Origin of the sequence: Saccharothrix tamanrassetensis (assembly GCF_014203665.1) — a bacterium.
Lineage (GTDB): Bacteria > Actinomycetota > Actinomycetes > Mycobacteriales > Pseudonocardiaceae > Actinosynnema > Actinosynnema tamanrassetense.
In genome coordinates this window covers 626,286-682,262 of sequence record NZ_JACHJN010000004.1, presented here as the reverse complement: position 1 = coordinate 682,262, position 55,977 = coordinate 626,286, and the positions used below count along the sequence as shown (strand labels likewise).

Here is a 55,977-nt window from a genome sequence, read left to right as displayed (position 1 = left end):
TGGAAGAAGGGTTCCGCGCTGGTCCCGTCCTGGGTGGCGTTCGCGGTGGTGGGGCTGCTGGAGCGGCACTTCGGCCGGCTGGTGGACTACGACTTCACCGCCGCGCTGGAGGACGAGCTGGACGGCATCGCCGCCGGCCGCCAGGAGCGCACCACGTGGCTGTCCGGGTTCTACTTCGGCGGCAACGTCGGTCCGGAGTCCTCGGTGGGCCGTTCGGGTGGGCTGAAGAAGCTCGTCGGGTCGAGCGTGGAGCAGATCGACGCCCGCGAGGTGAACTCGATCCCGCTGTTCGTGGACGTGGAGGGCCGCACGGTCGTGGTGCGGGTCGGCCGTTACGGGCCGTACCTGGAGCGCGAGGTGGAGGGCCCGGACGGCGAGCAGACCTCGCAGCGCGCGAACCTGCCGGACGACCTGCCGCCGGACGAGCTGAACCGGGCGGTCGCGGAGAAGCTGTTCGCGACCCCGCAGGAGGGCCGTTCGCTGGGCAACGACCCGGTCACCGGCAACGAGATCGTGGCCAAGGAAGGCCGGTTCGGGCCGTACGTGACCGAGGTGCTGCCGGAGGCGCCGGAGGGCACCAAGAAGGCCCCGAAGCCGCGCACCGGGTCGCTGTTCAAGTCCATGTCGCTGGAGACGGTGACGCTGGACGACGCGCTGAAGCTGCTCTCGCTGCCGCGCGTGGTCGGCAAGGACCCGGAGACCGGCGCGGAGATCACCGCGCAGAACGGCCGGTACGGGCCCTACTTGAAGAAGGGCACCGACTCGCGGTCGCTGACCGACGAGGACCAGCTGTTCACGGTGACCCTGGACGACGCGCTGAAGATCTACGCCGAGCCGAAGAAGCGCGGCCGGGCCGCCGCCGCGCCGCCGTTGAAGGAGCTGGGCGCGGACCCGGTGTCCGGCAAGCCGATGGTGGTGAAGGAGGGCCGGTTCGGGCCCTACGTCACCGACGGCGAGCTGAACGCGTCGCTGCGCAAGTCGGACAGCGTCGAGGGGCTGACCGACGAGCGCGCGGCCGAGCTGCTGGCGGAGAAGCGCGCCAAGGGGCCGGTGACCAAGAAGAAGGCCCCGGCCCGCAAGAAGGCGCCCGCCAAGTCGAAGAGCTAGCGGGATGATGGGGCGGTGGACGACTCCGGCCCGGACGGCACGCAGGACCCACCGCCGCCTCGCCTGTTCCCGGACCCGCTCGCGGGCCTGGTGACGGGTGGGGCCGCTGCGCCCCGGCCGTTCCCGGACGCCCTCTCGGGTCTGGTGACCGGTGGTGCCACGGCTGCCGCGGCGTTCCCGGACGCCCTGGGCGGGCTGGTCGCCGGCGGTGCGGTGCCCTTCGCGGACCCGCTGGTCGGCCCGGACCTCCTCGCCGGCCCGGAGCTGACCGGCGGGCCTGGCGCGGTGCCCCCACCGGCTCCGGTCGTCCCGGACCGGCCGGCCCCCGCCCCGGATCGGCGGGTCTCCGCGCAGCGTCGCAGAACTCCGGCACGCAGGCCTCCGGCGCCCCGGACGGCCCCTCGTGCGCCGGGCCCGCTCCGCCCGGCGCAGCCTCCCGCTCCGTTCGCGTCGGGTCCGACCGGCACGCAGCTACCGGTGCCGTTCGCCATGCGGCAGGTCGAGTCCCCGCAGCAACGGACCGCGCCGGAGCGCAAGAGCGGCAGAGGTGGGCCGGCCGGCTGCCTCGCCGTACTGGCCGTGCTGAGCGGGCTGCTGTTCAACGTGCTGCGTGAGATCATCGGAGCGGTGGCGGAACTGTTCAAATAACGGCGTGATCACCTGAACGGTGGATGCGGTCATCCGGCCGAATCGTCCCGGCTACCCTGTTGCCTGCACGAATGGCGGGGGTGAGCACCATCCGAGACGGCGGCACAGCTGGTTCGACCAGTCACCGGATTCGCAGCGTGTTGGCGATCCGGCCGTTCCGCAGGCTGTGGGGTGTCACCTATCTGTGCAGCGTCGGTGACTGGCTGTCACTCCTGGCGCTGACCGGCCTGGTCTCCAAGCTGACCCAGAGCTACCAGTGGGAGAGCTTCGCGCTCAGCCTGGTGGTGCTGACCCAGTTGCTGCCCGGCATCCTGTTCGCCCCGCTCGGCGGGGTGCTGGCGGACCGGTTCGACCGGCGCAGGATCATGGTGGTCTGCGACCTGCTGCGCGGCGGCCTGTTCATCTCCATCGCCCTGGTCGGCACGGCCTGGTGGCTGTTCATCGCGAACTTCCTGGTCGGCTGCTGCGCGATGCTGTGGATCCCGGCCAAGGACTCGGCGGTGCCGAACCTGCTGCGCCGGCCCGACCAGGTGGAGACGGCCAACCAGCTCGGCCTGGTGATGACCTACGGCATCTCGGTGATCAGCGGCGCGGGCCTGTACTCGCTGATCTCCGGCATCCCCGGCTACTTCCACCTCCAGAACACCGACATCGAGTTCCGCATCGCCACCATCGCCGTGATGGTCAACGGCGCGCTGTACGTCACCTCGGCGATCCTGGTCGCCACCCGCATCCCGGAGCTGTCCGGCCGGGCCTCCGCCGCCAAGCGGGACAAGGGCGAGCGCGAGGGCTTCTTCGCCATGCTGCGCGGCGGCCTGCGGTTCGCCGGCCGCACGCCGCTGGTACGCGGCCTGGTGATCGGCATGATCGGGGCGTTCGCGGCGGCGGGCGCGGTGATCGGCACGGCCAAGCTGTACGCGTCGTCCCTGCTGGGCGGCGACTCGACGTTCGGCCTGCTGTTCGTGGCGGTGTTCGCGGGTCTGGCGCTCGGCATGGCGATCGCCCCGCAGATGGCCCGCCGGCTGACCTACGACCGGCTCTTCGGCGTCACCATCGTGCTGGCCGGCCTGAGCCTGATGCTGGTGGCGTTCGCCCCGCACCTGTGGATCGCGCTGATCGCGGTGGCGCTGGTCGGCGGGTGCGCCGGGATGGCGTTCCTGACCGGTCTGACCATCGTCGGGTCCAAGGTCGAGGACGCCATGCGCGGCCGGACGGTGGCGCTGCTCCAGTCGCTGCTGAAGGTGGTGCTGTTCGCGGCGTCCGCGGCGGCCCCGCTGCTGGTGAGCCTGGTCCAGCAGCAGACGATCACCGTGTTCGGCCACCGGATGCAGGTCGACGGGACGCGGCCGGTGCTGTTCGGCGCGGCGGTGATCGCGGCGCTGCTCGGGCTGATCGCGTACCGGCAGATGGACGACCGGCGGTCCGAGCCGATCCTGTCGGACCTCCTGGCGGCGCTGCGCGGCCGGTCTCGGCGGGGCAGCGGCGTGCTGATCGCGGTCGAGGGCGAGAGCCGGGCCGACACCTCCGCCCAGGCACGGCTGCTCGCGTCGGCGTTGCGCTCCGCCGGGCACCGGGTGCTGCTGGCCTCCGACCCCGACCTGGACGAGCAGCGGCTGCGCAACCTGCTGACCACGGCCGACCTGGCGGGCGTGCGGGCGCACGCGCTGGTGGCCGCGGCGGTGCGGGCGGACGTGGTGGAACGCGAGGTGCGGCCCGCGCTGGACACCGGGTCGCTGGTGGTCATGGAGCGGTACGTGGACAGCCCGCTGGCGCACTTCAGCGCGGTGGGCAGCGTCGAGCCGCGGGAGATGGAAGGCCTGGTCGACTGGGCCACCGGACGGCTGCGGCCGGACGTCACCGTGCTGCTGGACCGGACGCCGGTCGGGTCCGCCGGGCCGTTGGACGCGGTGGGGCACCACTGGCGGGTGCAGCGGCTGCTGACCGAGATGGCGTCGGCCGATCCGGAGCGGTACGTGGTGGTGGACGCCGACGGCACGGTGGACGAGGTGGCCGAGCGGGTGCGGACCGGGGTGCTGCCGCTGGTGGCCCGCGCCTCGGTGCGGCCGGTGGTGGAGAGTTCCTGAAAGCTCGGTAGGTTGGTCGGTCGTGGGCACCAGGGGTGTGTGGAGCGAGGTCGTCGGTCAGCCCGACGTGGTGGGCGTGCTCAGCGCCGCCGCCGAGGCCGCCGCTGCCATCGTGGCCGGCGGATCGCCGGCTCCCGGGGCCATGACGCACGCCTGGCTGTTCACCGGACCACCCGGCTCCGGCCGTTCCGGTGCCGCGCGGGCGTTCGCGGCGGCCCTGCAGTGCTCGGTCACGGACGACCGGCCCGGCTGCGGTGTGTGCGCCGGGTGCCACACCGCGTTGGCCGGCACGCACGCCGACGTGCGGGTGGTCGCCCCCGAGGGGCTGTCCATCTCGGTCGCCGAGATGCGGTCGCTGGTGCAGGTGTCCGCCCGCCGCCCGACGTCCGGCAAGTGGCAGGTGGTGATCATCGCCGACGCCGACCGGCTGACCGAAGGCGCGGCGAACGCGCTGCTCAAGGCGGTGGAGGAGCCGCCGGAGCGGACCGTGTTCCTGCTCTGCGCGCCGTCCGACCACCCCGACGACGTGTCGGTGACCATCCGCTCGCGCTGCCGGATCGTGTCGCTGGGCACGCCGCGCGTGGCCGCGATCGCGTCGGCGCTGGAGGACGAGGGCATCGCGCCGGACGTGGCCTCGTGGGCGGCTTCGGTGTGCGGTGGGCACGTGGGCCGTGCGCGGCGGTTGGCGACCGACGAGTCGGTGCGGGCGCGGCGGGAGTCCGTGCTGCGGATCCCGCTGGGTCTGCGGCGCGCGGCGGACATCTTCACGAGCGCGGACAGCCTGGTGCAGGCGGCCGAGGCGGACGCGTCGACCGCCAACGAGGCGCGCGACGAGGCCGAGCGGCACGCGTTGGAGACCGCGATGGGCGCGGGCGGCACCGGCAAGGGCACCGCGGCGGCCACCCGGGGCGCGAAGGGCGCGTTGAAGGACCTGGAGAAGCGGCAGAAGTCGCGGGCCACCCGGACCCAGCGGGACTCGCTGGACCAGGCGCTGGTGGACCTGGCGGCGTTCTACCGGGACGTGCTGGTGACCGCGTCCGGCGCGGCGGCCGTGCTGAACCACCCGGACCGCGCGGCGGACGCCCGGACCGCCGCCGGGATGTGGACGCCGGAGTCGACCCTGCGGCGGCTGGAGGCCGTGTTGGCGTGCCGGGACGCGCTGGAGCTGAACGTGAAGCCGCGCATCGCGGTGGAGGCGATGCTGACCACGCTCCAGCGCGGCTGACCCGCCACGACCACCCGGCGCGGTCGCGGCCCGTGAGCCGTGCTCCTACTCGGATGCGGGCGGCTCGGTGGTCGGTCCGGTGGTCAGTCCGGTGACGGGCTTGAGGGGGCGTCGCCGCATCGGCAGCGCGGCCACCACGACCACGCCGGCCAACAGCAGCGCGGTGCCCGTCCAGAAGATCGGGATGGTCTTGTAGGCGGCGTTCGTGTACGCCAGCGGCGGGTTGTCCTTGGGCGGGGCGGCCTGCCCGCCGCCACCGGGTGGCGTCTGGACCGGCGCGCACACCACTCCGCCGTTCGGGGCGGCCGCACGGACGATCTGCTCACCCAGGGACACCTGTGCCAGCGCCGACGGCAGGTTCGGCAGACCGAGGGCATCGGTCGGCAGCAGCTGGAGGTCGAGCAGCCGCGCGGTCGCCCCGAGCATGAACCCCTTGATCACGGGGCCGCCTTGCCGGAGCGGGCCGTCCAGCACCATGGACTTCTCGTTCAGCTGCGCGACCTGCAGGCGCAGCACGCCGATGTCGAGCTTGCGCTCGGCGAGACCGCCGACGACCGGCAGCTTCAGGTCGCCGAGCACCGGGATGCCGATCGGCACGTCCAGCTTCGGGTTGGCCGCGTCCAGCGTGCCCAGCTCCCGGCCGCCCTGGCTCACCTTGAGGACCGGGGCGGTGTAGGTGACCCGGGAGGTGCTCGCGTCACCCGTGGACAGCGCGGTGAGCGTCGGCTGTCCGACCACGTCGATCCGGATCTCCATCGGGGTGCCCGCGAGCAGCCGGACACTGGCGGCCTGGAGGGTGGAGGTCGACTTGACGGCCTTGTTGGCGCTGCCGGGGAGGTCCACCAGCTCGACGGTCGAGCGGGCGCTGAGCGTGTCCGGCAGGCTGAGCAGCGAGCCCTGCGCGCCGGTGTCGGCGGAGCCGGAGAGCAGGCCGCCGAGCCGGCTGAGCGGGCCGGAGAGGCCCTTGAGGCTGTCGATCAGGGTCTGCTTGGCGTTCGCGTCGAGCTTCGGCGTGTCCTGGGTGAGCATCCCGGTCAGGTCCGTGGAGCCGGGCAGCGTCGGGATGGCGTTGAGCACGGACAGGCTCGCGACGGACGTCCCGGCGTCGGCCAGCGGCTGCACGCACGGGCCCAGCCCGTCGTCCCAGCGGGCGTGCACGCTGCCGTTCAGCAGGCCGACCTTGAGCAGCGTGTCCAGCGGCGTCTGCGGCGGGTTCAGGCCGCCGGTGACCGGTGCGGCGTTGTCCGGCGAGGCGGTCTGCACCAGCGTGCCGGGCGTCTGCGGCGCACGTCCCTGGACGGCGAAGCCGAGCGGGGAGGCCTGCGCGACGGCCCGTTCGTAGGCCAGGAACGCCTCGGTGTTCGCCTGGGCACTGGCCAGCCCGACCCCGATCTCGGCGGCCGACTGCTTGGGCAGCGACTCCCCGAACCCCGGCAGGACGGTGTTCGTCGGCGTCGAGTCCGGCGCGAGCCGCACCACCGCCAGCCCCGTTCCGGCGTCCCCGATCGCGTGCGTCGCCGACTCGGGCCCGGCTGAGACCGGCGGCTGGTTCGGGTCTCGGGGCCCCGGCACCGGAGTCGTCGTGGGCTGGGCCAACGCGGGAGCGGCGCACAGCGCGACCAGCACGGCGGCGACAGGCAGGGCCATCAGGCGCATCTGGTCGGACCTCCCACGGCGGCGACGTCAGGTGCGGCGCTCGCGTGAGCGGCGTCACTGCCGACCCTAACGAGCGGACCCCTATTCGGTGACGGTCGACGCCTGGGCTATAGTTGTCGCGTCTCGCCGCCTTAGCTCAGTCGGCCAGAGCGGCTCACTCGTAATGAGCAGGTCATCGGTTCGATTCCGATAGGCGGCTCAGGTGGGACAGGCCAGGTCAGTCCGCTGACCTGGCCTTTTCTTCGTTCTCGCGGGTAGTCGGGCCGGTGACGCCGTGGTCCTGCCGGAGCGGGGGCCGTTGCTCCATCAGGGTGGCCTTTGGTCTGTTCGCGTCAGACCCGGCCGACCTCGCCGTTGCCTCCGTGGGGGTGATGACGATGGTCACGATGATCGTGCCGACGGTCATGTCGCTGCCGTTCGTCGTGCTCTCCGCGCGGGTCGGGCGGCGGCGATGGGTCTCGCGGCGGGAGGTGGCGTGGGTGAGGGCGGAGCCGGCGCTGTTCCACCACCGGCTCACGCGCTCCTGAGGACCCTCGTGGCCACGTCGCCGTAGCGCCGGTCCAGTTCCGCCGCGACCTCGGACTCGGTGCCGACGACGGCGAACGCGTGCAGGACGTCGTCGTCGACGGCGGCGGCCATGTCGTCCCAGAGCCGGCGGCGGGACAGGCGGTGCAGTTCGTCGTGCAGCCCGCCCCAGCCGTGCAGGTCGAGCACCTTGCGGTAGGCCGGGGTGGAGCCGTAGAACGCGATCTGCCGCTTCACGTCCGCGACCTGGCGGTCATCGCACGCGACCAGTGACGGGGCGCTGATCTCCAAGCCCGCCAACGTCTTCCCGACTTTCGCCCGGCCCTTCGCCAACGCCGGCAGCGTCACCTCGCGCAGGTACCGCTCGGTGGTGAAGTTGTGGCACAGGAACCCGTCCGCCACCTCGCCGGCGACCTCGGTCATCAGCCCGCCCACCCCGGCCAGCCAGACCTTCGGCGGGCCGTGGGGGTTCGGGCCGGGGTCGAAGAACGGCGTCATCAGGGTGTGGGTGTAGAACTCGCCGCGGAAGCGGAGGCGTTCGCCGGTGGCCCAGGTGTGCCAGACCGCCTTGAGCGCCAGCACGAACTCCCGCATCCGCGCGGCGGGGTGGGACCACGGCATGCCGAAGCGCTTGGTGATGTGCGGTTCGACCTGTGAGCCCAGGCCGAGGTTGAAGCGCCCTTCGGAGAGCAGTTGCAGGTCGTTGGCCTGCACGGCGGTGCTCATCGGGTTGCGCGCGAACGCCACCGCGATGGCCGTGCCCAGCTCCAGCCCGGTGTGGGCGCCTGCCCGGGCCAGGCCCAGGAACGGGTCGTGCTTGGTCTCCGCGAGCCAGAAGCCCGCGCAGCCGTCGGCTTCGGCTTGTCGTGCGGCGTCCACGACGGTGCGCGGGTCGTACGAGATGTCCAGGCGGTCGACCTTCACGGGGTGAAACTACGTCTCGCAGGCCACGCCGTCGCCATCGCGGTCCAGAGCCGGGCGGTAGCCGGGTTGGCCGATGTGGAGCGGGGCGGCTCCGGCCGCTCTCGCGGCGGAGCAGTTCGCGTAGTACGCGCTCGGTGGTGGCTCCGGCGCGACGGTCTCCTGCGGCGGCGGGGTGTAGGCCGGCGGGGGAGGCGGCGGAGGTGCGACGGTGTCCGCGCCGGAGCACGGTGCGCCCCACAGGCCGCGCCCTGCCGCCTTCGCGGCGGCCTGGGCGGAGGTGAGCCCGGAGCCGGCGGTCTGCCCGGCACGGGCCACGCCCTGTTCGAGCGCGAGCGCGGCCAGGTCTCTGCCGTCGGGCAGCAGCACGGTGCCGCCGACCACGCGGATCTGCTTGCCGGTCACCGTGTTCCGGAGGAACTCCACGGCGGACTGGGACCAGCACGCGCCGGGTTGCGCCAAGCCCGCCAACACCACCTGACCGCCGCCGGTGACCGTGATGGTGCGGCCGTCGACCACTGCGGCGACCTGCACCGCGGGTGGCGTGGTCGTGGTCGTCGTGGAGGTGGTCGTTGTGGAGGTGGTCACGGAAGTCGTTGTGGGAGCGGTGCTCCGTGACGACGGCGAGCGCGATGTGGACGGTTCGGCGCTGCACGCGCTCAGGGCCAGGACGGCGAACGCCAGCAGTGACAACGATCTTCGGGGTAAGTCCGCATCGGTCATGTGACGTCATCGTCGGGCACCGGGCGGACCGTTACCCGGACCACCCCGGAATTCGGGTTGAGTCTGCCGTTACGTCAATTCCTACCGTCGCCGCCATGCCACCCGCGAAGAAGACCCACGAGATCACCATGAACCTGGAGGCGGGCAACGCCTCCATGATGGACCTGGGCAAGATGCTCGGCCAGACCGGCGTGAACCTGGTCGGGGTCAAGCGTTCCTACGACGAGGCCACCGCCGGCCAGCGCGGCGATGTCGTGCCGGTCGTGGTCGTGGTCCGGGACGACAGGTCGTTCGAGCTGCGGCTGAAGACGCCACCGACCGCGTTCCTGATCCGGAAGGCGTTGGGCGGCAAGGGGTCCGGTGCGCCCGGTCACCAGGTGGCGGGCACCTTGCGCCGCGCCCAGGTGCGTGCCATCGCCGAGCGGAAGCTGCCCGACCTGAACACGACGGACCTGGACGCGGCGGAGCGGATCGTCGCCGGCACCGCCCGGTCGATGGGGGTTGCCGTGGAGGGCTAGGCGCGGTTGGGGCGCAGGGTCCAGACGACGACCATCTCGGCCGTGGTCACGCCCTCGGCGTTGGTCACCGTCACGTTGACCGGGAACTCGGGCCGGGTGCCCGCGTCCAGTTCCGCCACCACGTCGTCGGCCGGGCGGCCCAGCACGGCCTCGGCGCGGAGGGCGCCGCGGGCCAGCTTCCGGTACTTGATCTCGGAACGCGCGACGAGCGGCGTGGCCTTGGCCATGTGGGGCGCGAACGCCGCCATCGCCACCGCGCCCGACGCGGTCTCGCCCAGGCCGAAGATCATGGCCGCGTGCGGCCCGGCCACGTGGTTGTGCGTGGCCGGGTCGTCCGGCAGGTCGGCGACCACCCGGTCGCCGGTCACCTCGGCGAACTCGACTCCACTGGTCTTCACCCAGGGCACGGCCTGCTTCATCGCGTCGGCGACGAACGAGTAGTCAGCGCTCATGGATCGGATGTTACCGGCCGGTAGCCATGAGACGCGAGTCACCGGTTATTTCGTTTGCCAAGACTCTCCCGAAGGTTCATGCTTGCACTCAGCAACTAGTTGGATGATGCAAGCAAACGGAGTGTTCCATGGCGACCCCGGTGAGTGACGAAGCGCGTGCGGCGCAGCTCGCCAATGCCGAGCGAGTCGGCATGGCGCTGGTACGCCTCAACAAGATGCACGCGTGCGTCGCCGCGCACATGAGCAGGGCCGGGATGGACAAGGCCTCGTTCGTGCTGCTCGCGAACCTGAGCCACCTGGGGCCTTCCCGGTCGAGTGCGCTGGCCGAGGCGGTCTTCTCGGACCCTTCGACGGTCAGCCGCCAGGTCGCGACACTCGTCAAAGAGGGGTGGGTCGAACGCCGGGCGGATCCCGACGACGGCCGGGCCAGCGTGCTGGCCGTGACGGACGCGGGGCAACGCCTGCTGGCTGAGCGGCGGCTGATGCGCAACCAGTCCATCGCACGCATGCTCGCCGACTGGTCCGAGGGGGACCTGGCGGCGTTCATCGACTACTTCGAGCGGTTCGTGGGCGACTACGAACGCGCTCTGCCGGATTTCATCGCTGAGAGCGGACTGGGGCCGCGCTCAGAAGGGGAGAAGTGAGTGATGTCGGAGACGACAACCCGAGCGGACGCGCCGCCACCCGGCGCCGCCCTGCTCACCCACCGGCAGATCCTGACGATCCTGTCGGGCCTGCTGCTGGGGATGTTCCTCGCCGCGCTGGACCAGATGATCGTGGCCACGGCCATGAAGACCATCGCGGACGAGCTCAACGGCCAGACCCTGCAAGCCTGGGCGACCACGGCCTACCTGATCACGGCCACCATCTCGACCCCGCTGTACGGCAAGCTGTCGGACATCTACGGCCGCAAGCCGATGTACCTGGCCGCGATCACGCTGTTCCTCGCGGGCTCCCTGCTCTCCGGCATCGCGAACTCGATGTACGAGCTCGCCGCGTTCCGCGCGGTGCAGGGCCTCGGTGCCGGTGGTCTGATGTCGCTGGCCATGGCGATCCTGGCGGACATCACGTCGCCGCGCGAGCGCAGCCGCTACACCGGCTACTTCATGGCGGTGTTCGGCATCTCCAGCGTCGCGGGCCCCGTCGTCGGCGGTCTGTTCGCGGGCATGGAGGACTTCCTGGGCACCGCCGGCTGGCGCTGGGTGTTCCTGATCAACGTGCCGATCGCGCTGGTCGCGCTGGTCGTGGTGGCGAAGGTGCTGAACATCCCGCACAAGCGGGTCGACCACCGCATCGACTTCATGGGCGCGGCGCTGCTGACCATCGGTCTCGTGCCGCTGCTGATCGTGGCCGAACAGGGCCGCGATTGGGGTTGGGCCTCGGGCACCGCGATCGCCATGTACGTCGTCGGCGTGCTCGGCCTGGTCGGGTTCGTGTTCACCGAGAAGCGGATGGGCGACGAGGCGCTGCTGCCGCTGCGGTTGTTCCGCCGGCAGACGTTCTCGCTCGGCAACACCGTCAACTTCCTGCTCGGCCTCGGCATGTTCGGCGGCATGGTCTCGCTGCCGCTGTACCTGCAGATCGTGAAGGGCTACAGCGCCACCGAGTCCGGGCTGATGATGCTGCCGCTCACGCTGGGCATCATGACCGCGGCCGGCGGCAGCGGCAGCTACACCGCCAAGACCGGCCGGTACAAGGTGTTCCCGGTGGTCGGGCTGGGCCTGATGGCGATCTCGCTGTTCCTGTTCAGCACGATCGGCACCGACACGCCGGTCTGGCAGCCGCTGGTGATGATGTTCTTCATGGGCGCCGGGCTGGGCCTGTGCATGCAGACCCTGCTGGTGGCCATCCAGAACGACGCGGAGCCGCGCGACATGGGCGTCGCGACCGCCTCGGCCACGTTCTTCCGGCAGATCGGCGGCACGGTCGGCACCGCGGTGTTCCTGTCGATCCTGTTCAGCACGGTCGGCGACAAGATCGGCAACGCGCTGAACGCGGCGAGGGGCAACCCGGACTTCCTGGCCGCCCTGGCGCGGCCGGAGAACCAGCAGTTCGCCGCCGCCCTGAAGGACGGCGGGAGCGGGCTGAGCCTGGACAACACCGAGTTCCTCGAGACGCTGGACCCGGTGCTGGCGCGGCCGTTCCTGGACGGCTTCTCCGGCTCGATCGACCTGGTGTTCCTGGTCGGCGCGCTGGTGTCGGTGGTCGGGTTCGCGTTCGTCTGGTTCCTGCGCGAGGTGCCGCTGTCCAGCCGGTCCGGCCTGGAGCGGGTGAACGACGAGAACGAGGCCGCGCAGGCCCCGGTCGCCATCCACTGAAACGTCACACCATCGAATGAAAAAGCGGGCCACTCGTCGGGGGGTGGCCCGCTTTTTCGCGTCTACCGACTCAGTGGTCCTCGCCGCGCGCGACGGCGTCCTTCAGGCGCTGGTAGGACCGCACGATCTCGGCTTCCGCCTCGACCCGGCCGACCCAGGTCGCGCCCTCCACGCTCTTGCCCGGCTCCAGGTCCTTGTAGACCTCGAAGAAGTGCTGGATCTCCAGCCGGTAGAACTCGTTGAGGTGGTGGATGTCGCGCAGGTGCTCCGAGCGCGGGTCGTCGGCAGGCACGCAGAGCAGCTTGTCGTCGCCGCCCTTCTCGTCGGTCATCCGGAACATGCCGATCGCGCGGGAGCGGATCAGGCAGCCGGGGAACGTCGGCTCCTGGACGATCACCAGGGCGTCCAGCGGGTCGCCGTCCTCGCCCAGGGTGTTGTCGACGAAGCCGTAGTCCGCCGGGTACTGAGTGGCCGTGAACAGGGTCCGGTCCAGCCGGATGCGCCCCGTCTTGTGGTCCATCTCGTACTTGTTCCGGACCCCCTTGGGGATCTCGATGGTGACGTCGAACTCCACTGCGCGGTCCTCGCTCGTCTTTGACGTTCGTTACGCCACTAGTGTGGACCACGAGGTGTCGTCAACCCTCATCCATGTGCCCGGTCACGGGTGTGACGTTGCCCGTAATCAACCGCGGAGGACTGCGTGCCCGACGAGCCATCGTGGCCGACCGTCGACGACGACGAGACCGCCCATGAGCCGCCGACGGTGCAGGTCAGGCGTCCACGACCGGCGGACCCGCCGACCATGCGGCTCCCCGTGCCGCCTCCGGCGCAGCCCGGACGGACCGGTCCGCGGCCCGCGGCGGGGTCGGGCGCGGCGCCGGCGGGTGACGCCGCTGAACCGATCACGGAACGTGAGAAGCCTTCGACGCCGGCCGAAGCGCCCTCCGACCGGCCCACTTCGGGTAGCGCGCGCCCCGGTGGGTCGCCCGCTGGTGGACCTCAGTCGGGTGGACCTCAGTCGGGTGGACCGCCTCCCCATGGAGCGCGCCCGGGTGGGCCGGCTTCCGGCGCGGCGGCCTCCGACGCGGCCCGCGCCGGCGCGGCGGGGTCCGGCGGGTCTCCGGAACGGGCCCGCCCGGAGCGGGTGGCTCCGAACGGGGAACGCGCCGACGCGGAGTTGCCGGTCGGAGCACCCTCCGACGCGGCCGGCGAGGCGTCCGTCGGGTCCGACCGGTCGAACGGCGCCGAGAAGCCACGGCGGAAGCGCCCCCTGCTGCTCGTGGGCGCGTTGGCGATGGTCGTCGTGCTCGCCGGCGGCGCGGTGGCGACGTGGCAGCTGGGCTGGCTGGACACCGCGCCCACCCCGACCACGGCCGCACCGCAGCCGCCCGCACCGGTCTCCCTGGCGCTGAAGGGCGTCGGGGCGGACGCACCCGCGCCCACGGCCGGCGGCATCGGTTCGGTGCTGCGCGGACCGGCCGGCAACGGCGTGCTCGGCACGCTGACCGGGACCGTGGTGGACCCGGTGACCGGCACGGTGCTGTGGAAGCAGGGCGAGACGACCCCGCTGACTCCCGCGTCGACGGTGAAGGTCCTGGTCGCGGCGGCGGCACTGCTGAGCCTGGACCACACGTCGCAACTGTCCACCAAGGTCGTGCGGGGCGACCAGCCGGGAACCGTCGTGCTGGTCGGCGGCGGGGATCCGACGCTGTCCTCGCTGCCCGCCGACCGCCGCACGGTCTACCCCGGCGCGCCGACCCTGGACGACCTCGCCTCCCAGGTCTCCGCGAACGGCCCGGTGAAGCAGGTGCTGTTCGACGTCAGCCGCTACCGGGGCGACGGCCTGGCACCCGGCTGGGCGCCGGCGGACGTGCCCGAGGGGTACGTCGCGCCGATCGTGCCGCTGATGATCGACGGCGGCCGGCAGGACCCGACGATGCCGGACACCCCGCGCTCGGAGACGCCCGGCGCCACCGCGGCCTCCGCGCTGGCCTCGCGGCTGGGCGTGACGGCGGTCGGCCCGGGGCAGGCGGCGCCGGGGGCCGAGGTGCTCGGCGAGGTGAAGTCCGTGCCGGTGGACCAGCTGGTCGAGAACATGATGCAGATCTCCGACAACGTGCTGGGCGAGACGATGTCCCGCGAGGTCGCGCTCGCCAAGGGCATGGAGCCGACGTTCGCCGGCGGCGTACAGGCGGTGCGGGCGGTGCTCACCGAGAACGGGTTCGACCTGACCGGGGTCGAGGTCGCCGACGGGTCCGGGCTCTCGGTGAACGACAAGGTGCCCGCGCGGCTGCTGGCCGACATCCTCGCGGCGGCGGCCAAGCCGGACGCCGCCGACCCGCGCACGGCCAAGCTGCGGCCACTGCTGACGGCGTTGCCGGTGGCGGGCGGCAGCGGGACGCTCGCCGGGCGCTACCAGGAGGCCGGTGCGGCGGGCAAGGGCTGGGTGCGGGCCAAGACCGGGACGCTGACCGGGGTGAACTCGCTGGCCGGCGTGGTGGTGGACGCCGACGGGCGGCTGCTGGTCTTCGCGTTCATGTCGCTGAGCTCGTCGGACACCAAGCAGGTGCGGGGAGCGCTGGACGAGCTGGCCGCGGCACTGCGCGGCTGCGGCTGCGGCTGAACGACGCGCGCGCCGGGTGTGTTGCCGGGCGTGCCGCCGCAGGTAGCGTCAGGAGGGTGAGCGCCTCTACGCAGGATCACCGTCCGGGTGCGACGGGGAGCGACCCCGTCGACTGGGAGCTGGCCGTGGCGACCGCTGCCCGGCTGGTCCGACCTGGCCCCGTGGTGCCCAGAGCGGAGGCGGACATCGCGGTGGGGCGGCTGCGCGAGCAGGCCATCGACGCCGAGGTGCACGTCCGGCGGCTGACCGGGCTCGGGCACGGGCTGCCGCTCAAGGCGGGCGAGGTGGTGGACCGGCCCGGCTGGATCCGGGCGGCCGTCCAGGGGCTCGCCGTGCTGACCGACGGGGCGCTGCCCAAGCAGTCGGGTGCGTTGAGCGGGGTGCTCGCCGGGACGGCGGGCGTGCAGGCGGGCGTGGTCATCGCGTTCCTGAGCGCGCGGGTGCTGGGGCAGTACGACCCGTTCTCGGAGGGCGGCCGGCTGCTGCTGGTCGCGCCCAACATCGTCGGTGCGCAACGGGCGCTGGACGTCTCCGGCGCGGATTTCAGCATGTGGGTGTGCCTGCACGAAGGAACCCACCGGCTCCAGTTCACCGCCGTGCCGTGGCTCGGCGGGCACTTCTCCGGGCTGGTCGGCAGCCTGCTCGGCTCGATGGACGAAGGTGTCGCGCCCAGGCTGCGCGACCTGCCCAAACGCTTGCGTGAGGCGGACGGGTTCGTCGACCTGCTGCAAAGCCCCGCCCAGCGCGAGGTGCTGGACCGGCTGATCGCCCTGTCCACCCTGCTGGAGGGGCACGCCGACCACGTGATGGACGCCGTCGGGCCCGACGTCGTGCCGTCGGTCGGGGTGATCCGGGAACGGTTCACCGCGCGCCGCAAGGGCGGCGGGGTGCTGGACCGGATCCTGCGGACCCTGCTCGGCGTGGAGGCGAAGGTCCGCCAGTACGCGGAAGGCGCGGCGTTCACCCGGCACGTGGTCGACCAGGCCGGCATGTCCGGCTTCAACACCGTGTGGACCGGCCCCGAGACGCTGCCCACCCGGGCCGAGATCGCCGACCCGGCTGCCTGGCTGCGCCGCGTCCAACCGTGAACGGACCGCTGGCCGAGGTCCGTACGGCGGTGAAGCGGTTCTTGGCCGAACACCGGCCCGAGCGGGTCGCGGTCGCGGTGTCCGGGGGTGCGGATTCGCTCGCCCTGGCCGCCGTCACGGCGAAACTCGCGCCCGGCTCGACCGCGGTGGTCGTCGACCACGGGCTGCAGGAGGACTCCGCCCGGGTCGCCGCCGAGGCCGCGAGGACGTGCCGGGGGCTCGGTCTGGACGCGGAAGTCCGAAGGGTCGTCGTGGACGGGCCCGGAGGCCCTGAGGCCGCCGCCAGGCGTGCCAGGTACGCGGCCCTGAGACCCGAGCGGGGCGTGGTGCTGCTCGGCCACACCCGCGACGACCAGGCGGAGACCGTGCTGCTCGGCCTGGGGCGCGGCTCCGGCCCCCGCAGCATCGCCGGTATGCGGCCGTACGACCCGCCGTGGGGGCGTCCGCTGCTCGGCGTGCCACGCGAGGCCACCAACGCCGCGTGCGCCGAACTCGACCTCACGCCGTGGGTCGACCCGCACAACTCCGACCCGGCCTACATGCGCGTCCGCCTGCGTACCGAGGTGCTGCCCCTGCTGGAGGACGTCCTGCAGCACGGCGTGGCCGATGCGCTGGCCCGGACCGCCGCCCAACTCCGCGAGGACTGCGACGCGCTGGACGCGCTCGCCGAGGCCTTCGAGGGCGACCGGCAGACCGTGGCGGACCTGGAACGGCTGCCGCCGGCGCTCCGCAGACGTGTTCTTCGTCTCTGGCTGCTCGGCACGGGGGTGCCCGAGTTGTCCGACTCGCACCTTCGCCGGGTGGACGCGCTGGTCGGTGGGTGGCACGGACAGGGCGGAGTTTGGTTGCCCGGCGGCTTTGTGGCACGCCGCCTGCATGGCAGGCTGCAGGTGGAACCGGTTCAGTCATGACAAAAGGGGATCGTCCGTGTACGACGGCGACATCGCCTCCGTGCTCATCACCGAGCAGGAGATCAGCGACAAGGTCACGGAGCTGGCCAACAAGGTCGCGGCCGACTACCCGGCCGACGGCGGGTCCGACCTCGTCTTGATCACCGTGCTCAAGGGCGCGGTGATGTTCATGACCGATCTGGCCAGGGCACTCCCGGTGCCCGTGCAGCTGGAGTTCATGGCGGTCAGCTCTTACGGCTCGTCCACCTCGTCCTCCGGGGTGGTACGCATCCTGAAGGACCTCGACCGGGACATCGTGGACCGGGACGTGATCATCGTCGAGGACATCATCGACTCCGGCCTGACGCTGTCCTGGCTGCTCAAGAACCTGGCGTCGCGCAAGCCGCGCTCGCTGGAGGTCTGCTCGCTGCTCCGCAAACCGGACGCCGTCAAGGTGGACGTCCCGGTGAAGTACGTGGGCTTCGAAATCCCCAACGAATTCGTGGTCGGCTACGGCCTCGACTACTCCGAGCGCTACCGGGACCTGCCCTACATCGGCACCCTGGACCCGAAGGTCTACTCCAGCTGACACCAGCGGGACTCCCCGCGTCAGACACCTCCGACAAACACCGCTGCGCCGAAACCCCAGACCTCCGACAAACACCGCTGCGTCGAAACCCCCAGCGCGCTCAGCGCACACTCCTGCCGTGCTGTGTGTCATCCCCGTATGGCCTGCGCGCAGCGAACCATCCTTGTCCGGGGAATGCAAGCACGCTTTTCGCTTGCATTCCCCGGACAAGGATGGTTGTCTTTGACCGGGCCATGCGGGGATGACACACAGCCTGCTGCTCGTATCTTTCAGGCTTTGGCTTTTATGGGATCCTTGGCGGCCTGCCCGTCCGGCGAGGACTCTTTTCAGGCTTAGTGCCGTGCGGATCCTGGTAATAAAAGCGACGCTCGCCGCTGGGCAGACCTCCGGGGAGGAAAAGCAAGGGCGTCGTGTTCTCCCCGCATGGCCTGTCAAAGACGACCACGCTTGTCCCGGTAGTGCAAGCGGTGAAGCGTGCTTGCACTACCGGGACAAGCGTGGTAGCCCTCCGGGCAGGCCATACGGGGAGAACACGAGGCACCGGTCTGTGCGGGCGCGGGACGGTTTGTGCAGCGGTCCGCCCGGTTGGTGCCCCGTGTTCTCTTGTCGTCAGCAGTTCGGGCGGCAGCGGCGTTGTGAGATTGCGTCCAGCAGCACGGTCTTGATGTCGTCGGGCTGCAACGCCTGATACGACTTCCCGCCCGTGGCGCCGGCGATCTGCTTCAAAGCCTCCATATCCGCATCCGGCCCCAATCCCACCATGAACATGGGAACGGGCCGAGCGGGATCGGCTTCGTTGCGGAGGATGTCCAGCAGTTCGGTCAGCTTGATGGTGGAGATGTCGTCGTTGCTGCCGTCGGTCATTATCGTGACCGAGTTGATCTTCGCCGGGTTGAACGTCTGCTGCGCGTAGCGGAATGCCGCGAGCACGGTGTCGTTCAGCGAAGTGCCACCGCCGACCATCGACGGAACCGTGCCCGCGCCCTTCTGCAGCTGGGTCCGGCGCGGTGCGCCCGCGATCGGTTCACCCAGCGGGCCGGTGGGCACGAGTTCGACGTAGCCCTTGGGCTTCTTGTTCGTGGAAAAAGCCCAGAGTCCGATCTCCGAGGTGTCCGGCAGCATCGACAGCGCCGTCAAGGCCGCTTCCTTCGCCGCGACGACCCGGGTCAACTCGCTGCCCTGCATCTTCTCGGCCATCGAACCGGACACGTCCACCACGGCCAGGATGCGGGTGTCCAGGCTCACCGCGCCCCACGTGCGCAGCAGTTCGGAAACCTGGTCCGGGGACGGCGTGCTCAGCATGGTCACCTCGTCGCCGCGCACACCGTCCTTCTCGTTCGTCCAGCCGTTCGGGGCCTTGCCGTCAGCGGTGCGGTAGCCCGCCTCGGCGAACCGCTGGGCGGTGCGGCCGCTGCGCAAGGCCTGCTCGAAGCCCTCGGCGGCCTGCGCGGTACCCGCCGACTCGCCGCTGCGGCTCACCCGGACGAGTGGGAAGTCGAAGCTGACCGTCCCCTCCTTCGGGTAGGACGCGACGACCCGGCGCGAGCCCGCGGCCCGGTTGGCGTTCAGCACCGACTGCTCGGACGCGGTGAACACCGGGGCGTTCTCCGCGCCCTGCACGACCTTGCCGAACGCGTCCCGCACCGACGGCTGAGCGTTGCGGCCGATCCGCAGCAGCGCGGCGATCAGTTCCGGCTTGGGGCTGCCGTCGGGGTTGCCCAACTGGGCCCGGACGACCGCGAGCGTGGCCAGGCCCTCGGTGGACGTGGTGGGGTCGCTCAGCGTCACGGTGACCCGGGGGTCGACCACCTTCGACCAGCTCACGGGTGTGACGGGCCAGCCGAGCGCGGTCATCGCCCGCTCCGAGCCGGCGATCACCAGCGGCGAGGACGCCAGCGAGTCCCTGACCTCCAGGCGCGGCGCGTCCGAGCCCTGGTCGCCGGCCTGGCGCTGGGTCTCGGCCGCCCACATGGACGAGTCCGGGATCCACAGCGCGGGCGGGTTGATCTGCGCGGTCGGCAGCTCGTGTGACACGTCGGCCGCGCTGCGCGCTTCGATCTGCACCTGCACGCACTTGCCGTCCACGACGGGCTGACCGGCCTGGTAGTCGTCGGCCGCGCCGCGCACCACCTCTTCGGCGGCGGGGGTGACCGCGACCTTGAGCGGCACGGTGCCCCTGCACTCGGGTCCGCTGGTGGTCTGGAGTGCGACGACGGTGACACCGCCCGCCGCGAGGACGCCGAGCAGGGCGCCGATCGGGAGTGCGATCCGGCGGGCACGGCCTGGAGGACGATCGGTCCGAGCTGACATACCGTGGGTACCTTTGGTTGGTGTTCACCCTTTCGGGTGGGCGATGAACACTCAGTAACGGCCGAGGATGGCACGGGCCGTTCGGGTGACAAGGGCTCGTGTTCATCGTCACCCGAACGGACCTAACACTGTTCTTACCTGCTAGTAACGTCACACCCCTCACCAGTGTTACGGCGATCTGCGCCACCTGGTTCACGCCGTTCGCCGATCCGGTGAACCCTTCTGACCTGGGATGCGTGTTCGCGGTCACCACGGGGAACCCTTGACGGGGCCCACCCGTTGGTCGGACGAGACGCGACAGCCCCGCACGCGGAGCACCCCGCCCGTGCCTCGGGCGGTAGGCTGGTCGGACGGGTCGTGCCCGTCCGCGCCCGTCACCAAGTCAGGGAGGGTCGAGGCCGCCCGCCGGCCGTAAGTGAATGGACCGCAAGCGCCTGCTTCGCAACCCGCTGCTGTGGATCGTGGCGGTGTTGCTGCTCTACTACGCCTTTACCGTGCTCTTCGACGACGCTCGGGGCTACACCCCGGTCAAAACGTCCCAGGCACTGCAGCAAGTCCGGGACGGCAAGGTCAAAGAGGCCACGATCGAGGACAAGGAGCAGCGCCTCAAGCTGACCCTGGTCGACGGTACGACCTTCGAAGGTCACAACCGGCTGATCACCCAGTTCCCGGCGAGCTCCACCGACGAGGTCTTCACCATCCTCGACCAGGCGGGCAACAAGCCGACCGTCGAGACCAAGGTCAGCCAGGACTCGTTCCTGATGCAGATGCTGCTGTACCTGGTCCCGCTCGGCCTGCTGTTGCTGCTGCTGATGTGGATGATGAACAACGCCCAGGGCGGCGGGAACCGCGTCCTGAACTTCGGCAAGTCCAAGGCCAAACAGCTGTCCAAGGACATGCCGAAGACGACGTTCGCGGACGTCGCGGGCGCCGAGGAGGCCGTCGAGGAGCTGGAGGAGATCAAGGACTTCCTCCAGAACCCCGGCCGCTACCAGGCGCTGGGCGCGAAGATCCCGAAGGGCGTCCTGCTCTACGGCCCGCCCGGCACCGGCAAGACCCTGCTCGCCAGGGCCGTCGCCGGCGAGGCCGGCGTGCCGTTCTACTCGATCTCCGGCTCGGACTTCGTCGAGATGTTCGTCGGTGTCGGCGCGTCGCGCGTGCGTGACCTGTTCGAACAGGCCAAGCAGAACGCGCCGTGCATCATCTTCGTGGACGAGATCGACGCGGTCGGCCGCCACCGCGGCGCGGGCCTCGGCGGTGGCCACGACGAACGCGAGCAGACGCTGAACCAGCTCCTCGTGGAGATGGACGGCTTCGACTCGCGCGGCGGGATCATCCTGATCGCGGCGACCAACCGGCCCGACATCCTGGACCCGGCGCTGCTGCGCCCCGGCCGGTTCGACCGGCAGATCCCGGTGTCCGCGCCCGACCTCAAGGGTCGCAAGCAGATCCTGCGGGTGCACGCCAAGGGCAAGCCGTTGCACGCCGAGGCGGACCTGGACGGCCTGGCCAAGCGCACCGTGGGCTTCTCCGGCGCGGACCTCGCGAACGTGATCAACGAGGCCGCCCTGCTCACCGCCCGCAGGAACGGCACGGTCATCGACGGTGCCGCCCTGGAGGAGTCGGTGGACCGGGTGATCGGCGGTCCGGCCCGCAAGAGCCGGATCATCTCCGAGAAGGAGAAGAAGATCACCGCCTACCACGAGGCCGGGCACGCCCTGGCCGCGTGGGCGATGCCGGACATCGACCCGGTCTACAAGGTCACCATCCTCGCCCGCGGCCGGACCGGCGGTCACACGCTGTCCGTGCCCGAGGAGGACAAGGACCTGATGACCAGGTCCGAGATGATCGCCCGGCTGGTGTTCGCGCTGGGTGGCCGCTCCGCCGAGGAGCTGGTCTTCCACGAGCCGACCACGGGCGCGTCCAACGACATCGAGCAGGCGACCAAGATCGCCCGCGCGATGGTCACCGAGTACGGCATGTCCGCCCGGCTCGGCGCCGTCAAGTACGGCCAGGAGCAGGGCGAGCCGTTCCTCGGGCGCACGGCCGGCCGGCAGGCCGACTACTCGCTGGAGGTCGCGCACGAGATCGACGAGGAGGTGCGCGAACTCATCGAGGCCGCGCACACCGAGGCGTACGAGGTGCTCAACACCTACCGCGACGTGCTCGACGCGCTGACCCTGGAGCTGATCGAGAAGGAGACGCTGCACCAGAAGGACCTGCAGCGGATCTTCGCCGATGTCGAGAAGCGGCCGCGGATCACGAAGTTCAACGACTTCGGCAACCGCACGCCGTCGGACAAGCCGCCGGTCAAGACCCCGGCGGAGCTGGCGAAGGAACGCGGCGAGCCGTGGCCGCCCGCCATCGAGGACACCCTGGACCAGGAGCTGCCGCCGGCACAGGACCCGGTGCCCGCACCGCAGCCGGTGCCCAACGGCAGCAACGGTGCGCCGTACCAGCCGCAGCAGCCCCAGCACCCGACGTCCGGCCCGCCGAACTACGGTGCGCCGCCCGGGTGGACCCCGGCGACCGTGCCCGGCGGCGGGCAGCCGCCGCAGTGGCAGCCGGAGCACACCGACGCCGACGCGGGGAAGCGGTCGTTCGACACGGATCCGGACAACCGCACGTGACCGAGATCGACCAGACCGGCCTCCCCGTCCGCGGGGAGGCCGGTTCCACGCGGCGGGCGTTCGACCAGAAGCGGGCCGAGGCGGCGGTGCGCGAGCTGCTGCTCGCGTGCGGCGAGGACCCGGAACGGGAAGGCCTGCGGGACACCCCGGCCCGGGTCGCGCGCGCCTACCGGGAGCTGTTCGCGGGTCTCTACACGGACCCGGACTCGGTGCTGGCGAAGACCTTCGACGAGAGCCACGAGGAACTCGTCCTGGTCACCGACATCCCGATGTTCTCGTTCTGCGAGCACCACCTGCTGCCGTTCCACGGCGTGGCGCACGTCGGGTACATCCCGAACGAGCACGGCCGGGTCACCGGCCTGTCCAAGCTGGCCCGGCTGGTGGACCTGTACGCGAAGCGCCCGCAGGTGCAGGAGCGGCTGACGTCGCAGGTCGCGGACGCCCTGATGCGCCGGCTGGACCCGCGCGGGGTGATCGTGGTCGTGGAGGCCGAGCACCTGTGCATGGGGATGCGGGGCGTCCGCAAGCCCGGCTCGCGGACCACCACGTCCGCCGTGCGCGGCCTGCACCGCTCGTCCGCGTCCACCCGGGCCGAGGCGATCGAGCTGATCAAGGGACGCACGCGGTGAGCTTGCCTCGGCCGGGGCACTGCGTGGTGATGGGCGTCCTGAACGTCACCCCGGACTCGTTCTCCGACGGCGGCCGGTACCTCGGCCGGTCCGACGCGGTCGAGCACGGGGTGGCGATGTTCCGCCGCGGCGCCGACGTGGTCGACGTGGGCGGCGAGTCGACCCGTCCGGGCGCCTCCCGGATCCCGCCGGCGATCGAGGCGGCACGGGTGGCCCCGGTGATCGGCGAACTGGTCGCCGCGGGCGTGCCGGTGTCGGTGGACACCATGCGGGCCGAGGTCGCGGTCGCCGCGCTGGAAGCGGGCGCGTCGATCGTGAACGACGTGTCCGGTGGGTTGGCCGACCCGGAGATGGCGTCCGTGGTGGCGTCCGCCGGCGTGCCCTACGTGCTGATGCACTGGCGCGGGCACAGCCGGGAGATGGACCGCCTCGCCGTGTACGACGACGTGGTGCGCGATGTGCGTGACGAGCTGTGCGCGCGCGTCGACGTGGCACTGGCGGCCGGTGTCTCCGCCGACAACATCGTGCTGGACCCCGGCCTGGGGTTCGCCAAGAACGCCGCGCACAACTGGCAGTTGCTGCACCGCTTGGACGAGCTGCTGGACCTGGGCTTCCCGGTGCTGGTCGGCGCGTCCCGCAAACGTTTCCTGGGTGCCCTGCTGGGCGACCGCACGCCGGACGGCCGGGAGGACGCCACCGCCGCGGTGTCGGCGCTGGCGGCCTTCGTGGGCGCGTGGGGCGTGCGGGTGCACGACGTGGACAAGTCGCTGGACGCCGTGGCCGTGGCGAGGGCGTGGAGGACTGGACATGGCTGACCGGATCACGTTGCGCGGGCTGCGGGTGCGCGGCTTCCACGGTGTGTTCGAGCACGAGAAGCGCGACGGCCAGGACTTCCTGGTCGACGTCACGGCGTGGCTCGACCTGTCGCGGGCGGCGGCCACCGACGACCTGCGCGAGACGCTGCACTACGGCGAACTGGCCGAGCGCGCGGCGGCCATCGTGTCCGGCGGGCCGTACGACCTGATCGAGACCGTGGCGGGCAAGGTCGCCGACGAGGTGATGACCGACCTGCGCGTGCGGGCGACCGAAGTCACCGTGCACAAGCCTTCCGCGCCGATCCCGCTGTCCTTCGTGGACGTCTCCGTCACCGTGAGGCGCACCCGTGACTAGGGCGGTGCTGTCGATCGGCTCGAACCTGGGCGATCGGCTCGGGCACCTCCGGTCGGCCGTCTCCGGGTTCTCGGACGTCCTGGTGGCGGTGTCCCCGGTGTACGAGACCGCGCCGTGGGGCGTGACCGATCAGGACGACTTCCTGAACGCCGTGCTGATCGTCGCCGGGGACGTGGACGAGTGGGGTTGGCTGCGGCGCGGCCAGGCGCTGGAACAGGCCGCCGGCCGCGTCCGCGAGCGCAGGTGGGGGCCGCGCACGCTCGACGTCGACGTGGTGACCGTGGACGGCGTGCGGTCCGATGACCCCGAACTCCTGCTCCCGCATCCGGGTGCCTTCGAGCGCGCCACCGTGCTGGTCCCGTGGCTGGACGTCGAGCCGGACGCCGTGCTGCCGGGCCACGGCCGGGTAGCGGACCTCGTGGCCGGCCTGGACGTGGCCGGCGTCGAGCGGCGGGACGACCTGTCGCTGGCCAACCGCTGACGGCCCGCCGGTTCGGGTAGGGCGTCGGCGCGGAGTCGTTGACGGGCCACGCGGTCCGTACGTGATCGCCGGTCGTTGAGCACGACATCCGAGTTGTACTGGGGCAGCCCGGTGAACGCGGGGGCGTCGCGGCGCCGGCACGGCCGTTGCAGGGGGACCGCGCCGGCCGGATGACACCATGGGGTGTGTGAGGTTCACCAAGCCCCGTGACCTGCTCGCCGCCGGACTCATCGCGGGCCTGCTCGCGCACCTGCTGCTGCGGCTCGCCTACGACACGCTGCCCCCGCTGCCCACGTTCGCCGGGTTCACCCTGCTCGTCATCGCGGTGGTGGACCTGGTGCTGGCCTTCTCGTTGCGGGCGCGGATCCAGCGCAGACCCGGCACCGCGCCCGTCCAGCCGTTGACCGCGGCCCGGGCGGTGGCGCTGGCGAAGGCGTCGTCACTGCTCGGCGCGATCATGGCCGGCGCGTGGGCGGGCGTGCTGATCTACGTGCTGCCGGTGCGCGGCGAGTTCGAGGCCGCCGACCACGACCTGGGCAGCGCGATCGTGGGAGTCGTGTGCGCGGTCGCGCTGATCGGCGCGGCGTTGTGGCTGGAGCACTGCTGCCGGACGCCGAAAGATTCCCGGCAGGACGGGTGAATACCGACGCGGAGGTCTCAATCGGATAACTGACCGGTACGGTAGTGGCCATGACCGGGCGAGGCACGTCGCAGGACGACGAGCAGCAAGATCACGGTCGTGGCTCCGGGCGACTACTGCTGGTAGCAGCATTGGCGCTCGCACTGGGTGCCGCGGCGGTGCTGGTGCTGAGCGACAACGCCCGCTGGCTGAGACTGGCCGTGGTCGCCGCCCTGTGGGCCGCGCTGGTCGGGGCGTTCCTGGCCGCGCGCTACCGGCGCCAGATCACCGACCGGGAGGACGAGGTCGCGGACCTCCAGTCGGTGTACGAGCTGGAGCTGGAGCGCGAGGTCGCGGCACGTCGCGAGTACGAGCTGGAGATCGAGGCGGAGACCCGCAAGCGGGTGCAGGAAGAGGCGAAGGACGACCTGGAGGCGCTGCGCGGCGAGCTGCGGGCGTTGCGGGAGAACCTGGAAGCCCTGCTCGGCGGCGAGGTGCTGGTCGAACGGGTGGCGCTGCGCGCCGAGTCGACCCGGATGCGCTCGCTGTCCGACCAGTCCCGGCTGATGACGGTGAGCGACCAGCGGATCATCACCGCCGGGCCCGCCAAGACGACCGTGAAGAAGTCCGTGGAGAAGCCCTCGGCGGACCGGACGGAGCTGATCGAGCGGGTCTCGCACGAGGCGTCCCGCAAAGATCAGGTTCGGCGTCCCGAACCCGTCCGGCCCGACCCGGCCCGCCGGGAGGCGGCGCAACCCGTCCGCCGGGAACCGGCGCGGGCGACCCAGCAGCGCCCCGCCGTCGTGGTGCGGCCGGGCGGTCCGGAGCCGACCGAACGCGTCAACCTGGCGGACCTGGCCGGTCGGCTGAGTTCGTCCACCCCCGCCGCACGTCCGGCGGAACCGGCCCGGCGGGCCGAGCCGGCCGCTGCCGCGCGCGGGGCGGAGGCCGCGCAGGTCGAGGTGTCGCGGGCGGAAGCTCCACGCGGCGGTACCTCGCGCGGCGAGGCGTCGCGGCAGGAGCCTTCGCGGGGCGGGGCCCCGCAGGTGCAGGTGGCGCGGCAGGACACCGCTCGGGCGGACGCCGCGCAGGTCGACGCCGCGCACGCGCGCAGCGGGTCGGCTCGCACCGACTCCGCGCGGGTGGACCCGGCGCGGGCCGAGTCGGCGCGGGTCGACGCGGTGCGCGAGGCGGCGGCGCGCAAGTCCGAGCCGTCCCGGACCGAGCACACGATCCAGCGGCGCAGCCGGATCGCCGAGCGGACCGAGATGATCAGCCGTGACGCGCTGGCGGCCGACCAGGCTGCCCGCCGCGGGTCGCCGGCCGAGCAGACCGGCGGGTACCGGCCGGTGCCGTCGGGTGAGGCCGCCGGGTTCGGTGCGGTGCCCGCCGCGACCCAGACGGGTGGGTTCCGTCCGGTGTCCGGTGTGGACCAAGCGGGTTCGCGGGCGAGCCAGACGGGTGGGTTCCGCCCCGTGTCCGGTGTGGACCAGGTCGGTTCGCGGGCGAACGAGACCGGCGGGTTCCGTCCGGTGTCCGGTGCGGGCGAGGCCGGCGGTGTTCGTACCGGGTCGAGCCCGAGCCAGGCCGGCGGTTCCCACGCCGGGACGGACGCGGACCAGGCCGGTGGCGCCGGCACCAGGTCGAGCGCTGCTCGGGCCGGTGGTGCCCGGGCGGAGACCGGACGGCGGGCGGCCGAGCAGACCGGTGGGTACCGGCCGGTGGCGGCGGAAGGTGCGCGGGCCGCCGGAGCGGGTCACCGGGCGGCCGAGCAGAGCGGGTACCTGCCGGTGTCCGCGGAGCCGGCCGGGCGGTCGTCGGCGGAACTCGCGGCCGGTCGGCGGGCGGCGGACGAAGGCGGCGGTCGACGCAGGGCCGAGGAGCAGCCGGCGGGGCGGCGCGGTGCGCCCGAACCCGCCGAGCCCGCGGGTGCGCACGCGGACGGCAAGTCGGTGAGCGAGTTGCTGGCCGCGTTCGGCGGGGGTGAGTCCCCGCGCCGTCGTCGGCGGCGTGGCGAGGACTGACCTACTTGTCGATGTCGCCGACCACCACGGCGAACGAACCCAGCACCGCGGGCAGGTCGTCCACCTTGGTCCCCGGCAGCAAGGCCGACAGCGCCTGGACGTTGTTGAACGACGGGGTCCGCAGCTTGAGCCGCCACGGCGTCTTCTCGCCCCGTGACGCCAAGTGCACGCCGGAGGTCCCCAGCGGCGCCTCCACCCGCGTGTACACCGACCCCTCGGGAGCCTTGACCGCCTTGGGCAGCCGCAGGTTGACCGGTCCGCCCGGCAGCCGGTCCAGGCACTGCCCCACCAGCCGAACGGACTGCCGCACCTCGTCGACCAGGCACTGCACGCGGGCCAGCGCGTCGCCCGACGTCCGCACCACCGGGGTCACGTCCAGCCCCCGGTAGCCGGGCAGCGGGTCGTCCCGGCGCAGGTCGAAGTCCACCCCGGACGCCCGGCCGATCGGCCCGGTGACGCCGAACGCCAGCGCGGCATCCCTCGGCAGCACACCGATCCCGGCCAGCCCCTCGGGCACCGGACCGATGTCCACTGTGGATAGTGCGGCGCGGACGCGGTCGGTCCAGCCCGCCGGGACGTCCTCGCGCAGGCCGCCGATCCGGTTGAACATGAAGTGGATCCGCCCGCCGGACGCCTCCTCCAGCACCGCCTGCACGGCTTCCCGCCCGCGTGCCGCGGCCTGGCCGGTGAGCGGGGTGAGGAAGACCAGGTGCGCCATGATCCGGTTCAGCTCGCACAGCACCGCCCGCAGCGCCTGGGCGCGGGGCGGCACGTCCATGCCGGTCATCCGTTCCACGGCGAGCGCGACCGCCAGCTCGTTGCAGAACGCGGCCAGCCAGTCGTGCCGGTTGGCCAGGGTCAGCACCTGCCGGTAGTCGCGGACCTCGAACAGCTTCTCCGCACCCCGGTGCAGGTGGCCGACCAGGGGCTCGGCGGCGGTGATGACCTCGTCGTCGCGGACGGTCAGGCGCAGGCGGTAGGCGCCGTGCGTCGACGGGTGCAGGGGGCCGAGGTCGACCACCCGGTCCACGCCCAGGTGGCGCGCCCCGGCCCCGACGCCAACGGTGATCTCCACCGGGCCATGCTCGCACGCCGGTCCGTGCCGACCGCGGACAGACGGTGGGCCGTGCCGACCGCGGACAGTCGGTGGGCCGTGCCGACCGCGGACAGTCGGTGGGTCGTGGCCGGTTCCCGACCACGACCGGCCGGCCGCTGGATCGTCGGGCGACCGGCCCGTCGCCGCGGTGGTCAGTCGGCGGTGACGGCGAACAGGAAGCACCCGTGGGACGCGCTGCGCACCTGCACCTCGGTCACCTCGGGGTGGCTCAGCCACTCCTCGATCTTCTCGGTCAGCTCCTCGGGCCGGGCGACGCCGCCGTCGTGGATCCGCCCGTCCGCGCCGTACGCCCGGAGGGCGCGGGGCGAGTGGCGCAGGGCCTCGGGCAGTTCGTGCGATTGGTCCGGGCCGCCGCACGGCAGCATGTGCGCGAACACCGGCCCGAGTTCCTCGTACGGTCCCCGGCCGGCGGTCGGCGAGTACCGGAACAGCACGACCGGCTCCCCGACCCCGGCCTTGCGCAGACAACACCTCAGCGGTGCGCCGACCGACTCCCCGCGCAGCTCGTGGAACTCGTCCGTGCCCGCCAGCTTCCTCGCCCGTTCCACCACGTCCACGGGCAGTGCGTGAATCCTCATGTGCCCAAGCCTGCGCGGCCGGACGGGCGTGAGCCGGCGGTCTTCGGACGTGGCAGCGCACCGTCTTGGGCGCTTCGACGCTCCGGAGCCGTGCTGCCGTTCGGTGCGGTCTGTTCAGCGCAGCCGTTCGGGGCAGCCGTTCAGGGTTGCCAGGCGGGCAGCGGGGGGAGCAGTTCCGACACCGGGACGCCGACCCCGTGCAACAGCCACCCGAACGAACCCAGGCCGCCGACCGCCCGCAGTTCGGCGACGCGGGACGCACGGGCCGCCGACTCCAGCCACGCCAGGCCGGTGCCCTCGGCGGTCGCGGTCAGGCCCAACGCCGCCAGCGCGTCCCGCTGCGACACCAGCACCCGGTCGCCGCCGGCCGCCTCGGCGCAGGCGTCCAGTGCCACGTGCGCGGTCAGGTCGCACGAGCCGTCGAAGACCGGGGTCACCTGTCGGCCGTCGCGGTAGGCGGCGAACGTCCCGGAGCGGTACCGGCCCGCCACCCGGTCCGCCCGCAGGTGCCCGTAGTCCACGGCCAGCGCCGCGCCGCGCACCCGGGACACCGCGTCCGCCCAGGCCGCGTCGCGGGGAGCGCCGACCTCCGCGCGCCAGCCGGGTTCCAACGGCCACCAGCGGGCCAGCCACGGGTCGTCGTGCGGGCCGGTCACCAGCGGGCACGGGATGGCGTCCAGCCATTCGTGGCCGATCAGCAGGCCCTCGACCCGGGACGGCAGCTCGCGGGTCCACCGGACGCCCGGGAGTGACCGCTCCGGTCCGATGTCCACGGCGGTCACCCGCAGGCGGCGGCCGAGCGGACCGGGCGCCAGGGCGCGGACGGCGGCGGACAGCTCCCCGCCGCCCGCCCCGACGTCCACGAAGTCCAGCCGCGCCGGGCGCCCCAGGGCGAAGTCCACCCGATCGAGCAGCACCAGGAGCGCTTCGGCCAGTTCAGGGCCGATCAGCGGCGCGGTCCGGAAGTGGTCGGCGGGAACCGCGCCCCGGCTGAAGAAGCCCTCCGGGCCGTAGAGAGCGCCGCGCCACGCCGTTTCCGAGTCCCGCACCAGTCAAGTGTCCCTTTAAGGTTGCACACTGTGACCGCCTCCCCTGCCCGCAAGCGCGCGAACCAGCGCCGGTGGACCGTCCTGCTGCCGGTTGTCGGCCTGATCGCGCTGGGCGTGTGCGGCCTGGTGCTGTTGGCGCTGGGCACCAGCAAGATCGGCGCGGGCCCCATCCTGGTCGGCGCGGTGGCGGCGCTGGTGCCGGTGGCCGCGGTGCTGGGCGCGTTCCTGTGGGTGGACCGGTGGGAGCCGGAGCCGGCGAAGATCCTGCTGCTGGCGTTCGCCTGGGGCGCGTGCGGCGCGACCATCACCTCGCTGGTGTTCAACCAGACCGCGCACGTGCTGGGCGAGCTGATCAACGGCGACGGGTCGACGTTCGCGGCGGTGATCGGTGCGCCGATCGTGGAGGAGGCGACCAAGGCGGCGTTCGTGATCGTGCTGTTCCTGCGCCGCCGCGAGGAGTTCGACGGCGTGGTGGATGGCATGGTCTACGCGGGCGTGACCGCCGCGGGCTTCGCGTTCACCGAGAACATCTACTACTTCGCGCGGGTGTTCGTGGACAGCGGGCTGGGGGACCTGTCCAGCGGGGTGGTGGCGCTGTTCATCCTGCGCGGGGTGCTGTCGCCGTTCGCGCACCCGCTGTTCACGTCGATGACCGGCATCGGGGTCGGCATCGCCTCGATGACCACGAACCGGAAGCTGCGGGTGGTCGCGCCGGTGCTGGGCTACCTGGGCGCGGCGGGGCTGCACTCGCTGTGGAACTTCTCCACCACGGTCGGCACCGGGTCGACGTTCATCAACCTGTACTTCCTGATCATGGTGCCGATCTTCGCCGGCATGGTGCTGCTGGTGATCTGGCAGCGCCGCCGCGAGCAGCGGATCGTGGCGGGCCAGCTGCCGGGGATGGCCGCGCAGCGGTGGATCGCGTCCAGCGAGGTCACCCTGCTGGCGTCGTTGCAGGGCCGCCGGCGGTGGCGGCGCGCGGTGCGGCGCAAGGTCGGCGACCAGGCCGCGCGGGCCGTCGCCGAGTACCAGGTGGCGGCCACCGAACTGGCGTTCCTGCGGCACCGGATCGCGTCCGGAACCGCCGAGGCGGGCTCGGACGAACGCCACTCCGTGCTCCTCGAAGCCCTCATCACCGCACGTCAAGCCGCTGTCGACGCGCCCGGTGCGCTGAAGGCGGCGGGTGGTGTTCGTCGCAGTTGACGGCTGTCCCGGCGGGCGCGGATTACGCTCGCGGCCGTCGTCCGGTACCCGCCACGGGACTGGAACGCACTGAAGGAGTACGTCGCATGGACGCGACCCCCCGCCCCGCGCGGCTGGCTGTCGGAGTGATCTCGGCGGGCCGGGTGGGCTCGGTGCTGGGCGCCGCCCTGACCAGGGCGGGCCACGTCGTCGGCGCGGTGTCCGCGGTCTCGCGGGAGTCCCTGCGCCGGGCCGAGGAGCTGCTGCCGGACGTGCCGGTGCTGTCGCCGCCCGAGGTGGCCGCCTCCGCGGACCTCGTGCTGCTGGCCGTGCCGGACGACGAGCTGGCCGGGTTGGTGCGCGGGCTGGTCGCCACCGGGTCGTTGCGGGCCGGGCAGATCGTGGTGCACACCAGCGGGGCGCAGGGCATCTCGGTGCTGGAGCCCGCCGCGGCCGTCGGGGCGCTGTGCGTCGCGCTGCACCCGGTGATGACCTTCACCGGACGTGCCGAGGACGTCGAGCGGATGACCGCGTGCTCGGTCGGGGTGACCGCCGCGGACGGCGACGACGTCGCCTGGAACGTGGGCGAGGCGCTGGTCGTGGAGATGTCCGCCGAGCCGGTGCGCATCCCGGAGACCGCCCGCCCGCTGTACCACGCGGCGCTGGCGCACGGGGCGAACCACCTGATCACGCTGGTCGCGGACTGCGCGGACCTGCTGCGGTCGTCGGGCATCGCCGACGCGGAGCGCGTGCTGGGGCCGTTGCTGTCGGCGGCGCTGGACAACGTGCTGCGGCACGGTGACCGGGCGCTGACCGGGCCGGTGGCGCGCGGTGACGCCGGGACCGTGGCCAAGCACCTGCGTGTGCTGGCCGCCGAGGCGCCTGACACCCTTGCCCCGTACCGAGTTCTCGCGCGCCGAACCGTCGACCGCGCGCAGGCCGCCGGGCTGCTCAAGCCCGAACCGGCCGCCGACGTCCGCACCACTCTTGAGGACCGATGACCAAGCCGCTGACCAGAGACGACTACGTGCCCAACGACGTCACGGTGCACCGCGACCCGGACCGGTTGCGGCGGGTGGTCCGCGCGCTGCGAGCCGCCGGTCGCAACATCGCGCTGGTGCCCACCATGGGCGCGCTGCACGAGGGTCACCGGAAGCTGATCCGCGAAGCGCACGTCATGCAGAACACCGTGGTCGTGGTGTCGATCTTCGTCAACCCGACGCAGTTCGGGCCGTCGGAGGACTTCTCCCGGTACCCGCGGACCTTCGAGTCCGATGTGGACACCTGCCGGGCCGAGCGGGTCGGGCTGGTGTTCGCGCCGTCGGTGGAGGACATGTACCGGCCCGGGTCGACCGTGACGGTGTCGGCCGGGCCGTTGGGGGAGGAGTTGGAGGGCGCGTCGCGGCCGGGGCACTTCGCCGGGGTGCTGACCGTGGTGTCGAAGCTGTTCAACATCGTGCAGCCGACGTACGCGGTGTTCGGGGAGAAGGACTACCAGCAGCTGACGTTGATCCACCGGATGGCCCGGGACCTGGACTTCCCGGTCGACGTGGTGGGGGTGCCGACGGTTCGCGAGGCGGACGGGTTGGCGTTGTCCTCGCGGAACCGGTACTTGTCGGAGGACGAGCGCGCGGCGGCCACGGCGCTGTCGGCGGCGCTGGTCGCGGGTGCGCACGTGAGCGGGCGGGGGGCGGAGGCGGTGCTGAAGGCCGCGTCCGAGACCCTGGCCGCCGAGCCCCGGGTCGAGCTGGACTACCTGGAGCTGCGGGCGCCGGACCTGGGGCCGGCACCGGAGAACGGTGACGCGCGGCTGCTCGTCGCCGCACGGGTGGGCACCACCCGACTGATCGACAACGCCGCCGTGCTGCTCGGCACCGGCGACGAGTGAGGGGGACCGCGATGTTCCGCACCATGCTCAAGTCGAAGATCCACCGGGCCACCGTGACCCAGGCCGACCTGCACTACGTGGGGTCGGTGACGGTGGACCTGGACCTGATGGAGGCCGCCGACCTGCTCGCCGGCGAGCAGGTGGCGATCGTGGACGTGACCAACGGGGCCCGGCTGGAGACCTACGTCATCCCCGGTGAGCGGGGGACGGGGGTGCTCGGCATCAACGGGGCCGCCGCGCACCTGGTGAAGCCCGGTGACCTGGTGATCCTCATCGCGTACGGCCAGATGGACGACGCGGAGGCCCGTGCTTACGAGCCGAAGATCGTGTTCGTGGACGCGGAGAACAAGGTCGTGGAGCTGGGCGCGGACCCGGCGCACGCGCCGGAGGGGTCCGGGTTGGTGAGCGGGGCCGTGGTGGAGTCCGGGTTGGAGTCGGTGACGGTGCTGGAGACGGTGTCGGAGACCGAGGACGCCACGGCGTTGGACGCGTTGATCCAAGCTGAGAACTGAGTCGGTCGGTCGGCCTGCCGTGCCGGTCGCACCGGCTCCGGTCCGGACCGGCTCCGGTTCGGATCGGCCACGAGAGAGGGAACTCCGTGCTGCTCGCCATCGATGTCGGCAACACAAACATCGTGCTGGGGTTGTACGACGGGACCGGGGACAGGGCTGACCTGGTCCGCGACTGGCGGATGCGCACCGACGCGCGGATGACCGCCGACGAGCTCGCGCTGACCATGCGCGGGTTGCTGGGCGAGTACGCGGACAAGATCACCGGGATCTCGGCGCTGTCCACGGTGCCGGCGGTGTTGCGCGAGCTGCGGGTGATGCTGGGGCGGTACTACTCGGCCGTGCCGAAGGTGCTCGTCGAGCCCGGCGTGCGGACCGGGGTGCCGCTGCTGGTGGACAACCCCAAGGAGGTCGGGTCGGACCGGGTGATCAACACCCTGGCGGCGCACCACCTGTACAGCACGGCTTGTGTGGTGGTGGACTTCGGTACGTCCACGAACCTGGACGTGATCTCGGCCAAGGGCGAGTTCCTGGGCGGGGCGTTGGCTCCCGGGATCGAGATCTCCGTGGACGCGCTGGCCGCCCGCGCCGCGCAGTTGCGGAAGGTGGAGCTGGTCCGGCCCCGGTCGGTGATCGGGAAGAACACGGTGGAGTGCCTGCAGTCCGGGATCGTGTACGGGTTCGTGGGGCAGGTGGACGGGCTGGTCCGGCGGATCGTGGACGAGTTGCAGGTGACGGAGCCGGGGGCGGTGGCGGTGATCGCCACGGGTGGGCTGGCGCCGTTGGTGGTAGCGGAATCGGCGACGATCCACGCGCATGTGCCGGATTTGACGTTGTTGGGGTTGCGGCTGGTGTTTGAGCGCAACATGCGGTGATCGTCCGGGAGTCCGGGAGTCCGGGAGTCCGGGAGTCCGGGAGTCCGGGGGGCAGGGGGCAGGGGGCAGGGATTGTCGTACCTGCGTGGTTGGGTGTGTGTCGGGGGCGTTCACGTCGAGGGGACGCTTGCGAAGCGTGGCCTCGGGGTGGTTTCAGTGGCTTGGGGTCTACGGGCGTAAGGGCGTCCTCGCCGGACGGGCAGACCGCCAAGGATGCCCCGCAAAGCTCTTCGAGCTTTGAGGTGCGGGTCTGCGTGTCCTCCCCGTATGACCTGGTCGGAGACAACCACATGCGTCAAGGGCAGATCGATCATGTGGGTGCGGTGGTCGCGCGACCGATCTGCCCTTGACACATGCGGTTCGCTGGCGCGCAGGCCATACGGGGATGACACGCAGGGCAGAGGTATGCGCGCGGGGCGCGTGGGCCGAGGCGAGGGTTGGGCGCGTGGGCCGAGGGCGCGAGGCGAAGTGCGGGAGCACAGGCGCGGGAGTCTCGGGCGCGAAGGCGGAGCGCGGTGGTGAGGGCGGAGCGAAGGAGTTGAGGGTGTGCGGGGGTCAGGTGCGGATGGTGCGTTCCACGTAGGTGATGAGTGGTAGGTCGAACTCGCCGGTGGCGGTTGGTGGGTTGGTGTGGAGGAAGGTCAGTGTTCGTTGTAGGAGTTGGTCTCGTTCTTCCTTGGGGATGACCAGGGTGTGCGAGTGGGTGCCGATGGTGATTACCAGGGTTTCCGCCGTCCTCCGGTGGGTGTGGGGGAACTCGTCGGTTTCCGTGTCCCTGAACAGGGTGTGGTCCGGCATCGCGTAGGTCGGGGTGCTGGGTGTGCTGGCGGAGGACTGGATGATCCGGTCGAACTCGGCTGCCCAGGGGACGGTGGCGTCGATGTTGTTCCACAGGCCCGCGAGCACTCCGCCGGGCCGCAGCACGCGGGCGATCTCGGGCATGGACCTGGTCGGGTCGAACCAGTGGAACGCCTGGCCCACCACCACTGCGTCCACCGTGCCGTCGGGGACGGGGATGCGTTCCGCTGTCCCGGGCAGGGCCCGGACGCCGCCGTGCCTGCGCACCAGTTCCGAGAGCATCGACTCGTCCGGCTCCACCGCGGTGACCTGGTGGCCTTCCGCGACGAGCACGCCGGTGAGCTTGCCGGTGCCCGCACCCAGGTCCAGGACGCGGTGGTGGCCCGGTCCCAGCGGGGCCAGTGCCCAGCGGACGGCCGCTGCCGGGTAGTCCGGGCGGTGTTCGGCGTAGGTGTGGGCGTGGGGCCCGAAGGAGTTCGCCCGGCGAGCACTCAAGTCATCACTCGTCACCGTCCCCACCATAGTGAGAACCCGTTCGAATCCCCGAACGGTTCTTCCGTACGCTTCCCCCCGTGAGTGAGCAGCCTGCGAACCCTTCCGCGACCAGTGACGACGATCTTCCCGAGCAGCTGCGCGTGCGCCGGGAGAAGCGGGTGCGGTTGCTGGAACGCGGGGTCGATCCCTATCCCGTCGAACTGCCTCGCACGCACACGTTGCGTGAGGTCCGCGAGGCGCACCAGGGGCTCGAACCCGATGTCTCGACCGGGCAGGTCGTCGGTGTCACCGGACGCGTGATGTTCATCCGCAACACCGGGAAGTTGTGCTTCGCGACGCTGCGCGAAGGCGACGGCACCGAACTCCAGGCCATGCTGAGCCTGAACGGGGTGGGCGAGCAGGGGCTGGCGGAATGGAAGTCCGACGTCGACTTGGGCGACCACGTATTCGTGCGCGGCGAGGTCATCACCTCGCGGCGTGGTGAACTCTCCGTGATGGCGCAGGAGTGGCGGCTGGCCGCGAAGGCCCTTCGGCCGCTTCCGGTGGCACACAAGGAACTGGCCGAGGAAACCCGCATTCGGCAGCGGTACGTCGATCTCATCGTCCGTGACCAGGCCCGCAACACGGTGCGCAACCGGGCCGCCGTGGTGCGGTCGTTGCGGGACTCCTTCCACCGGCGCGGATTCATCGAAGTCGAGACCCCGATGTTGCAGACGTTGCAGGGTGGTGCGACGGCCCGCCCGTTCGTCACCCACTCCAACGCCCTGGACATCGACCTGTTCCTGAGGATCGCTCCCGAGCTGTACCTCAAGCGGTGCGTGGTCGGGGGTATCGAGAAGGTCTTCGAGATCAACCGCAACTTCCGCAACGAAGGCATGGACTCGTCCCATTCGCCCGAGTTCTCCATGCTGGAGTACTACGAGGCGTACGCCACCTACGAGACCAACGCCGTGCTGACCCGCGAGCTGGTGCAGGAGGCCGCGATGGCGGTCACCGGTTCGCACGTGGTGACGCTGGCCGACGGCGAGGAGTACGACCTCGGCGGCGAGTGGACCACGCTGGGCATGTACGAGTCGCTGTCCGAGGCCGTCGGCGAGGAGGTCACGCCCGGGACACCGGCCGAGCACCTCCGCAAGCTCGCGGACAAGGCGGGTCTGGAGACCGACCCGAAGTTCGGCCACGGCAAGCTCGTCGAGGAGCTGTGGGAGCACCTGGTCGGGGGACGGCTGTACGCGCCCACGTTTGTCCGGGATTTCCCGGTCGAGACCTCCCCGCTGACCCGTCAGCACCGCAGCCGGCCGGGCGTGGCCGAAAAGTGGGACCTGTACGTGCGCGGATTCGAGTTGGGCACGGGATACTCGGAACTGGTCGACCCGGTGGTGGAGCGGGAGCGGCTGGAAGCCCAGGCGCGGTTGAGTGCCGCCGGCGACGTCGAGGCGATGCCGGTGGACGAAGACTTTCTGCGATCGCTGGAGTACGGAATGCCACCGACCGGTGGTGTCGGAATGGGCATCGACCGACTGCTGATGGCCATCACCGGTCTCGGTATCCGGGAGACGATCCTGTTCCCCCTCGTGCGCCCTGAATGAAGTAACTTCTCGGACTCCGGTCTGCGCATTGCGGTACTTGTGCGCTAACCTGCACTCGACAATGCTTTGGTCGCGGTCGGGGAACAACCGCGCATTCGGAGTCCAGGAGGAAACGCATGGCGCAGAAGGTCACCGTGACCCTGGTCGATGACCTGGACGGCGGGAAGGCAGAGGAGACGGTCGGCTTCGGTTTGGACGGTGTGTCCTACGAGATCGACCTTTCTTCGGGCAATGCGGGCAGGCTCCGCGATGCACTCGCCGACTTCGTCGCCAGCGCTCGCAAGGCGGGCGGCCGCAAGCGCGGTCCGGGCCGCCCGGCCGGCGTGAAGGCGGCACGTCCGGCATCGGCCGATCGCGAGCAGAACCAGGCGATTCGGGAGTGGGCCCGCAAGCAGGGGATGAAGGTGTCCGATCGTGGGCGCATCCCTGCCGAGGTGCTGGAGGCCTACCACCAGCAGGGCTGAGCCGATGGCTCATCGCGTGGCGCAGGCCACGGCCATTACGTCAATCGACGAAGGGGTGCCGGTTTCGACCGGCGCCCCTTGGTTGTGCCCGGTCGCAGTTTCCCGGCCTCGGTTGTTTTGGGCAACCGATCGGTGCGCACGGGGCCACCGGAAGTGATCTCCGACGTGATCTTGCGGTCCACCGGAAGGTGAAGTTCGCAACGATCTCGACGACACCGCGGATCGCTCGGGTCAACGGCCGGCGGAAGGGGCCGAACGGTCCAGCGCGGGCGCGGCGGACGCCGGTTTCTTCGCTCAGCAGACGCGCGGACAGGTGGCGCAGGCTTCCGCGCCGGGCAGGGCGAAGTGGAAGCAGCAGCTTTCCCGGCGGCGGGTCCAACCGGATTCCGCGGCGCGCAGCGTCGACGCCGACGTGAACGGGTCGAGCCGGTCCGGCAGCAGCAGCGCCGAGTCGGCCGCGCCCGCCGCCTCGTCGCCGCGGAGCTGCCCGGCGGTCCAGGCGGCGCTGTCCAGCGCGTCGGTGGCGGCGGCCCACAGCTGGCGCCTGCCCAGCCGGACGGTCGGCCCGAAGGACGCCACGAACCGGGTCGCGTGGGCGGCGAACCGGGCTCGCAGCAGAGCGGCCAGCGCGTGGTCGTCGGCCACCGCGGCAGCCGCCGGGTGGTCGGCCTCCGGGTCGTCGGGCAGGCACGCGAAGTCGTCGGCGAGCAGCGCCAGGCCGATCACGTGCGGGCGGTCCTCGCCCGCGATGCGGATCGCCACGTCCGAGGGGCGCAGCGACGGGACGCGACGCGCCAGGTGGAACAGGGTGCCGCCGAGCATCCCGACCGCGCTGAGGTACCAGCTCATCACGTAGCCGCCGGTGGTGCGGTCCGGCGCGTCGCCGTACTGGGCCCGCAGCCACCCGGCGAGGGTCTCCCGCCAGGTGTCGAACCCGCTCGGCTCGGCGAGCAGGGTCTCCGCGACCACCCAGCCCCGGTCCGCCGCGCCGACCGGAAGGCCGAACCGGATCTCACACCATTGGGTGAGTGCGTCCGCCCGAGTGACGGATCCGGCGATCGGCGTGCACGCGTCGCGCACGACTGCCCTCGCCGGTACGGTCATGTCAGAAGGTCCTCGGGTGGGTTCGGATGAGGTATGCCTAACCTTATCGAGGTTCACCGGAGTCGGGGTCGTGCGGTGACGCCGGTCACGCTGCGTGTCGCCGGGGCGGCCGGGTGTTCGCGCTCAGCGGACATCGCCCGATCCGTGGAATCTGCCAGGCAGATCACGCGTTGGTACCGATGTCAGAGATCCCCGAAGGTGACTGCACGCGAACGGGAACTGAGAGTGTCGGGGCTGACGACTACAGTGGTCCCACGGTGCCGCGCTCTCCACGGTATGCCAGTGGCGAGCCCGAGGACCGCCGGCGCAGCAGTCAGGGAGTGCGAATGTTCGAAAGGTTCACCGACCGCGCGAGGCGGGTGGTTGTCCTGGCCCAGGAAGAGGCCAGGATGCTCAACCACAACTACATCGGCACCGAGCACATCCTCCTGGGCTTGATCCACGAGGGTGAAGGTGTCGCCGCCAAGGCGCTGGAGTCGTTGGGGATCGCGCTGGAGGGCGTCCGCCAGCAGGTCGAGGAGATCATCGGCCAGGGGCAGCAGGCCCCGTCCGGCCACATCCCCTTCACCCCGCGCGCCAAGAAGGTGCTCGAGCTGTCTTTGCGCGAAGCGCTCCAGCTCGGGCACAACTACATCGGCACGGAGCACATCCTGCTCGGCCTGATCCGCGAGGGCGAGGGTGTCGCCGCGCAGGTCCTGGTCAAGCTGGGCGCGGACCTCAACCGCGTCCGCCAGCAGGTGCTCCAGCTGCTGTCCGGCTACTCCGGGGGCAAGGAGCCCGCCGAGTCCGGCGGCCGCGGTGAGGGCACCCCGTCCTCGTCCCTGGTCCTCGACCAGTTCGGGCGCAACCTGACCGCCAGCGCGCGGGAGGGCAAGCTCGACCCGGTGATCGGGCGCACCAAGGAGATCGAGCGGGTCATGCAGGTGCTGTCCCGCCGCACCAAGAACAACCCGGTCCTCATCGGCGAGCCCGGCGTCGGCAAGACCGCCGTCGTCGAAGGCCTGGCGCAGATGGTGGTCAAGGGCGAGGTGCCCGAGACGCTCAAGGACAAGCAGCTCTACACCCTGGACCTGGGCTCGCTGGTGGCGGGCTCGCGTTACCGCGGTGACTTCGAGGAGCGCCTGAAGAAGGTGCTCAAGGAGATCCGCACCCGCGGCGACATCATCCTGTTCATCGACGAGATTCACACGTTGGTGGGCGCGGGCGCGGCCGAGGGCGCGATCGACGCGGCCTCGATCCTCAAGCCCATGCTGGCCCGCGGCGAGCTCCAGACCATCGGCGCGACCACGCTCGACGAGTACCGCAAGTACGTCGAGAAGGACCCCGCCCTGGAGCGCCGGTTCCAGCCGATCCAGGTCGGCGAGCCGTCCCTGGAGCACACCATCGAGATCCTCAAGGGTCTGCGCGACCGGTACGAGGCGCACCACCGCGTCTCGATCACCGACTCGGCGCTGGTCGCGGCCGCCACGCTGGCCGACCGGTACATCAACGACCGGTTCCTGCCGGACAAGGCGATCGACCTGATCGACGAGGCGGGCGCCCGGATGCGCATCCGCCGGATGACCGCCCCGCCGGACCTGCGCGAGTTCGACGAGAAGATCGCCGACGTGCGTCGCGAGAAGGAATCCGCGATCGACGCGCAGGACTTCGAGCGGGCCGCCAAGCTGCGCGACTCCGAGAAGCAGCTGCTGGGCCAGAAGGCCGAGCGGGAGAAGCAGTGGAAGGACGGCGACCTCGACGTCGTCGCCGAGGTGGACGACGAGCAGATCGCCGAGGTGCTGGCGAACTGGACCGGCATCCCGGTGTTCAAGCTCACCGAGGAGGAGACCACCCGTCTGCTCCGCATGGAGGACGAGCTGCACAAGCGGATCATCGGCCAGGTCGACGCGGTCAAGGCCGTGTCGCAGGCGATCCGCCGCACCCGGGCCGGCCTGAAGGACCCGAAGCGCCCCTCCGGGTCGTTCATCTTCGCGGGCCCGTCCGGCGTCGGCAAGACCGAGCTGTCCAAGGCCCTGGCGAACTTCCTGTTCGGCGAGGACGACGCGCTCATCCAGATCGACATGGGCGAGTTCCACGACCGGTACACCGCGTCCCGGCTGTTCGGTGCCCCTCCCGGCTACGTCGGCTACGAAGAGGGCGGCCAGCTCACCGAGAAGGTGCGCCGCAAGCCGTTCTCCGTGGTGCTGTTCGACGAGATCGAGAAGGCGCACCAGGAGGTGTACAACACGCTGCTCCAGGTGCTGGAGGACGGCCGGCTGACCGACGGCCAGGGCCGGACGGTGGACTTCAAGAACACCGTCATCATCTTCACCTCCAACCTGGGCACGTCGGACATCTCCAAGGCCGTGGGCCTGGGCTTCACCTCCGGCCAGGACACCGCGTCGAACTACGAGCGGATGAAGAACAAGGTCAACGACGAGCTGAAGAAGCACTTCCGCCCGGAGTTCCTCAACCGCATCGACGACATCATCGTGTTCCACCAGCTCACGCAGGACGAGATCATCAAGATGGTGGACCTGATGATCGCCCGCGTCGAGACGCAGCTGAAGAACAAGGACATGGCGATCGAGCTGACCGACCGCGCGAAGAAGCTGCTCGCCAAGCGCGGCTTCGACCCGGTGCTCGGTGCCCGTCCGCTGCGCCGGACCATCCAGCGCGAGATCGAGGACCAGCTGTCGGAGAAGATCCTGTTCGGCGAGATCCAGCCGGGCCAGATCATCATCACCGACGTCGAGGGCTGGGACGGCGAGACCGAGTCGGACGACAAGGCCCGCTTCGTCTTCCGGGGCGAATCGAAGCCGCTGAACGTCCCCGACGCCCCGCCGGTCGACCTCGCCGCCTCGTCCGGTGGCGACACCGGCGAGTCGGACGCCGAGTCGGCCTGACAGGTCTGACGGCTGCGGCCTGACGGTCTGCTGAGACAGCGCAAGCGCCCCCTGGGAACATCCAGGGGGCGTTTCCGCGCGTATCCCCCTGCTCAGTGCAGCGTGCCGCCCGTGGTGTGCAGGTCGTCCGTCCGGGTGATCGTGGTGCGGATGATCAGGTCCAAGGCGCGCGTCACGGTGGCCGTCTCCAGGCTGGGCGCGTCCGTGTGCCCCTGTTCCGGCGCGTAGGGGATGTGCACGAAACCGGCGCGGACGCCCTCGAACTCGGTCGCGACCAGGTGCATCAGCCCGTAGAACACGTGGTTGCACACGAACGTCCCCGCCGTGTGCGACACGGCCGCCGGGATGTCGGCCGAGCGCAGAGCCGACACGCACGCCTTCACGGGCAGCGTGGTGAAGTACGCCGCCGGACCGCCGTCCACCACCGGGACGTCGATCGGCTGGTGGCCGGCGTTGTCCGGGATCCGCGCGTCGTCCAGGTTGATCGCCACGCGCTCCGGGGTCACCGCGTCCCGCCCGCCCGCCTGCCCCACGCAGATCACCACGTCGGGGGAGTGCCGCGTCACCAGCTCGCGCACCGCCCCCACCGACGCCCCGAACTCGCACGGCAGCTCGGCCGTCACCAGCCGGTACCCCTGAGGCGTCACCGCCCGCACCGCATCCCAGGAGGGATTGGTGTCCTCGCCCCCGAACGGCTCGAAGCCCGTCAGCACCACTTTCACTCGGGCAGACTAGTTGTCGTGGCCGACATCGAGGAACGCCGTCCGAGGAGCAAGGCCGCGACGTTCCTGCTGGTGATCGCCACCACAGCGTTCGTCGTGGCCGCCGCACTCCGACTGCTGGGCATCGACGGCACCCGGCACATGGTGGCCACCACCGCCCTGGTGCCCTACGTCACGGCGGTCGGCGTGCTGTTGGGCGCGATCGCCCTGCTGCTGCGCCGGTGGCTGGTCGGCACCGTGACGTTGCTGGTCGCGCTGGTGCTGGTGGCGGCGGTCGCGCCGCGCGCGTTCCCCGACTCGCGACCGATCGGGGTGGGCCAGCAGGTCCGGGTCATGGCGGCGAACCTGCTGGTGGGACGAGCCGAGGCGGAGGCCGTCGTGGAGGCGGTGCGGGCGCACGAGGTGGACGTGCTGGCGCTCCAGGAGCTGACGCCGGCGATGGTCCGCGACTTCGAACGCGCCGGCCTGGACGAGGTGCTGCCGCACCGGGTGTTCCTGGCCGAGCCGGGCGCTTCGGGGTCGGGGATCGCCTCGCGCTACCCGCTGACCGCGCGCGACCTCGCCGCGCCGAGCACGTTGCGCCAGGCGGGCGCGTTGGTGGACCTGCCCGGCGAGGACCTGGAGGTGGTGTCCGTCCACCCGCTGCCGCCGGTCGTGCCGGACGGCCCGGAGACCTGGCAGCGGGACATGGCGGGCCTGCCGCAACGCGACCTGAACGGTCCGTTCCGGGTGCTGGCGGGCGACTTCAACGCCACGCTCGACCACGTGGGCCTGCGCCGGCTGCTCAACCAGGGCTACGTGGACGCCGCCGACCAGGTCGGCGCGGGGCTGGACCCGACGTGGCCGTCCGGCGCGGTGTGGCCGCCGCCGGTCGTCATCGACCACGTCCTGGTGGACAACCGGTGCCCGGTGGACACGTTCCAGGTGATCGACATCCCCGGCAGCGACCACCGGGCGATCGTCACGCAGTTCGTCGTGCCAGCTCCGTGAGCGCCGCCAGGGCGCCCATCCGCAGTGCCACCCCGCGCCCGTGCCGCACCTCCGGCTCGCGCGGGTTGATCCTGATCAGCGCCCCGGACGCGGCACTGGCCAGCTCCGCCTGCCGCCGCACGGTCGGCACCGCCAGCCCGGCGCCCAGTTCGAGCACCACCAGGCCGCGCACGGTGCGCCGCCACGCCGTGAGCTCGTCCAACGCCCGCTGACTCGGACCGGCGATCCACGACCAGTCGCCGAACATGAGGATGTTCGGCCGCGCCAGGCCGCCGCAGTTGCGGCACGACGGCAGCGGTCCGGTGGCGCGCATGGTCTCCGGGTCGACGGTGACCGCGAGGTCGTCGGCGGGCCACACGTCGTCCGTGCACGGCTCGACGCACTGGAGGCGGTGGATCGACCCGTGCACCTCGGCGACGTCCGCGAGCCCGGCGCGCTGGAACTGCCCGTCCACGTTCGACGTGAACACCCGCGCGCCCCAGGACCGCAGTACGTCGAAGCCCGCGTGCGGCCGGGTGGTCCGGTAGAGGTCCAGGCGGTGGCCGTAGAAGCCCCAGGCGAGGGACGGGTCCTCCACGAAGTGCACCGGGTCGGCGAGTTCGGCGAACCGCAGCCCCAGCCGCGCGTAGGGCGGGTACGCCTGCCAGAACCCGTGGTCGCCCCGGAAGTCCGGCAGCCCCGAGTCGACGCCCATCCCGGCGCCCGCGCACACCAGCACCGCCTCCGCGCCCGCGATCAGCTCGGCCGCTCGCTCCAGCCCCGCGTGGTCGACAGCCGCGTCGTCCCGGCCCGCGTCGTCGGGAGCCGTGTGATCGCGAGCCGCGTGATCGGGAGTCGCGTGGCCCTGGCTCGCGTGCTCAGGGCGCGCTCGGTCGGGACGTGCGTCCGGTCGGTCCTGCTCGGTGGTGTCCGGGTCAGTCACGCTTCGGGTCGGAGCTGAGCACGACCTCGAACTCCAGCAGGTCGGAGCCGGTGCCCACGGGCTTGGCCCGCTCGCCCGAGTGCGCCTCGCGCGCCCCGCTGCCCAGCCAGTTCTGGAAGTCCTCGTCGGTCTCCCAGTGCGTGACCACGAAGTACCGGTCGTCGCCCGCGACCGGCCGGAGCAGCTGGAAGCCCAGGAACCCGGGCGACGAGTCCACCGCTCCGAGCCGCTTGGCGAACCGCTTCTCCAGCTCCGGGCCGGAACCGTCGGGAACGTGGATCGCGTTGATCTTCACAACCGCCATGCCACCGACGTTAGCAGGGCCGGGCCCGCCGCCGGTCCGCTAGCGCCGGAGCGGGCCGGGCCACAGGTACTGGTCGGATGGGAGTTCGTCGCCCCGGAACCAGGCCGCGAAGAAGCCGTCCAGGTCCTGCCCCGACACCTGCTCGACGTGCGCCTCGAACTCCGGCCACGACGCGTTCCCGTCCCGGTTCCGGGCGGTCCAGGTCTGCAGCACCTTGTCGAACGACTCGTCGCCGATCTGCCGGCGCAGGGCGTGCACCGCGAGCTGGCCCTTGTCGTACACGCCGCGGAACTCGTTGCCCCGGCCCATGTCGTACAGCTTGCGGTTCCAGTAGCCGCCGGAGTCGTCGGTGCGCTCGACCTCCGAGCGGTAGCGGTCGTCGAGGTTGACGCCTTCCTTCGCCTCGGCCCACTGCCATTGCGCGTAGCTGGCGAAGCACTCGTTGAGGCAGATGTCGGCCCAGGACCGCAGGCTCACCGAGTCGCCGAACCACTGGTGCGCGTTCTCGTGCACCACGGTCTCCAGGTCGGCCCACCCCGCGTAGATCGGGCGGGTCTGGGTCTCCAGGGAGAAGCCGATGTTGTCGGCCAGGAAGATGCCGCCCGCCGACCGGAACGGGTAAGGGCCGTACTTCGCGGACAGGAACGCCAGGATCTCCGGCAGCCGCTGCTGGTCCGCACGGGCACCCAGCGCACCGGGCGCGTAGGCGTTCACCACCGGGGTGCCGTCGGGCAGGGTCGAGCGGTCGACCGTCCACTTGTCGATCGCCACCGTGGCCAGGTAGGTCGCCATGGGCTGCTCGGCGTTCCACCGGAACGTGGTCCACCCGTCGGCCTGGGTGCTGCCTTCCTCCACCCCGTTGGACACCACCGACCAACCGTCCGGCACGCGGGCCGACAGCTTGAACGACGCCTTGTCGCGCGGCGTGTCGTTGGCCGGGAACCAGGTGGTCGCCGAGTGCGGTTCACCCGCCGCGAACGCACCGCCGGACGCGGAGATCTGCCAGCCGCTGCGCCCCAGCGCCCGGTCCTCGAACATGGTCGGCTCACCGCCGTAGGTCACGGACACGGTGAACTGCTCGTCCTTGCGCAGCGGCTTCGCCGGCGTGACGACCAGCTCGTGCTCGCCCTCCTGGCTGAACGCGGCCCGCTCGTCGCCGACGGCCACCTCGGACGCCTCCAACTTGTACAGGTCCAGGTTGAACCGGCTGAGGTCGGCCGTCGCGGTTGCCGTGATCAGCGCTTTCCCGTCCAGCTTGCGGGTCGCCGGGTCGTAGCTGACGGCCACGTCGTAGCCGCCGACGTCGTAGCCGGTGTTGCCGTCCTGCGGGTAGTACGGGTCGCCCGCGCCGTCACCGCCCTCCGCGTCGACCACCGGGGGAGTGCCGCTCGCGGCGGGCACGTCCTGCGGCTGCGGCCCCGGTGCGCCGGGCAGCTCGGCGACCAGCACCCCGGCGACCACCAGCACGAGTGCCGCGACGAGCAGGTAAGGGCGGGCCTTGGGGCTGATTGCCATGTCGACATGATGCACGTATGAGCGTTGCGGAGTTCGGGGGATCCGGGCAGCCGATCCTGCTGCTGCACGGCCTGATGAGCCGAGCCACCACGTGGTGGACGGTCGCGCAGTGGCTCAAGCCGTACGGCCGGGTGGTGGCCACCGACGCGCGGGGCCACGGCCGGAACCCGCGGCGCGGGCCGTACCGGACGGAGGACTTCGTCGCGGACGCCGCCGAGGTCCTCGAACGGCTCGACGCCGGGCCCGCGGTGGTGATCGGGCACTCGATGGGCGGCCTGCACGCGTGGGCGCTCGCCGCGTCCCGGCCGGACCTGGTGCGGGCCGTGGTGGCGGAGGACGTGGTGCCGGACAACCGGGGCCGGACGGTGGACGACTGGAAGTGGTACTTCGAGTCGTGGCCGGTGTTCGAGTCGCTCGCGCACGTCCGGTCCGTGGTGCGGGTGCCCAGGGCCGAGGAGATGTTCGAGGAACGCGCGGACGGCTACCACCTCATCGCGCGGCTGGAGGACCTGTACGAGATCGCGGCCGAGTGGGGCGAGCGGTCCTACTGGGACTTCGTGGACGCCATCCGGTGCCCGACGCTGACCGTCGAGGCGGGACGCGGCGGGCTGCGGCCGGGTCAGATGGCGGAGGTCGCGCGGCGTACCGGCGGCCGGCACCTGCTGGTGCCCGAGTCGGGGCACGTCGTGCACGAGGAGGCCCCGGAGGTCTACCGGGGCGCGGTGGAGGCCTTCCTGAGCGGGTCGATCCCCGCCGTCTGAGTGTCCACGATGGACATCTCGCGGACCTTGGCGCGGATCGGCTCCACCGGGTGCAGGGCGGTGAACGCGCGCACGATCTCGTCGTCCGCCACGCCGTGCAGCAGCGTGCAGTGCGGCACCCAGTTGCCCGGCAGGTAGTACGCGTTGGGGTTCTTCACCCGACCCGCCAGCACGTCGTGGATGGCCGAGTGCACGGCCAGCAGCTCGCTGTCCACCACCGCACCGAGCTGGAGCACGTTCTCCGTGGTGGCGAACACGCCGAGGGTGTGCAGCCACAGGTCGGGCAGCCACAGCCGGGACAGGTCCTCGCGCAGCTCGGCCCGCACCTTCGGCCCGATGGTGCCCGCGACGGCGTAGGTCAGGTGCGGTGGGTACTCGAACGTCGCGCCGACCTTCCGCCACAGGTCGCGGATCTTCGCGTCGGCCTCGGCGTCGAAGAACACCACCAGCGCGTGCACGTCAGTGCTCCCCCGGCAGTGCGAACAGCCCGCCCGCGGTCTGCTCGACCAACCCGTCCACCAGCAGCGAGTCCAGGCAGCGGTCCCGCTGCCCCGCGTCCGACCACACGGCGTCCAGCCGGACCTTCTCGACCGGCTCCGACGTGCCGCGCAGCACGTCGAGCAGCAGCCCGCGCACCTGCCGGTCGGTGCCCGCGAACTTCTGCACGACCTTGGCCGGCCCGTCGTAGGCGGGACGTCCGTTCAGCTGCCACTTGCACGTGTCGAACACCGGGCAGTCCGCGCACCGAGGTGTGCGGGCGGTGCACACCAGCGCGCCGAGTTCCATCAACGCGGCGGAGTACACCGCGGCCTTCTCGTCCGGCAGCAGCACTTCCACGTCGTTCATGTCCTTGGTGGTGGACGGCGGACCGGCGTCACCCGCACCGTGCACGGCGCGCGCCACCACCCGCCTGACGTTCGTGTCCACCACCGGACACTTCTTTCCGTAGGCGAAAGCCGCCACCGCACGGGCCGTGTACGCGCCGATGCCGGGCAGGGCCAACAACGTGTCGACGTCGTGCGGCACCTCGTCGCCGCGGTCGGTCGCGATGGCCTGCGCGGCGGCGTGCAGCCTCAGCGCGCGCCGCGGGTACCCGAGCTTGCCCCACGCGCGCAGCACTTCGCCGTGGCTCGCCGCCGCCATGTCGGACGGCTTGGGCCAGCGCGCCAGCCACTCGTGCCAGACGGGTTCGACCCGGGCGACCGGCGTCTGCTGCAACATGATCTCGCTGACCAGCACGCCCCAGGCGGTGCACTCGGGCCGCCGCCAGGGCAGGTCGCGGGCGGTCTTGGCGAACCAGTCGATGAGGGTCTGCGCGTCCAGGCTCATAGCGCCGCACAGTGTTCCAGAGTGACCACTCACGGGTGAAGGGCGACCGGCTCCTCCCCGCAGACCCTCCCGACCTCGCCGGGCTCAGACGACCTCGGTCAGCTCACCGGTGTGCACGTCGTAGACGAACCCGCGCACGTTGTCCCGGTGCGGCACGTACGGGCTGTGGCGCAGGCGGTTCATCGAGTTCCGGACGCTGTCCTTGACCTCGCGGAACGCCTCCACGGACCAGGTGGGGCGCATGCCCGTGTCGGCTTCCAGCTCGTTCTTGAACTCGTCCTCGGTGACCAGCTCCAGGCCGCAGTTGGTGTGGTGCACCAGCAGCACCTCGCGCGTCCCGAGCTTGCGCTGGCTCAGCGCCAGCGACCGGATCATGTCGTCGGTGACGACGCCGCCGGCGTTGCGCAGCACGTGCGCCTCGCCCTGGCGCAACCCGAAGATCTCGAAGACCCGGATGCGGGAGTCCATGCAGGTCAGAATCGCCACGCGCATCGAGGGCCGGGGCGAGGAACGGTCGCCGGGCACGGCGTTGCCCAGCGCGGTGTTGCGGCGCAGCAGCTCGTCGATCGAGGTCATGGCGGCCACCTCCTTCTGTCTTTGGATTGGAACCCGCGTCCGGGCTGTCGGCAAGCGGATCGGGCGGGAATCACGTTCACCACATCGGGTGACGTGCAGTTGCCCCGCCATTCCACCTCACTTGGTTACCTTCTTTCAGGTGACCGAGCCCACAGGCCCGCTCCCGCCATCGGTGTACTGGCGGCGCCGTGTGCTGGCCATCGGCGGTTCGGTGGTGGCACTGGTGCTCACCGTGTGGCTGGTCGCGGCGCTGACCGGGCGGGGCGACCCGGCGCCGGTCACCCCGGCGGCCGCGCCGTCGTCCAGTCCGCCGCCGCAGGCCGAGCGGCCCGTCGTCGCGTCCTCGTCCTCCACCACACCGCCGCCCCCGCCACCACCTCCGGCACCGCCGCCGCCGCCTTCCCCGACGCCCCCGCCGGGCCCGCCGCAGCCGTGCGAGGACGCGCAGCTCAGCGTCCGGGCCGAGGTGGGCGAGCCCTCGTACCCGGCGGGCGAGCAGGTCGACCTGAAGATCCTGGTGGCGAACGCCGGTCCGCTGCCGTGCACCAAGGAGATCGGCCGGGCGGTGCGGGAGCTGGTGGTGAGCACGGCGGACGGGGCCACCCGGCTGTGGTCGAGCAACGACTGCTTCGCCACCGAGGGGTCCGAAGTGCGGGTCATGCGGCCGGGCGAGCAGTTCGAGTACGGGCTGACGTGGCTGGGGAGCACGTCCGAGCCGGGCTGCGCGAAGCACACCCGGCTCGGGCCGGGGGACTACCTGCTCACCGCGCGGGTGGCCGGGAAGGCGGGCGATCCGGTGGTCTTCCGGATGACCTGACGCCCGGCCCGTCCCGTCACGGGCCGAACCAGCGCTCCTCCACCACGCCGCGCGGCGAGGCGGCCGTGGTGCCGATCACCAGCTCGGTGGACAGCAGCACCGAGCGCGGCCGGGTCCGCTCCGCCGAGTCCAGCAGCAGCTTGCCCGCCGCCCGGCCCTTCTCCAGGACGGGTTGGCGCACGGTGGTGAGACCGGCCGCCTCGGCTTCCCGGATGCCGTCGAAGCCGGTGACCGTCAGGTCGTGCGGCACGTTCAGGCCGCGCCTGCGCGCCTCGCCCAGCGCACCCAGCGCGAGGATGTCCGAGGTGCAGATCAACGCGGTGATCTGCGGATCACGGTCCAGCACCTGCGCGGCGGCGGCCGCGCCGGACGCGATGTTGTGGTCGAACCGCTCCACCACCGGCACCGCGGCCCAGTCCACGCCCACCTCGGTGAACGCGTCGGCCAGGCCCGCGAGCCGGGAGCGCTGCACGTGGAAGTGCGCGGACCGCTGGCGCTCCGGCGTCACGTAGCCGTCGTTGCGGTCGCGGGCCAACCGCATGCACACCACGCCGATCCGCCGGTGCCCCAACGAGATGAGGTGCCGGGCGAGCGAGTTCATCGCGGCCTGGTCGTCGATTCCCACCCGATCGACGTTGCCCAGGTCCGGCTGGTCGCACACCACGGTCGGCACCGGCCGTTCGAGCACGGCGGCCAGGTGCGGGTCGTCGTCGGGCACCGAGTACACCACGAACCCGTCGACGCCGGCGCGGTGCACGGCCGCCACGTCCTCGCGTTCGGGGTTCGCCGGCACCAGCAGCAGCCCGGTGCCGGCGTCCTCGCACGCCAGCGCCAAGCCCTCCAGGAACCCGATCGCCGCCGGGTCGCGGAACGCGTAGGACAGGTTCTCGGTGAGCAGCAGCCCCACCGCACCCGCCTTCCGCGTGCGCAGTGACCGGGCCACCGGGTCGGGCCCCGGGTATCCGAGTCGTCTCGCTGTCTCCAACACCCGGCGTCGCAGCTCCGGTGAGAGCTGGTCGGGACGGTTGTACGCGTTGGACACCGTTGTCCGGGAAACACCCAGCTCCGCCGCCAGTGAGGCCAGCGTCGCGGGGCGTCGCACATGCATCGACCGCGCCATGAAGTGACCGTAACGGTTCAGAACCAATTACAGAAGTGGGGGTGACCCGCGTCCCTGCGATTGGTCATCAGCGCAGGTAGGACCGGGTTACCTGTTCCGAACATGGTCCAGACCAATTAGGCGGGTGGTGGCGGTGCCGAGGACTCCCGGACGACCAGCTTCGGGCGGAACACCCGCGTGTAGTTGCCGACCGGCCGCCTGCGCCGATCGGGGTCCAAGCGGTGCGCCAACTCGTCCACGGCCGCCACCGCCATCTCCTCGATCGGCTGGGCCAGCGTGGTCAGCGACGGCGAGCAGTACGAGGCGAGCGGGATGTCGTCGAACCCCACCACCGACAGGTCGCGCGGCACGGACAACCCGCGCTTGTACGCCTCCCGCAGCACGCCGATCGCCATGTGGTCGGACGAGCAGATGACCGCCGTCGGCCGCACCGTGTCCAGCAACGTCGCCACCGCCGCCGCGCCGCCCTCCGGTCCGAACGGGGCGTGCGCCACGAAGTCCGCGTCCGCCGGCAGCCCCTCCTCCTCCAGCGCCGCCGACCAGCCCGCCCGCTTCAGCCGCGACGGCAACGACCGCGCCGGACCGCTGACGAAACCGATCCGCCGGTGCCCGAGTTCCACCAGGTGCCGGGCCGCCGCGTAGCCCGCGTGCTGTTCGTCGACGGTCACGTCCGGCACGTCCAACGACGGCGTGGCCCCGTTCAGGAACACCATGTGCACGCCGTCGGCCAGCAGCTTGGCGTAGTAGTTGGGACGCGGGGCCTGCCCGAGCGGCACCTCCACGTTGGTGATCTCCGGCGAGACGAACACCATGCCCTCGACACCGCGCGCGAGGAGCATCCGGACGTACTCCTCCTCGCCCATGGCCGCCGACCCGGTCGCCCGCGTGTTGCACAGCAGCGACGAGTACCCCAGCCGCGCGGCACGCACCTCCAGCGCCTCGGCGAACGCGGGGAACACCGGGTTGGACAGCTCCGGCACGAGCAGCCCGATCACCCCGGTCCGCTGCAACGCCCCGAGCCCGCGCGGCGTGTACGGCATCTCCGCGAGGACGGCCAGCACGCGCTGGCGGGTCTCCTCGTTGACACCCGCTCGGCGGTTGAGCACCCGGCTGACCGTGGACATGCTCACCCCGGCTGCCCTGGCGATCTCGGACAGTCCGGACACCGTGCCTCCTGGAGAAGATCGTGGTGACGAGCAGCCTGCCGGTCGCGGCAAACTTTTGCAACGCCTACCTGTCTTTCGTCCGGACAGTTCGCTCCGTTACGGCTTGGTTACGCCAAGTCCCTTGACCCCGCCCTGGTCGGGGGTATGAAATCCGCGTCAAGAATTTCGCAAGTTCTTGCAAGAACCCTCATCGCGGATGAGGCCAGCAGGAGGGACGACAGCAACGATGCGACGTACCACCCTCGTGACCGCCGTGGCAGCAGGCATGGCCGGCGCCCTCGTCCTCACCGCGTGCGGCGGCGGTGGCGGCGGCGCGGGGACCGACAGCGGCGAAGTCACCTTCTGGGACACCAGCGGCCCGAACGAGAGCCCGGTGTTCGGCAGGATCGCGCAGGAGTGCGCCACCAAGGGCGGTTACCGGGTCAACACCGAGGTGGTCGCCTTCGACCAGGCGTTGAACAACTACAAGACCGCCGCGCAGGGCGGCCAGGGCCCCGACGTGTTCCGCGCCGAGGTCGCCTGGGTGCCGCAGCTGGCGAAGCTCGGCTACGTCGTGGACCTGACCGACACCGAACTCGGCAAGGACACCGGCGACTACCTGGCCATCCCGCTGGGCTCGACGAAGTACGAGGGCAAGTCCTACGGCGTGCCCCAGGTGACGGACTCGCTGGCGCTGTTCTACAACAAGAAGAAGCTCGCCGACGCCGGCGTCGAACCGCCGAAGACGTGGGACGAGGTGAAGGCGGCGGCCGCGAAGCTCGGCGGCGAGAAGGCCCTGTTCATCAACAACGACGCCTACTACGCCCTGCCGTTCATCTACGGCGCGGGCGGCGACCTCGTCGACGCGTCCGCGAAGAAGATCGTCGTCAACTCGCCGGAGAACGTGAAGGCCCTCCAGACGGCCAAGGGCCTGCTGGACGCCAAGGCCGCCTCCACCGCCCTCGACCCGGCCAACTCCTACAACAACATGCAGGCCGCGTTCTCGTCGGGCGAAGTGGCCATGGTGATCAACGGCCCGTGGTCCGTCGCCGACTACCTCAAGGGCACCGCGTTCAGCGACAAGGCCAACCTCGGCATCGCCCCCGTCCCCGGCGAGGCGGCGGGCAAGGGCTCGGCCCCGGTGGGCGGCCACGACTACGTCATCCGCCAGGGCACCAAGGCGAAGGACTCGTCCACCAAGCTCATCGCCTGCCTGAGCAGCACCGAGTCCCAGGTCCGGATCGCGAAGGAACTGGGCCTCCTGCCCACCCGCAAGTCCGCCTACGACAACGCCGACGTCAAGGCCAACGAGGTCGTGTCCGCCTTCCAACCCGTGGCCACCGCCGCCCACGCCCGTCCGTGGATCCCCGAAGGCGGCCAGCTGTTCGACCCCTTGAAGATCGCCTACGCCGACGTGCTGGCGGGCAAGAAGGACGCGAAGACGGCCTTGGACGAGGTCGCGAAGATCTACAAGGACCAGGTCGTCACCGACTACAACATCGGCTGACCCTCACCTCCAACGCGCTGCGCGCCACTCCGCCACCCCCGGCGCGCAGCGCACCCCTCCACCGAGCAGCCCGCCCCACCCGAGCAACGCCCCCTCAACCGCACTCCCACATCTGCAACCACGCGGCTCGCCGGTCGGCACGAGGAGCGGTCGGGCACGAGGAGCAGTCGGCGCGCCCCGCGCACACTCCCGTCGGGCTGCGTGTCATCCCCGTATGGCCTGCCCGCAGGGAACCGTATGGGTCAAGGGGAGATCGGACCCCCGATCGGAGCCGGGGAACGCGGAGCCTGCGGAGCGTTCACGAGCGAAGGACACCGATGACGATCTCCCCTTGACGCATGTGGTTGTCTTTGACCAGGCCATATGGGGATGACACGACGCCCCCACCCTTGGCTTTGTCATCATCCTTGGCGGCCTGCCCAGCGGCGAGCGTCCGCTCTTCACGCTTTCGCAGACGTACCCCCGATTCGGGAACCCCTGCGTGCATCCAAGCAGCACCCCACGACAAAACGGCGCGTCCCGACCAACCCTGTGGACAGCCCTCAACGCCTGTGGACAACCGCTGCATGAACCGCCCGCCGCACTCCCACCGCAGCACCCCCACCACAGCCCCACCGTCGCCCCCCCGCCACCACAGCTCCACCGCCGCACCCCCATCACTTACTCCCACCACCCCACTCCCACCGATGACTTAAGGAGGCGACAGTGCGCAGGTTCCTGGACCGGCACTGGTACGCGTACGCGATGGTGCTGCCGGTGGTGGTCGTCATCGCCGTGCTGGTGCTGTACCCCTTGGCCCAAGGCATCTTCTTCACCTTCACCAACATCAACGAAGGCAACATCGCCAACCCGGTGCTGGACCGCGCCGCCACCTACACCGGCGTGGGCCTGACCAACTACCTGAACGTCCTCTCCGGCGACCCGAGCTTCGGCTCCTTCTGGTCCACCCTGATCCGCACCCTGATCTGGACGTTCGGCTGCGTCCTCTGCCACTACGGGTTCGGCCTGGCGCTGGCCGTGCTGCTCAACCGCCAGGTCAAGGGCCGCGCCCTCTACCGGGTCCTGCTGATCCTGCCCTGGGCGGTCCCGGCGTTCATCAGCGCGTTCGCCTGGAAGTACATGTTCAACGCCCAGTACGGGATCATCAACCAGTTCCTCCGCGCCCTCGGCCTCCCCGACCCCATCTGGCTGGGCCAGTCCGACTGGGCACTCGTCGCGGTCGTCATCGTCAACGTCTGGCTGGGCGTCCCGTTCATGATGGTGGCCCTGCTGGGCGGCCTCCAGTCCATCCCCGGCGACCTCTACGAGGCAGCCGAGATGGACGGCGCATCGCCCTGGCAACGCTTCCGGCACGTCACGCTCCCCGGCCTGCGTTCGGTGTCCAGCACCGTCGTGCTGCTCGGGATCATCTGGACCTTCAACATGTTCGCGGTGATCTACCTGATCACCGGCCCGAACCCGAACACCCGGATCCTGGTGACCTACGCGTTCGAACGCTTCTTCTCCGGCGCGTCCCGCGACTACGCGGTCGCGTCGACCTACGGCGTGTTGATCCTGTCCGTCCTGCTCGTGTTCGCGAGCGTCTACCGGCGGGCACTGCGCAAGCAAGGCGAGGTGTGGTGATGACGGTAGAAGCCGCTTCCCTCAAGGCAGTCCCGGCCACCCGCCCGCAGCGCAAACGCAGCGAGCGCTCCAAAGCCGCCAGCATCGCCCTGCACGCCGCCCTGGTCATCGCCTCGCTGATCGCCGTGTTCCCGGTCTTCTGGGTGCTGGTGACGTCGTTCAAACCCGACGCCCGCGCCGTGGAGACGACTCCGACGCTGTTCAACGAGTCCAGTGTGGACAACTACGTGCGGATCCTGTCCGGGGACAAGGGCGACTTCCTGGCGTGGTTCGGCAACTCCGTGCTCATCGCGCTGATGACGACGGTGATCGCGGTCTTCCTGTCGGCGACCACGGGGTACGCGGCGTCGCGGTTCCGGTTCCCGGGCAAGCGCTCGCTGATGCTGTCGTTCCTCGTGGTGCAGATGTTCCCGTTCGCGGTGCTGATCGTGCCGCTCTACAACATCCTGCTCGCGCTCGGACTGCAAGGCACGAGCTTCGGCCTGGTCCTGGTCTACTGCACCACCGCCGTGCCGTTCTGCACCTACATGCTGAAGGGCTACTTCGACACCATCCCCACCGACATCGACGAGGCCGGCCGGGTGGACGGACTGTCGCCGTTCGGCGTGTTCTGGCGACTCGTCATGCCACTCGCCCGACCGGGCCTGGCGGTCACCGCGTTCTACGCCTTCCTGACCGCCTGGGGCGAGGTGGCGTTCGCGTCGGCGTTCCTCTCGGCGGCCGACGAGTCCAAGACCCTCGCGGTCGGCCTGCAGGTGTTCGTGCAGCAGAACCGCACCGAGTGGGGCCACCTGGCCGCCGCGTCGATCCTGGTCGCCGTCCCCGCGATCGCCGTGTTCTACCTCGTCCAGCGCTTCCTCGTGACCGGCTTGTCGTCAGGCGC

Annotated in this window: 54 protein-coding genes and 1 tRNA gene (2 of these 55 running past the window's edge); 35 read left to right on the top strand and 20 right to left on the bottom strand. The window is 71.3% G+C overall.

Annotated features, from left to right (window positions below; translation table 11 throughout):
- The 4 genes from topA to FHS29_RS16255 all read left to right on the top strand — a co-directional run.
- Positions 1-1,107, top strand: the final stretch of a protein-coding gene (gene topA / locus FHS29_RS16270; protein WP_184691474.1) for a type I DNA topoisomerase. It extends 1,665 nt beyond the left edge of the window; only the last 1,107 of its 2,772 coding nucleotides appear in the window; its start codon lies off the left edge, out of view; its stop codon occupies positions 1,105-1,107.
- A gap of 15 nt (positions 1,108-1,122) precedes the next feature.
- Positions 1,123-1,755: a hypothetical protein gene (locus FHS29_RS16265; protein WP_184691473.1), complete on the top strand. Its 633-nt coding sequence runs from the start codon at positions 1,123-1,125 to the stop codon at positions 1,753-1,755.
- 71 nt (positions 1,756-1,826) lie between these two features.
- Positions 1,827-3,839 (top strand): bifunctional MFS transporter/dTMP kinase, encoded by a 2,013-nt coding sequence (locus FHS29_RS16260; protein WP_246440313.1) that lies wholly within the window; start codon positions 1,827-1,829, stop codon positions 3,837-3,839.
- A 22-nt stretch (positions 3,840-3,861) separates the two neighbouring features.
- Positions 3,862-5,064, top strand: coding sequence for a DNA polymerase III subunit delta' (locus tag FHS29_RS16255; protein ID WP_184691471.1), 1,203 nt, complete (start codon positions 3,862-3,864; stop codon positions 5,062-5,064).
- 45 nt (positions 5,065-5,109) lie between these two features.
- Here the strand turns inward: FHS29_RS16255 and FHS29_RS16250 are convergent, their stop codons facing one another.
- Positions 5,110-6,720, bottom strand: a complete 1,611-nt coding sequence (locus FHS29_RS16250; RefSeq protein ID WP_184691470.1) for a hypothetical protein — start codon at positions 6,718-6,720, stop codon at positions 5,110-5,112.
- Positions 6,721-6,845: 125 nt separating this feature from the next.
- On the opposite strand from FHS29_RS16250, the gene FHS29_RS16245 reads away from it, so the two are divergent.
- A tRNA-Thr gene (locus tag FHS29_RS16245) sits at positions 6,846-6,919 on the top strand.
- Between the two features lie 187 nt (positions 6,920-7,106).
- Entirely contained in the window at positions 7,107-7,247 is a 141-nt protein-coding gene (locus FHS29_RS16240; RefSeq protein ID WP_184691469.1) for a hypothetical protein, read from the top strand.
- Here the strand turns inward: FHS29_RS16240 and FHS29_RS16235 are convergent.
- Positions 7,234-8,169 carry a TIGR03617 family F420-dependent LLM class oxidoreductase gene (locus tag FHS29_RS16235; protein ID WP_184691468.1) on the bottom strand — a complete coding sequence of 312 codons (936 nt, stop codon included), beginning with the start codon at positions 8,167-8,169 and terminating at the stop codon, positions 7,234-7,236. The genes FHS29_RS16240 and FHS29_RS16235 overlap by 14 nt on opposite strands.
- Positions 8,170-8,178: 9 nt before the next feature.
- Complete coding sequence (locus FHS29_RS16230; protein ID WP_312864936.1) at positions 8,179-8,754, bottom strand: excalibur calcium-binding domain-containing protein; 576 nt, start codon at positions 8,752-8,754, stop codon at positions 8,179-8,181.
- Here FHS29_RS16230 and FHS29_RS38125 point away from each other — a divergent pair.
- Together FHS29_RS38125 and FHS29_RS16225 are read left to right on the top strand one after the other, a co-directional pair.
- Positions 8,741-8,893 carry a hypothetical protein gene (locus tag FHS29_RS38125; RefSeq protein ID WP_312864935.1) on the top strand — a complete coding sequence of 51 codons (153 nt, stop codon included), beginning with the start codon at positions 8,741-8,743 and terminating at the stop codon, positions 8,891-8,893. The two genes, FHS29_RS16230 and FHS29_RS38125, sit on opposite strands and share 14 nt — an antisense overlap.
- A 91-nt stretch (positions 8,894-8,984) precedes the next feature.
- Positions 8,985-9,407 carry an uL11 family ribosomal protein gene (locus tag FHS29_RS16225; RefSeq protein WP_184691466.1) on the top strand — a complete coding sequence of 141 codons (423 nt, stop codon included), beginning with the start codon at positions 8,985-8,987 and terminating at the stop codon, positions 9,405-9,407.
- Here FHS29_RS16225 and FHS29_RS16220 read toward each other — a convergent pair.
- Positions 9,404-9,859: a DUF4442 domain-containing protein gene (locus tag FHS29_RS16220; RefSeq protein WP_184691465.1), complete on the bottom strand. Its 456-nt coding sequence runs from the start codon at positions 9,857-9,859 to the stop codon at positions 9,404-9,406. The two genes, FHS29_RS16225 and FHS29_RS16220, sit on opposite strands and share 4 nt — an antisense overlap.
- Positions 9,860-9,987: 128 nt before the next feature.
- Here FHS29_RS16220 and FHS29_RS16215 point away from each other — a divergent pair, with 128 nt between their 5' ends.
- Together FHS29_RS16215 and FHS29_RS16210 are read left to right on the top strand one after the other, a co-directional pair.
- On the top strand, positions 9,988-10,503 hold the full coding sequence (locus tag FHS29_RS16215; RefSeq protein ID WP_184691464.1) for a MarR family winged helix-turn-helix transcriptional regulator: 516 nt from the start codon (positions 9,988-9,990) through the stop codon (positions 10,501-10,503).
- A gap of 3 nt (positions 10,504-10,506) precedes the next feature.
- Positions 10,507-12,177 carry an MDR family MFS transporter gene (locus FHS29_RS16210; RefSeq protein ID WP_184691463.1) on the top strand — a complete coding sequence of 557 codons (1,671 nt, stop codon included), beginning with the start codon at positions 10,507-10,509 and terminating at the stop codon, positions 12,175-12,177.
- A 70-nt stretch (positions 12,178-12,247) separates the two neighbouring features.
- On the opposite strand, the gene FHS29_RS16205 is transcribed toward FHS29_RS16210, so the two are convergent.
- Positions 12,248-12,751 (bottom strand): inorganic diphosphatase, encoded by a 504-nt coding sequence (locus FHS29_RS16205; protein ID WP_184691462.1) that lies wholly within the window; start codon positions 12,749-12,751, stop codon positions 12,248-12,250.
- 570 nt (positions 12,752-13,321) lie between these two features.
- Here FHS29_RS16205 and dacB point away from each other — a divergent pair.
- The 4 genes from dacB to hpt are packed head-to-tail and all read left to right on the top strand — an operon-like array spanning position 13,322 to position 17,367.
- A complete protein-coding gene (dacB, locus tag FHS29_RS37680) occupies positions 13,322-14,800 on the top strand; it encodes a D-alanyl-D-alanine carboxypeptidase/D-alanyl-D-alanine endopeptidase (RefSeq protein WP_184691461.1) in 1,479 nt (492 codons plus the stop codon).
- A 56-nt stretch (positions 14,801-14,856) separates the two neighbouring features.
- Positions 14,857-15,888 carry an Rv3626c family coenzyme F420 biosynthesis-associated protein gene (locus tag FHS29_RS16195; RefSeq protein ID WP_184691460.1) on the top strand — a complete coding sequence of 344 codons (1,032 nt, stop codon included), beginning with the start codon at positions 14,857-14,859 and terminating at the stop codon, positions 15,886-15,888.
- On the top strand, positions 15,885-16,799 hold the full coding sequence (tilS, locus tag FHS29_RS16190; RefSeq protein ID WP_184691459.1) for a tRNA lysidine(34) synthetase TilS: 915 nt from the start codon (positions 15,885-15,887) through the stop codon (positions 16,797-16,799). The genes FHS29_RS16195 and tilS overlap by 4 nt, the downstream gene beginning before the upstream one ends.
- Before the next feature lie 16 nt (positions 16,800-16,815).
- A complete protein-coding gene (hpt, locus tag FHS29_RS16185) occupies positions 16,816-17,367 on the top strand; it encodes a hypoxanthine phosphoribosyltransferase (protein ID WP_184691458.1) in 552 nt (183 codons plus the stop codon).
- Between the two features lie 609 nt (positions 17,368-17,976).
- On the opposite strand, the gene FHS29_RS16180 is transcribed toward hpt, so the two are convergent.
- Positions 17,977-19,677: a substrate-binding and VWA domain-containing protein gene (locus tag FHS29_RS16180; protein ID WP_184691457.1), complete on the bottom strand. Its 1,701-nt coding sequence runs from the start codon at positions 19,675-19,677 to the stop codon at positions 17,977-17,979.
- 419 nt (positions 19,678-20,096) lie between these two features.
- Here FHS29_RS16180 and ftsH point away from each other — a divergent pair, with 419 nt between their 5' ends.
- The 7 genes from ftsH to FHS29_RS16145 all read left to right on the top strand — a co-directional run bounded on the left by ftsH (position 20,097) and on the right by FHS29_RS16145 (position 27,230).
- Positions 20,097-22,307, top strand: a complete 2,211-nt coding sequence (gene ftsH / locus FHS29_RS16175) for an ATP-dependent zinc metalloprotease FtsH (RefSeq protein ID WP_184691456.1) — start codon at positions 20,097-20,099, stop codon at positions 22,305-22,307.
- A gap of 5 nt (positions 22,308-22,312) precedes the next feature.
- A complete protein-coding gene (gene folE, locus FHS29_RS16170) occupies positions 22,313-22,936 on the top strand; it encodes a GTP cyclohydrolase I FolE (protein WP_184691545.1) in 624 nt (207 codons plus the stop codon).
- A gap of 29 nt (positions 22,937-22,965) precedes the next feature.
- Positions 22,966-23,751, top strand: coding sequence for a dihydropteroate synthase (gene folP, locus FHS29_RS16165; RefSeq protein WP_184691546.1), 786 nt, complete (start codon positions 22,966-22,968; stop codon positions 23,749-23,751).
- A complete protein-coding gene (gene folB, locus FHS29_RS16160; protein WP_184691455.1) occupies positions 23,744-24,106 on the top strand; it encodes a dihydroneopterin aldolase in 363 nt (120 codons plus the stop codon). The genes folP and folB overlap by 8 nt, the downstream gene beginning before the upstream one ends.
- A complete protein-coding gene (folK, locus tag FHS29_RS16155) occupies positions 24,099-24,587 on the top strand; it encodes a 2-amino-4-hydroxy-6-hydroxymethyldihydropteridine diphosphokinase (RefSeq protein WP_184691454.1) in 489 nt (162 codons plus the stop codon). Before folB ends, folK begins: the two co-directional genes overlap by 8 nt.
- 178 nt (positions 24,588-24,765) lie before the next feature.
- Positions 24,766-25,227, top strand: coding sequence for a DUF3180 domain-containing protein (locus tag FHS29_RS16150; protein ID WP_221455999.1), 462 nt, complete (start codon positions 24,766-24,768; stop codon positions 25,225-25,227).
- 50 nt (positions 25,228-25,277) lie between these two features.
- Positions 25,278-27,230 (top strand): DUF6779 domain-containing protein, encoded by a 1,953-nt coding sequence (locus FHS29_RS16145; RefSeq protein WP_184691452.1) that lies wholly within the window; start codon positions 25,278-25,280, stop codon positions 27,228-27,230.
- 1 nt (position 27,231) lies between these two features.
- Here the strand turns inward: FHS29_RS16145 and FHS29_RS16140 are convergent, their stop codons facing one another.
- The 3 genes from FHS29_RS16140 to FHS29_RS16130 form a co-directional block, all read right to left on the bottom strand.
- The gene (locus FHS29_RS16140) at positions 27,232-28,305 is read right to left on the bottom strand and encodes an NADH-quinone oxidoreductase subunit D (protein WP_184691451.1); all 1,074 of its coding nucleotides are present in this window, start codon (positions 28,303-28,305) and stop codon (positions 27,232-27,234) included.
- A 173-nt stretch (positions 28,306-28,478) separates the two neighbouring features.
- The gene (locus FHS29_RS16135) at positions 28,479-28,925 is read right to left on the bottom strand and encodes a DUF1203 domain-containing protein (RefSeq protein ID WP_184691450.1); all 447 of its coding nucleotides are present in this window, start codon (positions 28,923-28,925) and stop codon (positions 28,479-28,481) included.
- 140 nt (positions 28,926-29,065) lie between these two features.
- Positions 29,066-29,974, bottom strand: a complete 909-nt coding sequence (locus FHS29_RS16130) for an SAM-dependent methyltransferase (RefSeq protein WP_184691449.1) — start codon at positions 29,972-29,974, stop codon at positions 29,066-29,068.
- Between the two features lie 30 nt (positions 29,975-30,004).
- Between FHS29_RS16130 and FHS29_RS16125 the strand changes: the two genes are divergently transcribed.
- From FHS29_RS16125 to FHS29_RS16105, 5 genes are all read left to right on the top strand, one after another.
- Positions 30,005-31,177 (top strand): PrsW family intramembrane metalloprotease, encoded by a 1,173-nt coding sequence (locus tag FHS29_RS16125; RefSeq protein WP_184691448.1) that lies wholly within the window; start codon positions 30,005-30,007, stop codon positions 31,175-31,177.
- Between the two features lie 86 nt (positions 31,178-31,263).
- The gene (locus tag FHS29_RS16120; protein WP_184691447.1) at positions 31,264-32,157 is read left to right on the top strand and encodes a Rossmann-like and DUF2520 domain-containing protein; all 894 of its coding nucleotides are present in this window, start codon (positions 31,264-31,266) and stop codon (positions 32,155-32,157) included.
- Entirely contained in the window at positions 32,154-33,044 is an 891-nt protein-coding gene (gene panC / locus FHS29_RS16115; RefSeq protein WP_184691446.1) for a pantoate--beta-alanine ligase, read from the top strand. Before FHS29_RS16120 ends, panC begins: the two co-directional genes overlap by 4 nt.
- 11 nt (positions 33,045-33,055) lie before the next feature.
- Positions 33,056-33,556, top strand: a complete 501-nt coding sequence (panD, locus tag FHS29_RS16110; RefSeq protein WP_184691445.1) for an aspartate 1-decarboxylase — start codon at positions 33,056-33,058, stop codon at positions 33,554-33,556.
- 86 nt (positions 33,557-33,642) lie between these two features.
- On the top strand, positions 33,643-34,428 hold the full coding sequence (locus FHS29_RS16105) for a type III pantothenate kinase (RefSeq protein WP_184691444.1): 786 nt from the start codon (positions 33,643-33,645) through the stop codon (positions 34,426-34,428).
- A gap of 555 nt (positions 34,429-34,983) precedes the next feature.
- Here the strand turns inward: FHS29_RS16105 and FHS29_RS16100 are convergent.
- Positions 34,984-35,748: a class I SAM-dependent methyltransferase gene (locus FHS29_RS16100; protein ID WP_184691443.1), complete on the bottom strand. Its 765-nt coding sequence runs from the start codon at positions 35,746-35,748 to the stop codon at positions 34,984-34,986.
- A gap of 50 nt (positions 35,749-35,798) precedes the next feature.
- Between FHS29_RS16100 and lysS the strand changes: the two genes are divergently transcribed.
- Positions 35,799-37,310 (top strand): lysine--tRNA ligase, encoded by a 1,512-nt coding sequence (lysS, locus tag FHS29_RS16095; protein WP_184691442.1) that lies wholly within the window; start codon positions 35,799-35,801, stop codon positions 37,308-37,310.
- A gap of 116 nt (positions 37,311-37,426) precedes the next feature.
- Positions 37,427-37,774, top strand: a complete 348-nt coding sequence (locus tag FHS29_RS16090; RefSeq protein ID WP_184691441.1) for a histone-like nucleoid-structuring protein Lsr2 — start codon at positions 37,427-37,429, stop codon at positions 37,772-37,774.
- A gap of 294 nt (positions 37,775-38,068) precedes the next feature.
- On the opposite strand, the gene FHS29_RS16085 is transcribed toward FHS29_RS16090, so the two are convergent.
- Positions 38,069-38,878, bottom strand: a complete 810-nt coding sequence (locus FHS29_RS16085) for a (2Fe-2S)-binding protein (RefSeq protein WP_184691440.1) — start codon at positions 38,876-38,878, stop codon at positions 38,069-38,071.
- Between the two features lie 326 nt (positions 38,879-39,204).
- Between FHS29_RS16085 and FHS29_RS16080 the strand changes: the two genes are divergently transcribed.
- On the top strand, positions 39,205-41,763 hold the full coding sequence (locus FHS29_RS16080) for an ATP-dependent Clp protease ATP-binding subunit (protein WP_184691439.1): 2,559 nt from the start codon (positions 39,205-39,207) through the stop codon (positions 41,761-41,763).
- Positions 41,764-41,855: 92 nt separating this feature from the next.
- Here the strand turns inward: FHS29_RS16080 and pcp are convergent, their stop codons facing one another.
- On the bottom strand, positions 41,856-42,485 hold the full coding sequence (gene pcp, locus FHS29_RS16075) for a pyroglutamyl-peptidase I (RefSeq protein ID WP_184691438.1): 630 nt from the start codon (positions 42,483-42,485) through the stop codon (positions 41,856-41,858).
- A gap of 18 nt (positions 42,486-42,503) precedes the next feature.
- On the opposite strand from pcp, the gene FHS29_RS16070 reads away from it, so the two are divergent.
- The gene (locus FHS29_RS16070) at positions 42,504-43,475 is read left to right on the top strand and encodes an endonuclease/exonuclease/phosphatase family protein (RefSeq protein ID WP_184691437.1); all 972 of its coding nucleotides are present in this window, start codon (positions 42,504-42,506) and stop codon (positions 43,473-43,475) included.
- Here the strand turns inward: FHS29_RS16070 and FHS29_RS16065 are convergent.
- From FHS29_RS16065 to FHS29_RS16055, 3 genes are all read right to left on the bottom strand, one after another.
- Positions 43,447-44,232 (bottom strand): SIR2 family NAD-dependent protein deacylase, encoded by a 786-nt coding sequence (locus tag FHS29_RS16065; RefSeq protein ID WP_246440406.1) that lies wholly within the window; start codon positions 44,230-44,232, stop codon positions 43,447-43,449. The two genes, FHS29_RS16070 and FHS29_RS16065, sit on opposite strands and share 29 nt — an antisense overlap.
- 157 nt (positions 44,233-44,389) lie before the next feature.
- Positions 44,390-44,701, bottom strand: a complete 312-nt coding sequence (locus tag FHS29_RS16060) for an antibiotic biosynthesis monooxygenase family protein (RefSeq protein WP_184691436.1) — start codon at positions 44,699-44,701, stop codon at positions 44,390-44,392.
- A gap of 39 nt (positions 44,702-44,740) precedes the next feature.
- Positions 44,741-46,216, bottom strand: a complete 1,476-nt coding sequence (locus tag FHS29_RS16055) for a M1 family metallopeptidase (RefSeq protein ID WP_184691435.1) — start codon at positions 46,214-46,216, stop codon at positions 44,741-44,743.
- Between the two features lie 17 nt (positions 46,217-46,233).
- Between FHS29_RS16055 and FHS29_RS16050 the strand changes: the two genes are divergently transcribed.
- A complete protein-coding gene (locus FHS29_RS16050; protein ID WP_184691434.1) occupies positions 46,234-46,977 on the top strand; it encodes an alpha/beta fold hydrolase in 744 nt (247 codons plus the stop codon).
- Here FHS29_RS16050 and FHS29_RS16045 read toward each other — a convergent pair.
- The 3 genes from FHS29_RS16045 to FHS29_RS16035 form a co-directional block, all read right to left on the bottom strand.
- The gene (locus FHS29_RS16045; RefSeq protein ID WP_184691433.1) at positions 46,926-47,435 is read right to left on the bottom strand and encodes a 2'-5' RNA ligase family protein; all 510 of its coding nucleotides are present in this window, start codon (positions 47,433-47,435) and stop codon (positions 46,926-46,928) included. The two genes, FHS29_RS16050 and FHS29_RS16045, sit on opposite strands and share 52 nt — an antisense overlap.
- A 1-nt stretch (position 47,436) precedes the next feature.
- On the bottom strand, positions 47,437-48,306 hold the full coding sequence (locus FHS29_RS16040; protein ID WP_184691432.1) for an HhH-GPD family protein: 870 nt from the start codon (positions 48,304-48,306) through the stop codon (positions 47,437-47,439).
- Between the two features lie 84 nt (positions 48,307-48,390).
- Positions 48,391-48,882 carry a beta-class carbonic anhydrase gene (locus tag FHS29_RS16035; protein WP_184691431.1) on the bottom strand — a complete coding sequence of 164 codons (492 nt, stop codon included), beginning with the start codon at positions 48,880-48,882 and terminating at the stop codon, positions 48,391-48,393.
- 139 nt (positions 48,883-49,021) lie between these two features.
- On the opposite strand from FHS29_RS16035, the gene FHS29_RS16030 reads away from it, so the two are divergent.
- The gene (locus FHS29_RS16030) at positions 49,022-49,699 is read left to right on the top strand and encodes a hypothetical protein (protein ID WP_184691430.1); all 678 of its coding nucleotides are present in this window, start codon (positions 49,022-49,024) and stop codon (positions 49,697-49,699) included.
- Positions 49,700-49,715: 16 nt separating this feature from the next.
- On the opposite strand, the gene FHS29_RS16025 is transcribed toward FHS29_RS16030, so the two are convergent.
- Positions 49,716-50,819, bottom strand: a complete 1,104-nt coding sequence (locus FHS29_RS16025) for a LacI family DNA-binding transcriptional regulator (protein WP_184691429.1) — start codon at positions 50,817-50,819, stop codon at positions 49,716-49,718.
- Positions 50,820-50,935: 116 nt separating this feature from the next.
- Positions 50,936-51,985: a LacI family DNA-binding transcriptional regulator gene (locus FHS29_RS16020; protein WP_184691428.1), complete on the bottom strand. Its 1,050-nt coding sequence runs from the start codon at positions 51,983-51,985 to the stop codon at positions 50,936-50,938.
- Between the two features lie 226 nt (positions 51,986-52,211).
- Between FHS29_RS16020 and FHS29_RS16015 the strand changes: the two genes are divergently transcribed.
- From FHS29_RS16015 to FHS29_RS16005, 3 genes are all read left to right on the top strand, one after another.
- The gene (locus FHS29_RS16015; RefSeq protein ID WP_184691427.1) at positions 52,212-53,471 is read left to right on the top strand and encodes an extracellular solute-binding protein; all 1,260 of its coding nucleotides are present in this window, start codon (positions 52,212-52,214) and stop codon (positions 53,469-53,471) included.
- A 744-nt stretch (positions 53,472-54,215) separates the two neighbouring features.
- Positions 54,216-55,094, top strand: coding sequence for a carbohydrate ABC transporter permease (locus FHS29_RS16010; RefSeq protein WP_221456155.1), 879 nt, complete (start codon positions 54,216-54,218; stop codon positions 55,092-55,094).
- Positions 55,094-55,977, top strand: the 5' portion of a protein-coding gene (locus tag FHS29_RS16005) for a sugar ABC transporter permease (protein ID WP_184691425.1). The gene runs 13 nt beyond the window's last position; the window shows 884 of its 897 coding nt (coding positions 1-884); it begins with the start codon at positions 55,094-55,096; its stop codon lies beyond the right edge, outside the window. Before FHS29_RS16010 ends, FHS29_RS16005 begins: the two co-directional genes overlap by 1 nt.

What these genes read in the sequence shown, in the direction of transcription:
- FHS29_RS16260 (WP_246440313.1), top strand. Translation starts at nt 1,827, where the DNA reads ATGGCGGGGGTGAGCACCATCCGAGACGGCGGCACAGCTGGTTCGACC.
- FHS29_RS16250 (WP_184691470.1), bottom strand. Translation starts at nt 6,720, where the DNA reads ATGCGCCTGATGGCCCTGCCTGTCGCCGCCGTGCTGGTCGCGCTGTGC.
- FHS29_RS16240 (WP_184691469.1), top strand. Translation starts at nt 7,107, where the DNA reads ATGATCGTGCCGACGGTCATGTCGCTGCCGTTCGTCGTGCTCTCCGCG.
- FHS29_RS16225 (WP_184691466.1), top strand. Translation starts at nt 8,985, where the DNA reads ATGCCACCCGCGAAGAAGACCCACGAGATCACCATGAACCTGGAGGCG.
- FHS29_RS16220 (WP_184691465.1), bottom strand. Translation starts at nt 9,859, where the DNA reads ATGAGCGCTGACTACTCGTTCGTCGCCGACGCGATGAAGCAGGCCGTG.
- FHS29_RS16215 (WP_184691464.1), top strand. Translation starts at nt 9,988, where the DNA reads ATGGCGACCCCGGTGAGTGACGAAGCGCGTGCGGCGCAGCTCGCCAAT.
- FHS29_RS16210 (WP_184691463.1), top strand. Translation starts at nt 10,507, where the DNA reads ATGTCGGAGACGACAACCCGAGCGGACGCGCCGCCACCCGGCGCCGCC.
- FHS29_RS16180 (WP_184691457.1), bottom strand. Translation starts at nt 19,677, where the DNA reads ATGTCAGCTCGGACCGATCGTCCTCCAGGCCGTGCCCGCCGGATCGCA.
- ftsH (WP_184691456.1), top strand. Translation starts at nt 20,097, where the DNA reads ATGGACCGCAAGCGCCTGCTTCGCAACCCGCTGCTGTGGATCGTGGCG.
- folP (WP_184691546.1), top strand. Translation starts at nt 22,966, where the DNA reads ATGGGCGTCCTGAACGTCACCCCGGACTCGTTCTCCGACGGCGGCCGG.
- folB (WP_184691455.1), top strand. Translation starts at nt 23,744, where the DNA reads ATGGCTGACCGGATCACGTTGCGCGGGCTGCGGGTGCGCGGCTTCCAC.
- FHS29_RS16150 (WP_221455999.1), top strand. Translation starts at nt 24,766, where the DNA reads ATGGGGTGTGTGAGGTTCACCAAGCCCCGTGACCTGCTCGCCGCCGGA.
- FHS29_RS16145 (WP_184691452.1), top strand. Translation starts at nt 25,278, where the DNA reads ATGACCGGGCGAGGCACGTCGCAGGACGACGAGCAGCAAGATCACGGT.
- FHS29_RS16135 (WP_184691450.1), bottom strand. Translation starts at nt 28,925, where the DNA reads ATGAGGATTCACGCACTGCCCGTGGACGTGGTGGAACGGGCGAGGAAG.
- FHS29_RS16120 (WP_184691447.1), top strand. Translation starts at nt 31,264, where the DNA reads ATGGACGCGACCCCCCGCCCCGCGCGGCTGGCTGTCGGAGTGATCTCG.
- panC (WP_184691446.1), top strand. Translation starts at nt 32,154, where the DNA reads ATGACCAAGCCGCTGACCAGAGACGACTACGTGCCCAACGACGTCACG.
- panD (WP_184691445.1), top strand. Translation starts at nt 33,056, where the DNA reads ATGTTCCGCACCATGCTCAAGTCGAAGATCCACCGGGCCACCGTGACC.
- FHS29_RS16100 (WP_184691443.1), bottom strand. Translation starts at nt 35,748, where the DNA reads ATGGTGGGGACGGTGACGAGTGATGACTTGAGTGCTCGCCGGGCGAAC.
- FHS29_RS16090 (WP_184691441.1), top strand. Translation starts at nt 37,427, where the DNA reads ATGGCGCAGAAGGTCACCGTGACCCTGGTCGATGACCTGGACGGCGGG.
- FHS29_RS16085 (WP_184691440.1), bottom strand. Translation starts at nt 38,878, where the DNA reads ATGACCGTACCGGCGAGGGCAGTCGTGCGCGACGCGTGCACGCCGATC.
- FHS29_RS16080 (WP_184691439.1), top strand. Translation starts at nt 39,205, where the DNA reads ATGTTCGAAAGGTTCACCGACCGCGCGAGGCGGGTGGTTGTCCTGGCC.
- FHS29_RS16060 (WP_184691436.1), bottom strand. Translation starts at nt 44,701, where the DNA reads ATGGCGGTTGTGAAGATCAACGCGATCCACGTTCCCGACGGTTCCGGC.
- FHS29_RS16055 (WP_184691435.1), bottom strand. Translation starts at nt 46,216, where the DNA reads ATGGCAATCAGCCCCAAGGCCCGCCCTTACCTGCTCGTCGCGGCACTC.
- FHS29_RS16050 (WP_184691434.1), top strand. Translation starts at nt 46,234, where the DNA reads ATGAGCGTTGCGGAGTTCGGGGGATCCGGGCAGCCGATCCTGCTGCTG.
- FHS29_RS16040 (WP_184691432.1), bottom strand. Translation starts at nt 48,306, where the DNA reads ATGAGCCTGGACGCGCAGACCCTCATCGACTGGTTCGCCAAGACCGCC.
- FHS29_RS16035 (WP_184691431.1), bottom strand. Translation starts at nt 48,882, where the DNA reads ATGACCTCGATCGACGAGCTGCTGCGCCGCAACACCGCGCTGGGCAAC.
- FHS29_RS16025 (WP_184691429.1), bottom strand. Translation starts at nt 50,819, where the DNA reads ATGGCGCGGTCGATGCATGTGCGACGCCCCGCGACGCTGGCCTCACTG.
- FHS29_RS16015 (WP_184691427.1), top strand. Translation starts at nt 52,212, where the DNA reads ATGCGACGTACCACCCTCGTGACCGCCGTGGCAGCAGGCATGGCCGGC.
- FHS29_RS16010 (WP_221456155.1), top strand. Translation starts at nt 54,216, where the DNA reads ATGGTGCTGCCGGTGGTGGTCGTCATCGCCGTGCTGGTGCTGTACCCC.